Consider the following 57,671-nt stretch of genomic DNA (forward strand, 5'->3'; position numbering starts at 1 on the left):
TGCTGAACCCAAAATCGAATTCGTATACATAACTGTGTTAGTTGCATTTATTGCACGAGCAATACCAAAGTCAGTTACTTTAACGCGCCCCGTATTGGTAATAATAACATTATGTGGCTTTATATCACAATGAACAATGCCCATTGTATGCGCGTGTTCTAAGCCTTCAGCTATGGCGATAGTAAATTTAACAGCCTCATCTATGGACAGTCTTCCATGACGAGTTATATATTTTTTTAAGGTTTCACCATCTACATATTCCATGACAATGTAATGTAGATTTTGATCAAAACCTACATCATACATATTTACAATATTTGGATGATTTAATTTACCTGCCGCTTGTGCTTCTCGTTTAAATCGAGTCACAAATTCGTCATCATTTGCAAAATTAGCATGCAATACTTTTATTGCTACTTGTCTACCTAGTAAGGTATCTTCTCCAAGGTATACATCAGCCATTCCACCAACGCCAATTTTATCAACAATTCGGTAGCGGTTATCTAGAAGTATGCCTTTTATATTCATAGTACTCATTATTTCTCCATTTCTAGATTAGATTGTTCCCACCACAATGGTCACATTATCTCCTGCTCCGACTTCATATACAGCTTCCATCAATGATTCAATAACCAACATATCATCATCCGTTGATTGTAATGCAGAGGCAATTACATCATCGGATACATAGCCACTTAATCCATCAGTGCAAAGTAAAATACGATCACCGGGAAGAATAGATTCTACGCCACTATCAACCTCTAAGATTTCATCAACACCAACTGCGCGAGTTAATAAATTCCGTTGAGGGTGATTTAGCATTTCATCCTTTGTAATCTCTCCAGCTGTTAATAATTCTTGTACCATAGAATGATCCGTAGTAATTTGTCGTAAATGACCATCTCTATATACATACAAACGACTATCACCAACACTTGCCCAGTAAAGTTGATTACCATTTATAGCTGTAACTACAGCGGTAGTACCCATACCAGCAAGACGTTCTTCACAAGCAACGCGATTTACAATACGTTGATTAGCGTGAATAATAGCATCACATAAGTCTTGTTGACCTATCGTTTCAAGGGAGGACAAATATTCTTTTATTTCATCTACAGCATAGGTACTTGCAATTTCACCACCGCTATAACCACCCATGCCATCAGTAACAGCACAAATATGGCCATCAATGAAGAAACGGTCCTCGTTACGCTGGCGCACAAGCCCAATTTTACTTAAACCAACAAAATTATTCATGATTCTCCTTTTTCCGACCATGAGCAGCCTTTAACTGCCCACATGCGGCTTGGATTGCATCGCCCATTTCCTTTCGTACCGTTACTGATACACCATAGGAACTGACGATGTCTTTAAATGTATTCATATTCGTAATAGATGGTTTATATAATTCAATATGTTCATTGCCATTAACTGGGATCAAGTTAACATGACAATTTGGGAAATCTTTACAGATTTTCCCCAAAGCATGAGCCTCATCCATAGATGCATTTACAGAATCTATAAGAATATACTCAAAGGTAACACGACGCTGTGTCGTATTATAATAGTATTTTACCGCATCTAAGACTTCCGTCAATTCATAACGTGCCCCAACGGGCATAATACTACGACGAACTTCATTATTTGTAGCATGTAATGAAAGTGCTAAGGTTATTGGCAAACCTTCATCAGCTAATTTATAAATATTAGGAACCCAACCACAAGTGGAAATCGTCATCTTACGATAACTAATATTACAAATCATAGGATCATGTAGTAGTTGTAATGCTTGTAATACATTATCATAATTTTGTAACGGCTCCCCTGCGCCCATAACGACAACAGAATGTATTTCCTCTTTAGTAAGAGCCCCAAATATGACAACTTGTCCAATAATCTCAGCGACTGTTAAATCTCTGTATAAGCCACCTTGTGTAGAAGCACAGAATACACATCCCATAGCACACCCCACTTGAGAGGAAACACATACAGAATACCCATAGTGTTGCTCCATCAAAACTGCTTCCACACGACTTTGATCTGACATCTCTACAAGTATTTTGCGAGTCTTTCCATCAGGGGCAATAGACTCTGTAATTAATGTAGGTAAAGAAATAACACAATTATCACCTAGCCATTGACGCAAGTCTTTCGGAAATTGTGTCATGTCTTCAAAATCAAAAATATATCTATGATAGATATAGTCAATTAACTGTTTCGCTCGAAACTTTTGTATATTATGGGTCTTAAAGATAGATTGTAATTCTTCTAAAGACTTACCCAATAATTCTATCATGGTGCTCCATTTCTTATATTATGATAAGCGTTTCATGCGAGCCATAAAGAAACCATCCATATGATCTCGCGGTGGATAGGTTGTAATCATACCATCTATAGCTTGTGGTGCCCCTTTATATGATACAGGATCGATGATAAAGTTCTTATGAATTGCCAAGAATTTATTTAGAACAGCTTCATTTTCACCACTATTCATAGTACATGTGGAATATACTAAATATCCATTAACCTTAACCATTTCAGAAGCTTTTTCTAATATTTCAAGTTGTAACGGCGGCAACTCAATAAGTAAAGACTCTGTTTTACGCCAACGCATGTCTAATTTCTTTTGTAATATACCTAGACCAGAACAAGGAGCATCAACTAAGACGCGATCAAATTGTTCTTTCCAATTATCAGGAAGATAACGACCATCTTGAAGCTTAGTAGAAATAATAGATACACCTAATCGCTCAGCATTTTGATTAATCAGTTCTAATTTATGGTCGTAAATATCACAACTCATAATAGCTCCTGTATTATTCATAAGACTTGCCATATGCATAGACTTGCCACCTGGTGCAGCACAACAGTCTAAGATAAGCTCTCCTGGTTGAGGATCTACCACATGGGCTACTAACATAGATGCTTTATCCATAAAAGTAATATGACCTTCTAAAACAGGTTTAGCTTTTTCTAAATGACCTTGATGTCCATCAATATAAACTACTTCAGGAATATATGTATCCTGTTCTACAATCCAATCTAAATCTTCTAATTCTTTTAAACAATCCTCAGTAGATACTTTCACTGTATTTATGCGAGCCGTCAAACGAGGTTGTTCATTAAACCAAGAACAAAGATCTACGGTCTTATCTTTTCCCATTTCTTTTATCCATAAGTTGACAAGCCATAATGGTTGATTGTAGATAAAGGAAATTTCTTCAGCTTCGGACTTAGCTAGTTCACCGATAGAAATGCTATCACTTTCACGTAAAACCGAACGCAAAACAGCATTTACAAAACCAGATAAACCTCTAGTTAGCTTTTTGGCGAGTTTAACAGATTCGTTAACAGCCGCACTTTCAGGAACCTTATCCATATAGATAATTTGATAAATACCAAGTCTAAGGATTTCCACAACCATAGAAGATAGTTTCTTTAAGGGTCGCTTTGCAAAGTGAACAATAATAGCATCCAAGTAATTTTTTCTACGAATGACCCCATACACAAGTTCAGTAAAGAATCTTCGATCTAAATCGGATAGATGATATTTCTGTAAATACTCTTGCAACTTTATATTTGCATAAGCACCATTGCGATTAATTTCACTCAATGCTTTTACAGCGAGCAATCGAATATTTTGTTGTTGATTAGTCTTTACCTCTATCATTACTATTCCTACCAATCAATTGTTCTACTACTGCTCGAACACGTTCAGAATCGACTGTTGTATTACAACATGGCCCATTAGGACGTTCATTTAATACCCCAATAACTGGGATGGGAAATACATCAGCCATTCCACTTGCTAAATCTCGTTCGCAAGCTATTGCTACAATAGCTTTTGGGCGTGCTTCCTTTACCTTCATCCGCGCTAAGGTGCCTCCAGTGACAACTATAAATTGACAACCATAGTCCTTAGCCACTTGCAACAAATTACCAACCTGGCATCGCCCACACTGCTTACAATTATATACATCATGTGTAACCTTATGAACACACGAACTTTCTTGTAAACAGTGAGGAGTTAATAATAATATACGTTCTGGATCTACCGTATACATATCTAGCATTACTAAATGATTGATTAAATCAATCATAGACTGGCGGAGTTGATCCTTAGTAACCCCTCTCACCTTACCAATCGCCAAAGTTAATGGAAATAATCCATAAATAAACTGATTGGCTAGTCTTAAAACAATAGGATGTAACCTTATAATACCTGTGCTAGCAACAATTAAAGATAAGCACAAAATCCATATAATAGCAATAAGTATAGATATAACTACACTACTTATAATTGATGCAAATGGATGCAATTGTAAAAGTCCTGGTTCTAATATATACATTAGAAAGGCTAGTACTGCTGTGAGCAAAGCACATGTAATAGTTGATAAAATCAAGTATAACGGATACGTTTCGTACTGCTTATATTGAGTCCCCAAAAACGATACCTTCCTTTATTTGATGACCATTTATAAAATCAATTGCAGAAATGCGTTTTTTATTTTCTGGTTGGACTTCTGTTAATAGAATTATATTTCCATCACCACAAAATACACCTAAACCGGCTATTTTAGATACGATTGTACCAGGCACAGTTGTGGCTGATATAGCAATTGGTACATGTTTACCATGGACATCTATCAAACAGTGAGTCGTATCACTGGGAACCACTTCTCCAGACCATACTTTTAAACGTTTTCCATCGAGATATGTATAACATCCAGGTGCTGGATTAAGTCCTCTAATGAGATTTGCAATTTCATTAGCCGGCTTAGACCAGTCGATCTGCCCCATTTCCTTTGTAATCTTAGTAGTATGTGTAGCCATTGAATCATCTTGTGGTGTAGCCACAATTTCTCCATTAACCCAACGAGTTAATACAGGCACTATAGTTTCACCCCCCAGTACAGCTATACGTTCAAATAACTGTCCTGTCGTTTCACCGGGTAAAATATCTATCTCCACAATGTCAATGATATCACCTGTATCAAGGCCATCATCCATATGCATTATGGTAACACCCGTTTTAGAGTCTCCATTAAGAATTGCATAATGAATTGGCGCAGCGCCTCTATAACTAGGTAAAATAGAGGCATGAACATTAATGCAACCATATTGCGGCAATCGAATAAGCCAAGGAGGTAATATTTTACCATACGCAATAACAATCACTACATCTGGTTGTAATGCTTCTAATTCGGCTCTCACTTGTTCATCACGCAAAGTGACTGGTTGATATACAGGCAAGTCATGCTCTAAAGCAGCTACTTTTACAGGGGGCATTTGAACTTGTTTACCACGCCCTTTTTGTTTATCAGGCTGGCAATACACACCGACAATAGAATGACCAGCTTGAATCAAAGCCTCTAAGGTAGGCACAGAAAAGTCTGGTGTCCCCATAAAAACGATGCGTAATTGTTTATTATCAGACAATTTCTTTCTCCTCTGGATGATCAGTAATTAATCGTAAGTTAGTTGCTTTTTCAATAAACAAATGACCTTCCAAGTGATCAATTTCATGTTGGAAAATACGCGCCAAAAAACCTTCAGCTTTTATAGTTACCTTCTTATTATGTGGATCAATACCTTTAACAGTGACTTTATTAAATCGTTCCACATCTCCGAAATATCCTGGCACACTTAAGCATCCTTCAGGTCCAACTTGAGAACCTTCAGCATGAGTGATTTCAGGGTTAATTAGCGCAATAAGACCACTACCAGATTGGTCATCTACAACGATAATACGTTTAGCTACAGCCACTTGAGGTGCTGCAAGACCAACCCCTTCAGTCTTATACATAGTTTCAGCCATATCATCGATAAGGACTCTAAGTTTTTTATTAACATGTTCTACAGGTTCCGCCACTTGTTTTAAAACGGGATGACCTGCTTTCACAACATCTAATACAGCCATTGATACTCCTACACTACACGGGATCCACGTCAATCAGCAGTCCTTCTTGCGTGAAAATCCATGAGTTATATATATATTCTTTCAAATTTGTTAAATCTGTACCGCGAATCATAATAGCTAAACGATACATATCGCGCACTTTTTTTATAGGCGCTTCATAAGGACCATTAATCAAAATATCCTGATTTCCTTTATAAGACTCCAAGTCATCGACAATACGATTTGCTATAGACTCTAATATTTTCATATCTTGATGACGCACTACCATATGAATCATTTCGCGAAATGGAGGATATCCTAAAGCTTTACGATTTTTAATTTCTTCATTGTAAAAGCCTATATAATCATGAGCCTTACTCTTTATTATAGCATAATTTAAAGGATTATATGTTTGTATTACAACGCTACCCGGTTTTTCACCCCTACCAGCACGTCCAGAGGTTTGAGTAAGTAAATCAAAAGTTCGTTCTGAAGCTGTATAAACAGGAATATTCAAAACTGAATCGGCTGTTAAAATACCAACAGCTGTTACATCTTTAAAGTCATGACCTTTAGATACCATTTGTGTTCCCAACAAAATATCATATTTATGAGCCCCAAAGTCATGTAAAATATCTTCTGCTAATTGCTTATTTTTTGTCACATCTTGATCAAGACGAGCAATGCGGGCCGATTTAAAGTGACGACGTAACTCTTCCTCTACCTTTTGTGTGCCTGAACCAAAAAACTTAATCCTCTTACTATTACATTTGGGACAAACAGTTGGAATTGGTTCATGATGTTCACAATAATGACAACGCAATTCTTCACCAGCTTGGTGATAAACCATAGCTACATCACAATGAGGACACATAATAGTTTCCCCACAATCCCGGCACATAACAAAAGTACTATAACCGCGTCTATTTAACAGAATAATCATTTGATTATGCTCATCTAATGTATGTTGAATTAAGCGACTCATGGCATCAGAAAAAACGGAGTAATTTCCATGAAGAATTTCTTCCTTCATATCTACTATAGTAACCTTCGGCATAGGTTGCTCAAAAATGCGATTTGGCAACTCTAGTAAATGATACTCCCCTTGCTTAGCTTTATAGTACGAAGTAACAGATGGTGTAGCAGAACCTAAAATAACGGGACAACCATGTGCCTCAGCACGCCACAATGCCACGTTACGTGCATGATATCGAACCATATCCTCTTGTTTATAAGATGGATCATGTTCTTCATCGACCACAATAAGGCCGATATCCTCAGCTGGCGCAAATACGGCAGAACGAGCGCCAATAATAATGTGACTATCCTTACGGCGCAAACGATCCCAATTATTGTTCCGTTGTTGTACCGTCAATTTACTATGAAATACTACGACTTCGTCACCAAAAGTTTCTACAAATCGTCTCACAATTTGATCAGTCAATATAATTTCAGGTACTAAAATAATAGCCGTCTTATCCTGACTAATACATTTTGCTGTAGCACGTAAATATAATTGAGTCTTACCACTACCAGTGACACCATGAAGTAAAAAGGTTTTATGTTCATGGCTATTCATTGCAGCTTGTATTGGTCCATATACAGCTTGTTGAGCTTCAGTAAGAGGAATATTAACTTCTTCTGTTAAAAGCTCATCAAATGTTGTTTTTGTGGCTTTAAAACGAGCTTCAACGACAATACCTTTAGCTTCACTCATTTGTTTAATGACCATACGAGAATAGCCTTTAGCTAGCAGTAATGCCTTAGATGCTCCGCCCACTTCAAGTAAGTATTTTGCTAATTCTCGTTGTTTCTTTTTCCGTTCACTAAATTGTGCCACCGAAAATTCTGGCATAACTACTAACCATTCTTCCTTTGGTGCCTCGTAAGATTTTAATGTCTTATTCACTGTAAACAATCGCAATGCATCGCCATAAGAGAATAAATAATACTCATTTAGACGACGGGCCGTATCCATCATTTCCGGTGTAAACCAAGGTTCACTATCTAATACTTGCACAATATTTCGTAAAGTGAACTCTGGTGGCTCAACTAACTCGTCGTAACCAATAAGAATGCCTTCTTCACGACTATGTCCTAAAGGAATGAGTACGCGCGTACCAGGTAAAACATTACCAAACTTTTCAGGCATTAAATAGCTCAAAGGTTTATGAAGTTGTTTGGCTGGTCTGTTAATTATAACTTGTGCTACGCGCATACATTATTTCCTTTCGTTTATTATAAAAGGTCTCAGTAGAAATTCTACCAAGACCTTTTGTATTATAAGCCAGCTTCTTCTTTTAGAATTTGTGCTTTATCTGTACGTTCCCAAGGTAAATCCACATCAGTTCTACCAAAGTGACCATACGCTGCAGTTTTGCGATAATGAGGCTTTAACAAATCAAGCATTTCAATGATTCCTGCTGGACGAAGGTCGAAATGTTTTTTAACAAGCTCTTGAATTTTTGTTTCCTCTATGCGACCTGTACCAAAAGTATCAACTAAAATAGATACAGGATGAGCAACCCCAATTGCATAAGCAACTTGCACTTCACATTTATCAGCAAGACCTGCTGCTACAACATTTTTAGCTACATAACGTGCTGCGTATGCTGCAGAACGGTCCACTTTAGATGGATCCTTACCAGAAAATGCACCGCCACCATGACGGGCCATACCACCGTATGTATCTACAATAATTTTACGGCCAGTTAAACCAGCATCACCATGAGGGCCTCCAATTACGAAACGACCAGTTGGATTGATGAAGTATTTAGTATTTTCATCAACGAATTCAGCAGGCAACGCTGCGTCAATTACATAACGCTTCAAATCGGCTTTAATTTGTTCTTGGGTCACTTCAGGGCTATGTTGCGTAGAAATAACAATTGTATCAATGCGCTTAGGTTTACCATCAACATATTCTACAGTAACTTGAGTTTTACCGTCTGGACGTAAGTAAGTTAAGGTCCCATCCTTACGAACTTCTGTAAGTCGACGAGATAAACGATGTGCCAAGGAAATTGGCAAAGGCATGAGTTCAGGTGTTTCATTAGATGCATAGCCAAACATCATACCTTGGTCACCAGCACCGATTTTATCAAGCACTTCACCATTGCCATCTTTTGATTCAAGTGCTTCATCAACGCCCATGGCGATATCCGCAGATTGTTCATCGATGGATACAAGTACACCACAAGTATCACAATCAAAACCAAATTTTGCACGAGTATAACCAATTTCACGAATTGTATCACGTACGATGCGAGGAATATCAACATATGTATGAGTAGAAATTTCACCTACTACATGAACTAAACCAGTAGTAACTAAAGTTTCACAAGCCACACGAGCAGTTGGATCCTTTTCAATAATCGCATCCAAAACAGCATCAGAAATTTGGTCAGCTATTTTATCTGGATGGCCTTCAGTAACAGATTCAGAAGTAAAAAACATATGTTTTTCAGCCATTTTATCCTCCTAATACGAAAAAAAGTCTCTCATGCACTCATGAGAGACCCTCCCATCTAACGACATTTGTCATAGGAATTAGCACCTTTTCCGCTTGGAATGGTTGCTGTAGCTTCACAGGGCCTATCCCTCCACTACTCTTGATGAGTTACAAAAATATTATAGTGTATTTACAGTGAGAAAGCAAGTCATTATTATACCTCTCTTGCCTCTTTTAAAGCTAAATCATGTTCGGCCTTATGAAGGGCACTTTCAAACTGACGATACATATGATGACGACCCAGAATATCCAAGAAATCAGATTTATACATCTCTCTACGTATATCGTAACTCACATCACTAAGCAAAACTTCTATGCCTCTTTTTTGCAGTTCTTCAATAATACCTCGTAAAATACGTAAACCCGTTAAATCTACAAATGGTGCTTTTACAAAACGAATGATTAAATATTTAGGATCTTTATGTATAGAGTTTAACGCTCTATCAAATGCACTTATAGCACCAAAGAATAATGGGCCATCTACAGTGTATACCATTATTTCTGGATGGATTGTAATCTCATGCCTAATCTGAGCTGATAATTCGGCACTACTTGCTTCATGCACATCAATTGTATTAACCATTTTGCGCATAAACTGCAACACTGCAAGTACTACACCTACATTTACAGCTACTACTAAATCCGTAAAAATAGTCAGGAAAAAGGTAAGCAATAATATTATTTGATCTGGACGAGGTGCGAGAATAAGCATTCGTATAAAACGTGGTACATCACTCATATTGTAGGCTACTACAAATAATATGGCTGCCATAGATGCCAACGGAATATACACTGCATATGGGGCTAAAAATAAAAGAATGGCACCTAATGTAATGGCATGAACAATACCTGCCACCGGAGAATTACCACCTTGACGAATATTTGTGGCAGTTCGCGCAATAGCACCGGTTGATGCAATTCCACCAAACAATGGCGCAAATATATTAGCTAATCCTTGTCCAAATAATTCAGTATTAGATTCATGCTTGGTGCCACTCATACCATCAGCAACAACTGCAGACAATAAGGATTCAATAGCGCCTAGCATGGCAATTGTAAAAGCCGGCCCGATTAAGGATAAGATTTTATCAAAACTCAATTTTGGTACAGAAAATTCTGGCAAACCTTGAGGTATGCCACCAAATGCACTACCAATGGTTAAAACCGTAGGAAATTGGTAGATGGCTTGAATAACCGTAGCAACAATCATAGCTACAATGGGAGCTGGAACTTTATTAATATATGGGATTTTAGGTAAAATTAACAGTAGACTTAAGCTTAAGATCGCAATCCCCAATGTAGGTAAGTCAGAGTATGGTAAGGACTGAATCATAGTCCATAATTTTTCATGGAAATGAGCCATATAAGGCAACGGTGGAAATCCAAAGAAATATGGCCATTGCCCCACCCAAATTGTAACACCAATACCCGCTGTAAAACCCATAATAACAGGTGTGGGTATAAACCGAATGACTGTCCCTAACTTTGCAACACTCATTAAAACCAGAATAACTCCTGCCATCATGGTCGCAATTTGTAAACCTTCAAAGCCATAATTGACAACGATACTGCTCAATAGAACGATAAATGCCCCTGTAGGGCCCGCAATCTGAACAGGGGAGCCACCAAACAAGGATACAAAAATACCTGCAATGATTGCCGTATAAATGCCCGCCTGCGGTGTAACTCCACTAGCAATAGCAAAGGCCATTGCTAAAGGCAGAGCCACAACCCCTACGACCAATCCGGCGATAATATTATTACTCCATTTTCCTTTTCCTAATGAGCCGTCTAAATATGCTTTTTGTATAGCAAACATGTAAGAAAAACACACCCTTTTTAAAACAACACACACAAGAATTAATTTATATCAGCTCTGTTTGCTACTAAATCAATAACTTCTCTAAGGATATGTCGAGCAAGGTCAGATTTTTTCATATTAGGCATTTCTTTAGGCTCTTTATCAGGATATAAAAAATAGCCTTCATTCGTATCTACATTAAAACCTGCATTCGATTTGCTTACATCATTGGCTACAAGCATATCTAGATTTTTTTTAGCCACTTTATCCTGACCATACTTGATTACATGTTCTGTTTCTGCCGCAAAACCAACAAGAATTTGATGACTTTTTTTAGAGCCCAACCCTTGTAGAATATCTGGATTTTTTACAAGTTCTATGGTCATAGACTCCATTTTTTTTATTTTTTTCTCTGCTTTATGAAGGACTCTAAAGTCAGAAACAGCGGCAGCCATAATAACTACATTAACATCATTATAACGAGCTTCAACAGCCTCCTGCATAGATACCGCGGAATCTACAGAAATAAAGTCTACGCTATTTGGTATAGGCAAGGATGTGGGAGCACTTACTAATATCACCTTAGCCCCCATGCGTGCAGCCTGTTCTGCAATGGCATACCCCATCTTACCGCTAGAACGATTTCCAATATACCGAACAGGATCAATACTCTCCTGTGTTCCGCCAGCTGTAACAAGTATAGTAGTACCTTCAAGCTCATTGGTGCTGCACATTTTAGCTTCTAGCCAATCCACAATTGCTTCGGGCTCCGGTAAACGTCCTACACCAGTGATACCACAAGCTAACCAACCTTCTGCAGGGTCCATAATATGGTAGCCCAAAGAACGTAATCCTTCTAAATTGCGTTGAGTAATAAGATTATTATACATTTCTGTATTCATAGCAGGACAAAGGTACTTAGGTGCTGTGGTGGCCATAATTGTTGTAGTTAACATATCATCAGCAATGCCTGCATAAATTTTTCCGATCACATTTGCTGTTGCAGGCACAACTACATATGCATCTGCCCAAGTGGCCAGTGCAATATGTTCTACATCCCACTGATGAACTTGTTCAAACATGTCTAAAGCTACAGGATGTCCACTAATTTCACCAAATGTTAAAGGTGACGCAATATGCGTTGCATTTTGTGTCATTACAACCTTTACTTCAGCCCCTTTTTTACGAAGTCTGCTTACCACTTCAATTGCCTTATACGCTGCAATACCTGCAGATACTGCGACAATGATATGTTTTCCGCGCATGTTCTTCTCCTTTTAAAAATTCCTTGTATCATTGATACAAGGAATTGATTTTTTATTTAATGCCTTCTTTAGTGCGTTTATATGTCACTTCACCTTCAGCAATTTCATAAAATGCCAAAGATACAGGCTTGTCAGTCGCATGTGTAGATTCTGCTAAGCAAGGTTCTCCATCTGTTAATTCGCGAGCGCGTTTAGCCGCTAAAGTCACCAATGTATATTTGCTATCTACTTGGCTTTCCAATTTTTTTAATGGAGGTTTTACCATCATACTATCACTTCTCCTTAGACTCTTGATATTGTTTATAAATATATTGAATTTGCTCTTTATTACGACTAATCTTACAAGACTCAGCTCGCAAGATAGAGGCAACCTTTTCAGAAGCCTCTGCTAAATCATCATTTACGACGATATAGTCATAACGATGAGCTAAGGCTAATTCTGAACAAGCCAATGACAATCGTTTATCAATGACTTCTTTAGCATCTGTGCCACGATTATGTAAACGTTCAGATAACTCCGATAGTGACGGCGGTACAATGTAAATAAATACAGCATCGCTAAAACGTTCCTTAACCTGCATAGCGCCTTGAATATCGATTTCTAATAGTACACTTTTCCCATCATCTAATAAATCCATTACATGCTGTTTTGGAGTACCATAGTAATTATCATATACCTTAGCATATTCTAAGAATGCGTCTTCACTAAGCAAAGACTCAAATTCCTCTTTAGAGCGGAAGAAATAGTTAATTCCTTCCCTTTCACCCACACGTGGAGCACGGGTTGTCATAGAAACGGAATAAACTAAATTAGGCATTTCTTTACGAATATTCGCACAAATCGTACCTTTACCTGCGCCAGATGGCCCGGATATAACGATTAATAATCCTCTGTCTGACATATGCACTCCTATGATTCCACTGTATCTACATCCACATCATGTTGCACAAGTCGATGTGCTACGGTTTCAGGTTGAATTGCAGATAATACAATTTGACCACTATCCATAACTAATACAGCACGTGTCTTACGACCATATGTGGCATCAATGAGCAATCCCTTATCTCTAGCATCTTGAACCATCCGCTTTATAGGGGCGGATTCAGGACTAATAATAGCCATAACACGGTTAGCAGATACCATATTACCAAAGCCTATATTCAGTAATTGAATACTCATTCATAGACCTCCTATTACTCTACATTCTGTACTTGTTCTCTAATTTTCTCTAACTCACATTTAAGTTGAACCACAAACTCAGTAATAATCGAATCCATTGCTTTGGAGCCGATTGTATTTACCTCACGATTCATTTCTTGCAAAATAAAATCAATCTTACGACCGATTGAGTTTGTATCTGCAAGTGTATTTCTTAATTGTACCACATGAGAGGTAAATCGGACAATCTCTTCCGTAATATCCGTCTTATCAGCTAATAGAGCAATCTCTTGTATAAAACGATCCTCACTAATACTCGCTTCTAAAGAAACTAAATATTCCTGAATTTTAGTTTTTATGTGTTCGCGATATGCTTCTACAGCACCAGATTTATTAGTGTCAATTTTAGTAATGATCTTTTCAAGTGTATCGATACGATCTAATAAATCCTGCTTGATATGTTGACCTTCCGCAGTTCGCATTGCTATTAAAGCATCTAATGCTTGAGTCGTAGCTTCTTTCACAATATCTAATAGAACATCTTCTGCAATTGGTGTATCTTGTTGTTGAACCCATTCGGTAGAAATCGAATTTACAGCTTGTAAAGGTACCTTTTTTGAATCATCATAGAATTCTTCTTGTACCAACAACTCTTGTATTTGTTTTCTCAATACACTATTAATAGTAAAAGTTTTAGGTCGCTCCCCTGCATCTAAAATAGAAACTGATACCTCAACCTTACCACGAGTAATACGATCTTGTATCATTCCACGAATAGTACTTTCAAAAGGATTCATTTGTTTTGGACTACGAATAAACAGATCCAAGAAGCGAGCGTTTACGGACTTAATTTCTACCGTACAGGTAATGCCATCTTTGGTTGCTGTGCCAGAACCAAAACCGGTCATACTTTTCATAAATCATCCTCCTTAGTAGTTTTTATTATTGTACCACGAATTACACAATCCGTGTTTAAATACTAAGAATTATATGTACACTATGGTATACTAAACTATACTTCTAAATATATTTGAAAGGAGTACTATGAATTTAGACGGACTTACCATGTCTGTACTCGCTAAAGAATTAAACGAGCGACTACAAACAGGTCAAATACAAAAACTATATCAAATAGATAAAACTACATTATTATTTAAAGTTCGAGCACTTAACGAAGACCAAAACTTAATTATTACCGTAGGTGCCACACCAGCAATGTATCTTAGCCAACCACTTCAAGATCTACCAAAAGAACCAAGCTCACTTTGCATGTTCTTACGAAAGCATATTGAAGGTAGCCGCATCGTAAAGGTGGAACAAATCAACGGTGACCGTATCATGTGTATCCAAACGGATAAACTAGAAATGGACGGTTCTATTACGAGTACATATATTTATATTGAATTAATGGGCAAATATTCCAACTGTATCTTCGTACAAGACGGTATTATTTTAGAATCCTTAATTCACGTCTCCCCTCTCATGAACCGTGAACGTATTATTAGTCCAAAAATACAGTATGATTTACCACCTAATGCTAATCGCGTAAGTTTAATGGACTTTGATAATAATGAAATAAAAAATCTACTTACTTCCTTTGGTAATGGCTCTGTGCAGCAATCTATTCGAGCTATCTTTAACGGTTTTGGTAAACCTTTATTGGATGAGCTTTTATATATTTCCAAATTAAGTGGTGAAGAAATCATAACTGATTTAGATACTTCTCAACTAGATACACTTGCTAAAGCCTTGTACGACCTCAAGGTAAAACTCGAAAATAGCAAAGGTTTATTTACTTTAGTCAACGATAACAATAAAAAAGCTTACACAAGTATTTTATTACATAACTATAAGGTATTAAAAGAATATAACACTATTTCTGAAGCCTTAGAGGAATCTATTCATAATACAAAGGCAATTTATACAGCTGATAAAGAGTTAGAAAAAATCTTAACAGCAGCCATCAAAAAGGAAGAAGGTCGCCATCAAAAGATCAAAGATGAATTAGAAGATACTAAGAAAATGGAAACCTATAAATTATATGGTGATCTTCTAATGATAAATGCACACCTTCAAGTGCAATATGAGCCTTCTATTGAATTACAAAATCTTCTTTCCGAAGAAAATGAAATGTTAACGATTCCTTTAAAGCCAAACTTAACGATTGTGGAAAATGCACAATGGTATTATAAGCTTTATACAAAACTAAAAAATCGTATGGTTAGTGGCGAGTTCCAACTCAATGCTAGTACTACAAAACTAGCATACTTACAATCTATTCTGTACAGCATCTCTTTAGCCACAACTCGTGAAAGCTTAGAAGAAATACGCAAAGAATGCATGGATGCAGGTATCATAAAAAAATCAAAAAAACCACTATCTTACAAGCTTGGCAAATCTAACTACATTCACTTAACAATTGATGAAGGTGAAATATTCATCGGTCGTAACAATCAACAAAACGAATATTTAACACACCGATTTGCAAAGCCAACTGACATTTGGTTCCATACACAGGATATCCAAGGTTCGCACCTTATTTTAAGACTCAATGTTGAGCCAGACGATATGATTCTATCTAAAGTAGCTCAATATGCAGCCTACTTCAGTAAAGCTCGTGATACTAGTAAGGTCCCGGTAGATTATACATACATTAAAAATATCAAAAAGCCACCTGGATCTCCTTTGGGATTTGTTATTTTTAATACCCATCAAACTATGATTGTGGAGCCGAAAAAGCCAGAAAACTATAGAGAATGATAAAAGCGAAGGTATCCCTTCGCTTTTATTTTTGGTTTATTATTTCGCTCACATTATTTTTTACATATTGATCTGAAAATTGATATTACTTATCTTAAGTTTTCTATGGAATTTAAAATATAAAAAAAGAGGCTAGATATAATATGATATCTAGCCTTTGTTTAAACTATTGGTTTTCTTCTGTACGTTGTTCAGTTTGTTTCAAACTTTCACGATTTTGACGCAAGCTTTCCAATGTTTTTTCCAAGTTGTTTTCAACATATTTAAGAACATCACCAGCATATTGAATAGAACTAGCTTTCAACTCATCAGAGGATTGATTTGCTGCATTAATAATTTGATTCGCTTGTTCTTGAGCTTGTTTTACAAGTTCACTTTCAGCTGTCAATTTAGCAATGTAGTCTTTAGCTTGATCAATCAAAGTTTCAGCCTGACGTTGAGCATCAGCTAACACTTTATCTTTATCTGCTACAATACGACGAGATTCTTCAAGTTCCAAAGGTAAGGATTCCTGAATAGAATCAATAATACGCATAATTTCGTCTTCCTCAACCATACGTTTTGTAGTCATAGGAATACGGCTGCTAGATTCAATAAGAACCTCTAAATCTTCTAATAATTTTTCTGTTTTCATACAATTCACCCCTATTTATTATGGACCGTATTAAAGCGTTCTTCAAGTTTTTCCTTAACATCATCCGGAACAAGACCATCTAGCTTACCACCAAATTTAGCTAGTTCACGAATACCCGTGGAGCTGACAAAAGAGTATTTGTTATTTGTCATAATAAATACTGTTTCAATGTCATCATCCAAATATTTTGCAAATAATGCGCGCTGAAATTCATATTCAAAGTCGCTCAATGCACGTAATCCTCGAATAATAATAGTAGCATTCTTGGATTTAACATACTCATTGAGTAAGCCACCTGTACAATCAATTTCAACATTAGGAATATGTTTGACAGAATTTCGAATCATCTCAACCCGTTCTTCCATAGAAAATAAGGAATTTTTATTCGGATTTGAGCTGACAGCAATGATTAATTTATCAACCAATCGGCTGCCCCGTTCAAAAATATCAACATGTCCATTAGTAACTGGGTCAAAACTACCCGGACATACACCTATACGCACAGGTTTAGCTCCTTTCGGCTGTCTTTACAAAATAGGAAACCAACGTATAACCAAATTTCTGTTCTTTTATACATTCCCATGATTCTGGTAAGGTAAAAACCTCATCCTTATGATGTTCTAATAATAAAACACCTTCAGGTTTTAACAAATCATAGTTCACAACCAAATCTATGGTATCTTGTATAAATCCATTTTCATATGGCGGGTCAGAAAATATATAATCGAACTGTCGCCCTACTATATAATTTTTTAATTGTGAAAGTTTCCTCGGAATAATTTCTAACCGATCATCCACACGACAATGTTTAGCATTCTCTAAAATTAGTTTTCCCGTTTTAAAGTCCACTGCTACTGCATGTGCTGCACCACGACTTAAGGCTTCAATTGCTACTGCACCAGTGCCAGAAAATATATCTAGTATATCAGAACCAAATATACCTTTATTGGCTAATACATTAAATACACTTTCACGAACACGATCAAGTGTAGGCCTAGTATCTAATCCTTTAGGTGCTTTTATAGCATGTCCCTTAGCAGTTCCGCCAATAATTCGCATACAACCCTCACAAGATTATACTCATTAATTATAGTATATAAATAACCAAATTAAAAGTATCTTTTATTTATGATACTTCAATTTTAATATCACGCCCCATCAACTCAGCTAATGCTATGGATGGAGATTTTTTTTCGTATAAAACCTCATATAAAGCCTTCGTTATAGGCATTTCAATTTGATGTTTACAAGCCATTGTATAAATAATTTCTGTTGCGAAAAATCCTTCTACAACCATATTAGTATGATTAACAATAAAATCCATAGTCTTACCCTCGGCTAGTTTTTGACCAGCCGCACGGTTACGACCATGTGGGCTCATACAAGTAGCAATCAAATCCCCCATACCAGCAAGACCAGCATAGGTTTCTTTTTGGGCCCCTAAGGCCACCCCAAAGCGAGTCATCTCATGAAGACCACGTGTTAATAGTAAAGCCTTACAATTATCCCCTAAAGCTAAACCATCTGCAATACCAGCTGCAAGGGCAATGATGTTTTTCGTGGCTCCTGCTAGTTCAACACCAATCATATCAGTATTTGCATAAATTCTAAAATTTTGACTACATAATGCCTTTTGCAATGTTGTAGCTACCTCTAGGCTTTCAGTACTCAGCACAGATGCAGCAGGTAAGTTGCGACCAACCTCTTCTGCATGATTAGGTCCAGACAAAACCGCTAAATTACACCCTATGGTAGCAAGAACCTCTTTCATCACAGTCGTCAAAAGTTTGCCACTGGTTCGTTCTACACCTTTTGAACATAGAATATAGGCTTGATTTTTATGAGCATACGGTTTAATAGCCTCTAAACTGGTACGTACATGTACAGAAGGAGTAACCATTAATACCACTTCGGCATTACTAATACAGGCCTCTAAATCAGAACTATATTGTAATTCTTCTGGAAGTTTTACACCTGGTAAATAGTCTTTATTCTCTAAGTCTTTTGCAAGTTTATCTGCAAATTCTGGACGACGACAATATATAGTTGTAGTATTTCCAGCTAAAACGGATTTAATAGCAAGGGCCGTCCCCCAACTACCAGAGCCGATAACAACAACATTCATTCTTTAATCCTTTTTAATGCGCTCTACTTTTAACTCATTTCCAGCAAGTAGACGCTTAATATTATCCCAGTGACGTACAATGACAAACAAAGCTGCTAATCCGCCAAAGCCAACAAACCAGAAGGATTCTCCAGTGAAATACATCAGTACTGGTACTAATGCAGCGGCAATGATAGAGCCTAAAGATACAAGTTTAGTGAAGTATACGATAACACCCCATACCAAAAAGCAAATCAATGCTACTATTGGTGAAAGAGCAATAAGTACACCTAAACCCGTAGCAACGCCACGACCACCTTTAAAGCCCAAAAAAACAGACCAGTTATGCCCCATCATTCCAAGAATACCACCTAAGATCATAAACATAGGCCCATAGGGTGAGAGTAGCACTACTCCTGCTGCCCCTTTTAAAGCATCACATAGAAATACAGGTAAGGCTGCTTTAAGACCTATAACACGATATGTATTAGTAGCGCCAATATTTTTAGAGCCATATTGCCGTACATCTGTATTAAAGAAAAACTTACCTATAATTAATCCACTAGGAATCGAACCGATAAGATATGATAATACAGCATATACAATAATCAAAATATCCATTAGTCTTCATCATCCCGTTTCTTGCCACGTAATACTAAACGAATCGGTGTTCCTTCAAAACCAAAGGACTCACGCAATCGATTCTCTAAGAAACGCATATAAGAGAAGTGAATTAGCTCTGGTTCATTTACAAATAAAATGAATGTAGGCGGCTTAACACTAGCTTGCGTCATATAATAAATTTTTGGAATTCTACCATTGCGAGACGGCACAGGGTTTACAGTTTGTGCATCTTGTAATAATTGGTTTAACGTCCCCGTAGATACACGGCGATATTGTTGTTCAGATACGAACTTCAACATATCAGCTAATCGATGAATACGTTGCTTAGTTAAAGCCGAAGCAAACAGGATAGGTGCAAACTGCAAGAAACCTAATTCATCATAAATATCTTCAGTAAAACGCAATGTAGTTTTATCATCTTTTTCAACAAGATCCCATTTATTAACAACAATGACTACGCCTTTACCCGCTTCGTAAGCGTAACCTGCAATTTTTTTATCTTGTTCTGTAACACCATCTTGAGCATCTAGTACAAGAACTACAATATCAGCACGATCTACTGATCGCAAAGAACGAACAATACTATATCGTTCAACAGCTTCTTCGATTTTAGACTTACGACGCATACCTGCTGTATCAATAAGTACAAACTTTTGATTCTCATGAGTCCAATACGTATCAATAGAGTCTCGAGTAGTACCTGCTACATCAGATACAATTACACGATCTTGTCCTAACAATGCGTTAGTCAAAGAAGATTTACCCACATTTGGACGACCTATAATAGCAACATGAATAGTATCTTCATCATCTACATTAGTACCTACTGGAGGAAAATGTTTTACAGTATCATCCAATAGATCACCTAAATTCATAAGATTTTTAGCGGAAATACCAATGGGGTCCCCCAAACCAAGATTGTAAAATTCATAAATATTCGGTTCTTGATTTACACTATCAATCTTATTAACTACGAGTACAACAGGTTTTCCACTAGCTCTAAGAATATTTGCGACCTCTTCATCAGCAGGTACAATACCTTGTTTACCATCAACGACAAATAGAATTACATCTGCTTCTTCAATTGCTAATTCCGCTTGTAGTCGCATCATCTTAGGAATAACATGACTATTTTCAGTAATGAACTCGATACCACCAGTATCGATCATTGTAAACTCACGATTTAACCACTCTGCATCGAAGTAAATACGGTCCCTTGTTACCCCCGGAATATCTTCAACGATAGAGATACGTTTATTAACAATGGCATTAAAAAGTGTAGATTTACCTACATTTGGACGGCCTACAACAGCCACTAATGGTTTTGCCATAGTTTCACCTCATTATCTAATCTAATACATTACTATATTTTATCATATTCTAAGTAAAGTACGCAAAAAGGCTAACCAAGGAAACCTTGGCTAGCCTTTTATTAGACAATGAATTATTCAGCGTCTTCTGCAGTTTCTTTTGATTCCATCAACTCAGTCAAAGCCAAACCCAATTTCTTTTCATCTTTGTTAAGAGAAATGATTTTAACTTCAACTTCTTGACCACGGTTCAAGTAATCTTCAACTTTCGCATTACGTTGTTTTGTAATTTGGGAAATGTGAAGTAAACCTTGGATGTCGTCATTAACAGCTACGAATGCACCGTAAGCTACTAAACGAACAACTTTGCCGTTAATAACATCGCCAACATGCAATGTTTCTTCAGCAACGTCCCATGGGCTCTTAGATAAAGCTTTTAAGGACAAGGATAATTTATTGCTTTCAGCGTCGAAGGATTGTAATTTAACTTCGATTTCTTGGCCAACGGAAAGAACATCTTCCACTTTTTTGATTTTTTGCCAAGAAATATCGGAAATGTGAAGTAAACCTTCAATACCGCCGATATCTACGAATGCACCATAAGGCATGATTTTACGAACGATACCTTTATAGTTTTCGCCAACGTTGATATTTTTCAATGCTTCAGCTAATTTAGCTTGACGTTCCACTTCCAATACTGCACGACGAGAAAGAACCAAACGGTTTTTCTTTTCATCGATTTCAAGTACTTTAGCTTCAAATTCTGTACCAACCAAGTTGTCCAAGGATTTCACGAAATGAACATCACCTTGGGACAATGGAATGAAACCACGAAGGGATTTAACTGTTACTACTAAACCTGCTGGGATAGCATCAATACCTTTACATACGATAGCTTCATCTTTTTCTTGTGCTTCGATAACATATTGCCAATCTTCATCTTTAGCCAAGCGAGTCATGGAAAGATAAATAGGATTATCTTCTTTGATGTGATTCATGATAACTGCTTTAATTTCATCACCATTTTTTAACACATCTTTGGCAGATTCTGGTGCTGGATAAGAAATTTCAGTTCTGTTCAAAATGGCTTCAGTTTTGTAGCCAAAAGATACATAAGCTCGTTCATCTTCGACTTGAACTACTGTACCTTCTACAACGTTCCCTTTCTTAAATTCTTCTTGACCTTCGGCTGCTAATAATTCTGCAAAATCTTTCATTGTCTCAATGACCTCCTTAATAATCCAGTCGGGAGTCGATGCTCCTGCTGTTACTCCTACCGTCTGTACTCGGTTAAACCATTCCAGTTGTAATTCAGTAGAAGTTTCAATGTGATACGTTGTACATCCAACGTCACGACAAACCTCTGCCAATCGGTTTGTGTTGCCGCTGTTCTTACCGCCTATCACTATCATAAGATCTACATTACGTGCTAAATCAACGGCAGAATTCTGTCGTTCTTGCGTTGCATTGCATATCGTTTTGAAAACCTTAAGATTCTTAGATTTTTTCTCTAATATGTCTATTATACTGTTAAATTTGAATTGTGAAAAGGTTGTTTGTACAACAACACCCATTTTTTCCACAACTTGTAGTTTTTGGGCGGATTCTTCATCTTCGATGATTATTCCCTCGTTATTTGCCCATAAATTAATGCTTTTGACCTCAGGATGGTTTTTTTCGCCCAAAATCACCAAAGTCATACCTTCATCTATAACAGACTTTGCATCTTGCTGTGCTTTTTTTACATGTGGACATGTGGCATCCACAACATGTAATCCTTTTTCTTCTGCCTCTTCGTAAATAGCAGGTCCTACACCATGAGAGCGAATAATCATTGTGCCTTCAGCGATATCAGACACTTCTTGAACAGGGCTTACCCCTTTGTCTTCAAGACGACCTACAACTTGAGGATTATGAATAATAGGACCTAATGTATAGCTTTTACCATCGTTATTTGCAGCTTCATTTGCCATTTCAACAGCCCGTTTTACACCATAGCAAAAACCATGGTTTTCAGCCAAAATTATTTCCATAAAGTCTCCTCTATACAATTGTTATGATAAGAATCTATCATTCGTTGGATTTCACTTTTAACACTATCATTTACTTTTTGAATCGCTTCTGGAGTCGCTTTAGCTTTTTCAACTGGAATCGGTTTACCAATAATACAAGCCACTTTATTACGTTCCATATTGTGAGAGCCAATGATAGCAACAGGCACTATGCTAACACCTGTTCTAAGAGCAATTGATGCTGCACCATCATGGAATTTACCAAGTTTACCACTTTTTTGACGATTTCCTTCTGCAAATATGCCTAAAACCTTATTGTCTTTAAGTAGTCCCATGGCATGACGAATAGCAACTTTATCAATAGCACCGCGATTTAACGGAAATGCACCAAGCCATGTACAAAAAAAACGTGAAATGGGATTCACAAATAATTCTTGTTTAGCCATAAAGTGTACATGTCTAGGCAAAGCATAGCCACAGATAGGGGGATCGTTATTACTTAAATGATTAGGCACCACGATAACGGGTCCTTCCATTGGAAAATTATCGCGACCATATACTTTCAACCCATACCCTACCTTATAGCGAAGCCAAAAAGCGGTACGCCATAACCAGGTAGAAAATTTATTCATGATTGATTGTCTCCTGTACTAAATTCAATATATATGCCACAGTTTCATCGAAATTCATATTACTAGAGTCTACAACCACTGCATCTTCAACGCATACAAGTGGAGACTCTTCACGATTTTTATCCATTTCATCACGACTAACAACATTCTTTTTAATTTCGTCTAGTGTTTGCTCGTTTGATGTACCTTGTACTTCAAGCCATCTACGTTTTGCCCGTGCATCTACAGAAGCGGTTAAATAAATTTTTAGCTCTGCATTAGGTAATACGACAGAACCGATATCACGTCCATCTAATATAACTCCACCAACGGCGGCCATCTCTTGTTGGCGTTCTACCAAATATTGTCGAACCCCTTTATAAGAAGCTATAGTCGATACATTATCATTAATTTGCTGCTGGCGAATTAATGATGTAACATCTTTCCCTTTAATATAGACCTTGCATGCTGTTGCAGTAGGCTCTAAAGTCAAATTTAAAGAAGGTAATAAAGCTTCTACAGCAGCTTGATCCTTAACATCGATTTGACTATCAAGAACTGCCCATGTAACACCGCGATACATGGAACCTGTATCGATATATAAATACCCTAATTCATTGGCCACTACTTTAGAAATGCTACTTTTACCAGCCCCAGCAGGACCATCAATAGCAATGGCAATTTTTTTAGTGTTCATAATAACCTCTATTCTTCATCACCGTGTACGGCATGCATAGCCGCCACATAGCCTGTGGAAAAGGCAGCTTGTAAATTATAGCCTCCTGTAAAAGCATCTATGTCTAGTACTTCACCAGCACCATATAAACCGCCAATCAATTTAGACTCCATAGTTTTAGGATTAAATTCTTTTAAGGAAATACCACCAGCTGTTACAATAGCCTCCGCTACTGGTCGTAATTCCTTAACTGTTAATGTCATATGTTGCAACACATGACATAAGCGCAAACGCTCTTCCTTTGTAATTTGATTAATTGGTTTAGTAGAATCTAGCTCAGCAAGCTTTATAACAATTGGAATAAGATTCACCGGTAATAAATCCTTCATACCATTAGCCAATTGTTTTTTTGAGTATAAATCAAAGTCCTTTTGCAAGCGCTTGTTCAATACTTCTGCAGTCAAGGCAGGCTTAAGATTAATTTCAATAGTAATTTGAGGATTCTTCTTCCGAAGCAACTTACCTACCGTGTGACTTAACGATAGAATTGTAGGCCCCGTAAGACCAAAATGGGTAAACATCATCTCCCCAAATTGTTTAGCTTGCACCTTATTTTTAGAAACTACAGAAACCTCAACATTACGAAGACTAAGCCCCATAATTTCCTTTACCCACGTTTCGTTTGTAACGATAGGAACCAAGGATGGACGAATATCAGTAATAGTATGTCCCACTTTTTCGGCTAAAACGTAACCATCACCAGTAGAGCCTGTCAATGGATAAGATGCACCACCAGTACAAATAATAGCAGCATCACAAGCATATTGTTCCTTATCCGTTGTAACACCAACTACACGATTTTCCTGTACAGTAATCGATGTAACAGGTTCATTTAAATGAACTTGAACATTATACTTTTTTAGGATTTTCATAAAGATATTGCGAACTTCTAATGCAGAATCGGATTCAGGAAACACTCGTCCCCCACGTTCTACTTTAGTTTTTAACCCACAACTATGCAAAAGGTCCAGAAGATCTTCATTACTAAAGCGTTCATAGGCACCGTACAAGAACTTACCATTACCAGGCGTATTTTTTATAAATTCGGTCATATCTGCACTATTCGTAATATTACAGCGACCTTTACCGGTAATGCCCATTTTCTTGCCAACCATATTCATTTTTTCCAATAAGATGACGCGTGCTCCTTCACGGCCTGCTATAACAGCTGCCATTAGACCTGCCGCACCACCGCCAATGACTATGATTTGCTTCATGCCTTATCTGTCCCCAATGCTTTTAGCGCTTTTACTTCACGAATTGTTAGTTGACGAGAAGCGCCTCGTTTCACACCACCTAAAGTAAGACCAGCATACGCAATACGTTTTAAATTATGAATACGATAGCCAAAGTGTTCAAACATACGACGAACTTGACGATTACGACCTTCATGAATTGTAATTTCTACTTCATGTACACCATTATGATCATCAAAACCTAAATCTACAATTGTTGCAGGTGCAGTTATACCATCTTCAAGCTCTACACCATTTGCAATAATTTGTAAATCATCATCGCGAACACGACCTTTGATACGAACTTCATAAGTCTTTTCAATGCCTTTAGATGGATGTGTTAGATTTTGTGCCAACTCTCCATCATTCGTAAGCAGTAACAAACCTTCTGTATATAAATCGAGACGACCAATAGGGTAAATTCTTTTCGTTTCATTTTTTATATAATCTAAAACTGTTTCTCGACCTTGAGGGTCAGACACAGATGTAATGACACCCTTTGGTTTATTTAACAAATAATATACTGGTTTCTCTTGAGCCAATAATTGGCCATTAACCTTAACCTTATCTTTTTGTGGATTAATTTTGACCCCTAATTCGGTTACCTTGCGACCATTGACCTGTACTTTACCTTCTGTAATTAGTTCTTCTGCCTTACGCCGTGATGCAATACCACAACTGGCAATATATTTTTGTAATCGTTCCATGCTATCCTTCTGTTTCCGAAACTTCTTGATGTAAGGCTTCTATCGATTCTACACCAGCACTTCTCAAAAATTCATCAGTCGTGCCATATAGAATCGGTCTACCTACAGTATCCTTATGACCTAATTCAGCTATAAGAGATCGAGTTAATAATTGTTTTATAATTTTATCGCTATTTACACCGCGCACCTCTTCGATTTCAGCCTTTGTAATAGGCTGCTTATAGGCGATAACAGCTAATGTTTCCATAGCCGCATTAGATAATTTATCTTCTCTTTTACGAATATGCCCAACATAATCAGCACATTCAACAGCGCTTACTAATTCAACACCAGCTCCAGATATACGTATTCGAATACCTCGATTCTGTTCTTCTAGTTCTCGTTGTAATTCTTCTATATATTTTTGTGTCGCCTCTGTGGAAAGCCCAAACACTTCTGCTAACATATCTATCGATATAGGCTTTGCCGATGAAAACAAAACGGCTTCTAAATGCATCGTTGGTAAGCTCATATGGCCCCCTTTCTACACGGCCCTCTCTAAGGTAGCAGTGAATATAATATCATCATCTTCATAGCGCATTTCCATAACTTGTTGTTTTAATAATTCTAAAACAGCCATAAAGATAGTTACCATACCACTTTTCGTTTCAATTGCTACTAATAACTCCCTAAAATATAGACATTCGCCACGATGTATACGACTAGACAAGGATATAATCATGTCCTCTAAACTATACGTATCCTTTTCAACCTTTACCTCACGAATTGTCTCTTCTTCTGGTAACTCTTTAGCCCGTTTTATAGTTTGATAAAAAATTTGATATAACTGTGAAAGTTCCAAATTATATACACTATCTAATCCAAGCACACTCGTTTCTTCAGGACGACTAAATATATTCGCAGATACAGCGGTACGCTCCATTAATAGAGATGTAATATCCTTAATTTTCTTAAATTCTACTAATTTTGCTACCAACTCGTCACGTGGATCCTCTGCTTCATCAGGCTCAGGTTCAGCCTTAGGTAATAACATGCGTGATTTAATCTGTAATAAGGTAGATGCCATAACAAGAAATTCACTACTATAATGAATATCAAAATGGTTCCAATTGTCTAGATATGCCAAGTATTGACTCGTTATTTCAACGATAGGAATATCGGTAATTTCTATTTTATGTTTTTCAATGAGATGCAAGAGCAGATCAAGGGGACCTTCAAAAACGTCCAACTTGTAGTTATAATCTCCCATAAAACCCAATCCTCAGAAAAAATGTTTTTAACTATATAATTATAAAGCATTTATAGTAGTACTTTCAAATAATTGTTTTTTTTACACTCATCTGCTATCTTTATTATTGTAATTATTTTATATTAAAAAAAGATACGTTATTGTGTATTCCTTTTAGAGAGGATTTATTATGTCATCGAGTGTGAGACAAATTGGGCGAAATCCAATTTTTCGCTTTGGTATTATAGGTATTGTTTTATATATCATCTTATTTTTAATTTATGAGCCCATAACCTTAGGGCTTGATGTAGAGGATATTACGATTTTAGCTGTACCAACAATTGTAGGTACCTTTTTATTTCAATATTTTATGGGGTGTACCGTTTTCCACAGGCCTTTTTTAGGGTATGGCCTAGTCGGAATCTTACGGGCACTTACCTTTCCTCTTTTATTCCATTGGTCCTATGTGAAGCCATTATACTTCTATGAATTTGCTAATGATTTTTTATTTGGCTTATTAATTTTCATGGGATTATCAGGCATTCAGTTTTTACTGAACCAAACAAATCGCTTCCATAAAACAACATCCTTAATCATGGCTATCATTTCCATGATCTTGAGCTTAATACCATTCTTACAAATTGGCTATTACATGACTACTTGGCATTGCTTAACGCCAGCCAGTCTGCTAGCCGTATATATGACCAATCCAGAAGAAGCATTTGGTTTTTTAAAGAATGCAGCTGGAATACCTGGTCTTATAGCAATAAGTATTGGTCTTATCTTATGGACTTATTTATTGTACTGGTCTAACTTAGGGATGAAAGCAGTAGTAAACTTAAATACTACACGCCCTATGCGCTCAGCTATGCTTATCGCATCCCTTGTAGCTTTTTTAGTATATGTACCATTCTTCTTGTTCCCACAAACCTGTATTGTGGCGAACTGGATTGCTGCAGGCGATTATGTAAAACAAATGCAACAATATAATGATAATCACCACTTAGTATTTGATTCCTTTAATTTAGACACAAAGGAAACAGCGGTGAACAAAACACCTGGTACTATTATTCTAGTCATTGGAGAATCTAGTTCTCGAGATTATATGAAAGTATATAATCCAAACTTCCCATATGACGATACTCCATGGCAAGGCAATATGCGTTCGGACAATAAAGACTTTGTCTTCTTTGATAATGCCTATTCATCGTACGTACAAACAGTACCAACCTTGGAGCGTGCACTATCTGAACGAAATCAATATGATGATAAACCATTTCTTGATTCAGCCAATATCTTAGATATTGCTAAAAAAGCGGGATACACGACTTCTTGGTTTAGCAATCAAGGTGTATTCGGTGAATATGATACAGCTATTTCATTAATGGCTAAAACTGCAGACACAACAAAATGGGCCCATGAATCTTATGCATTCTCAGATCGATATGATGAAGCTCTATTGCCATTATTAGAAACTGTAGATCCTACCAAAAACAACTTTATCGTTATACATATTATGGGTAGTCATATTTATTACAATGACCGTTACCCTCATGAATTTAGCAAGTGGAAACAAGGTCCGTATCCTGATGGTCAAGAAGCATATGCTAACAGCCAATTATACACAGACTGGTTATTACAACAAATTTACAATTATGGCAAAGACAAATTAAACTTACAAGCCATGGTGTATTTCTCCGATCACGGTGAAAGTTTAGACAAATCGCATAACCCTGATACATTTGATTTTGTTATGACACATATTCCATTCTGGGTATACCTATCTCCACAATATCGCTCAACCTATCCACAGACTGCTGAGGTACTTGCAAAACACGAGCATCAATTCTTTACTAATGATTTGCTATACGATACATTAGTTGGTCTCATGCATGCTCCAAGTCAACGATATGATGCAACACGAGATTTTAGTAATGCTCAATATCGATTTAATCTACATAACTTAACTACATTACTTGGTGAACAACCATTAGCAAATGATCCTGTTAATGCAAACAAGTAGTCTTTAATTAATATTGTAGCCATTATTTTTCTATTATATTGAGTTATTTTACCAGTAAAATAACTTGATATAATCAAAAAGAGATGAGTTAAACTCATCTCTTTTTTTTTGCAAGTAAAAGCTCTATATCATTTTCAGTATAAATTGTTATATTCTTTTCAAGTAGAGCCTCTACAGTACATCCATGGCCATTTTTCATTGTTCTAGTAAAAGTTCCATCATAAATGCACTTATATCCACAGCTAGGACTTTTCGCCTTCATCAAAGCTTGCTTGCAACCATATTTTAGTGCAATATCAACTGTTAATTGAGCACCTCTTACAAACTCATCTGTAACATCAGCTCCATTAACAGTACATATACGTTTACCTTGACGCTCCGCAGGATCACGAGGCGTACTAAGTCCCCCTAACACTTCCGGACATACTGGTACTAATTCATAATATTCCTTTAGAGCCTCTATCGTTTCTATATAATTGTCTTTGCCATCATATCGACAGGGTACACCAAATAGGCATTCACTAATCAATAACTTAGGTTTCTTATTCATAGATTTATCTATCTCTTATATATTTATACGTAACTTATAGTAATAATTTTCACAAATCGTTTTAATTGTATATAAGAAAAAAGACTAACCCAAAGTTAGTCTTAATTGGTGCCGAGGACCGGAATCGAACCGGTACGGTTGTTTCCAACCGACGGATTTTAAGTCCGTTGCGTCTGCCTGTTCCGCCACCCCGGCATGGGTAACGATTGTGGAGGCGGCACCCAGAATCGAACTGGGGAATAAAGGTTTTGCAGACCTCTGCCTTACCGCTTGGCTATGCCGCCATATAAAATTGGAGCGGGAAACGAGATTCGAACTCGCGACCCCCGCCTTGGCAAGGCGGTGCTCTACCGCTGAGCTATTCCCGCATATAAATGGTGCCTCAGGACAGAATCGAACTGTCGACACACGGATTTTCAGTCCGTTGCTCTACCAACTGAGCTACCGAGGCATAAATGGCGACCCCGATCAGATTTGAACTGACGATCTTCGCCGTGACAGGGCGACATGTTAACCGCTACACCACGGGGCCGTAACCAAAGTACTTGCTTAGTATATCGGTTATCAGGACTTTTGTCAACACTATACTACAATATTTTTAATAAATTCTTCCTCATGTTTTAATATAGTAGATTCCCTATGTCCAGGCTCAACAATTAACTCCTTAGACAAAGTTAAAAGATGATTCAAACTCTTAATCAAATCAGCTGGATTACTGTTATAATTATCTGTATTTCCCACATTTTGTTTAAATAAAGTATCACCAGTAAATAGATGGCCTTCAATTTCTAAACAAACCGATCCAGCACTATGCCCAGGTGTATGATGAACTATTATATTAAAAGGATCTAACTGTAATTGCCCCTCTACTAAATCATTACAATGTGTATACATTTTTTTCTTATATACACTTGGTCTCCGTCGAATTAACTGTAACAATTCTTGATCTAAAGGATGTAAATAAGCGGGAATATTATAATGTGTACACACTTCATCCAAGGCTGACACATGATCACAATGACCATGTGTCAATAAAACTGCTATGGGTTGAGAATCTGCAACCATATCAATAATGTGGTTACAATGAAAACCCGGATCAATGATTATAGATTTTCCCTCTTTGATAAGCACATAACAATTTGCTTTATAAAGCCCTAGAGGACGTTTTATAACTTCCATATAGTTCCCGCCCTCCTATAGAATACGATATCGTTTAGGAACCTCTTTTTTAATAAAATACCCTTCCCAAAACTGAGGGTGAAGCATAACTAAAATCGTAAATAACTCCAAACGACCTAGTAACATGTCTACAATAGCAATACATTTAGCAGTATCCGGCATAACATTAAAGGAATCAGTAGGACCAAAGCCACCAAACCCTAGTCCTACATTGCTAAGAAAGGCCGTGACCACTTGCATAGAATCATATGTATTAAGACCAGTACAAGTCATTAGAAAAACAGATACCACATAAATCATTAAATATAAAAATAAAAATTGATGTGTCATCTGGATCCATTTAGTAGGCATCGGTTTGCCATTAATACGTACTACTTGAACCATATCAGGATGAATTGATTTTCGCAAATAAATTATAGAACTCTTAATCAAAATAATAAGTCGTATAATTTTTACACCGCCCGTTGTAGAACCACTACAACCACCAAAAAATGTACAAATAAATAACATCATCTGTGCTGCAGCAGGCCACAAATCATAATCACTAATAGCAAAACCACTACCAGTTTGAAGCGAAACTAAATTAAAGGCAGCATTTCTAACAATCTCTAAAGGACTAGAATAGCTAGATTGTAATGCTAGAGATATTGATACAATGGCAATACCAATAAACACTACAAGCCAGTACATACGTGTTTCAAAATCATTAATTAAAACGTGAATTCCTTTTTGAAGTGCATTGTAATACACAGAGAAATTGCCACCAGCAAGAAACATAAAGAATATAAATACTAAACAAATATAATTACTTTGTTCATAGATAAAAGCCCCTGCTGATGTCGGTGCAAATCCACCCGTGGCAATAATAGAAAAGGCATAGTTTAACGCATCAAAAGGTTCAATGCCTCCAGCCCACAGCATAAGAAAGCAAAGAGCAGTAAAGGCAATATACAACTGCCAAAGCTTTGTAGCCATTGATTGAATACGCGGCATTACAACACCAGGCTTTGGTACAGATGCCTCTGCATTAAAGAAATGTGCTGCATCTGCTCCTAAATTCTTTAAAAATGATAAGATAAGGACGATGATCCCCATCCCTCCAACCCAGTGCATAAGGCCACGCCACAATACAAATGTGTTTGGTAACGTATCAACACTATAAATAATAGTTGCACCAGTTGCAGTAATACCCGAAGTGGCTTCAAATAAAGCATCAAAAACATTAGTCAATATGCCACTCCCCAAAAAAGGTAAAGCCCCCAAAATAACCGTGAATATCCAAGTAGAGGATACAACTAAGAACCCATCACGAATACTAAAGCTTTGACTTTCACAACCGTAATAAGATAAAAGCGTCCCCAAAACTAAAGAAAGGCTTGTGGTTATAAGGAATGACCAATATGCAGTTTCAAATACAACACTGTATATAAAAGGGATTAAAGTAAAAATCCCAAATATATAGAGTAGTCGACCCACTAAGGACATAACGATTTGAATTCGCATAGCCCCTCCTTACTAAGTAAGATATTTAAGCAATTTGCTTACCGATTCAGGTAATGTAAAGAGAACGATATGATCACCATCTAAAATTTGAGTATTACCACGAGGTACGATAGCTTCATTTTCCCGTAAAATTACACCTACTAAGGCCTTCCCAGGTAAACGAATATCTTTCAATTGTTTACCTGCTACAGGTGATTCATTGGTAATTTCAATTTCGATAGATTCGGCTTTACCACCTTCAAAGGTGGAAATAGATACAACCCCTTCTCCACTTCGTACAAAGCGCAAAATTTGACTTGCAGTTAATAAACGTGGAGAAAATACTACATCAATACCTACTTGCTCCATCAGCATAATATATTCTGGCCGTCCCACACGAACAACGGTTTTAGGGATGCCCATATGCTTCCCTACAAGTGCTACAAGTAAATTAAGTTTATCATCATCTGTTAGAGCAATAATTACATCGCTATCAGCAATTTCCTCAGCTTCGAGCAAATCAAAATCAGTACCATCCCCATTGATAACCATGGCTTTATCCACTTGATTTGCCAGTTTCTCACAACGGTCAAAGTCTTTTTCAATAACCTTCACAGAAAAACCAGCTTTTTCTAATAATACAGTTAAGTTACGACCTAAGAGACCTGCCCCAATGATTACAGCCCTTTTATAGAATGTATTATAATTATGGAACCAAAGTTTCTCCACTTCAGAAACGGACTCTTTCAAACCTAGGAAAAATACACTATCATCAGCCTGTAAGCGACTTTCACCATGCGGAATAATCATTTCACCATAGCGCAAAATACCAACTAATAGAACACCTTCAGGAAAGCGAATTTCTTTTAGTGGCTGTTCTAATAGAGGAAATTCATTATTCAATTTGAATTCCATAAGGCGCACAGCACCTTGACCGAACTCCTCAACATCTATAGCTGATGGTGTTTCTAAAATTTGTAGTAACTCTTGAGCTGTAACCATTTCAGGATTGATGAAAAGATCAACACCTAATTGAGCTCGTATCTCCTCATCCATATGTTCCGCCACACTATTATCACGAACACGTGCAATAGTTGTAGGCACACCTTTTATTTTAGCTACCGAACAGGATAGCATATTAACCTCATCTGAATCAGTAACAGCAATAAACATACCAACATCAGACATATCGATTTCATTCAATAATTGAACATCACTGCCATTTCCTAAAACTAGGCTAACATCTAATGTATTTTCAAGATTATGAATGCGTTCTGGTGAGCGATCGATAACATATACATCATGATCGTCTTGAATAAGACGTTGTGCTAATGAATAACCAACCTTACCAGCGCCTACAATGACAATTTTCATCGTCTTTATTCCTCATCTTGGGACTCATCACTAACAAGAGGTGTCCATTGGCGACCTATGTCGGTAAGCAATGTCCAACCATCCTCCTGAACAATTTTTTTCTCTTTCATTAAATGCCCTAAGGCACGTTTGAACGCAGCCTTACTAATATTGAACTTATCTTTAATCAACATCGCTGAAGACTCATCACTATATGGCATCTTTCCACCGCGATTTAAAAGATATTCCATAATAATATCACCATCTGAAACAAGAGCTTTTTCCTTTGTAGGGCGCATAGATACATTGACACGACCATCATCGCGTTTGAAAGTAATACGACCTTCAATCATTTCCCCTACTTTTAACTTTCTCGTCATTTCAGAACGATGTAAAAAGGCAATCCAACGCTCAGGAGTGATAAAAAATGCCCCCTCACTCGTTAAGTTATAGATAGCACCTTTTACAAGTTGACCAACCGTAGCTTCAGTAGCAGCTTTAGAGGCACGACGCATTTCATCATCTACATCCATGGAGACCGCAAAACGGCCAGATTTATCTGTATAAAGACGAACCCACACCTTTTCCCCTACCTGAGGGCGACCACGCATCTCCGCATGAGGCATAAAGATACCACGTTCTGTGCCAACCTCAACGAAGCAACCAAAATTTGTCGTATTGATGACCTCAACATAACCAATTTGGCCAACCTTCATAGCTGGTAAACGCATAGAAGCAGTTAAACGCCCCTTTGGATCGCGATATAAAAATACTTCTACCGCATCTCCTATAGTAACTGGTGAAGTTTGTTGATCTTTATGAAGCAAAATATCATCATTTGTATTGCCTGTTTGACCATCTAGAAAAGCACCTTGGTCACTAGTACGCAATACTTTCAATGTGGCAATTGTATTTTCCAACAATTCTGTAGCCATATTATACTCCTTCAAATGGAACTCGACCAGCGTCATTCCACAATTCTTCTAAACCGTAGAATTCACGCAATTCATCACCACCAAAGACATGACAAATTATATCGCCAAAATCCAATAAGATCCATTCACCTTCACGATAACCTTCTCTATGCTGTACGGTTATACCTAATTCGGCTGCTTTATCTTCCATTTCATCAGCAATGCTTTGAGATTGCTTACTATTATTTGCACTGGCAATCAAAAAATAATCACCTAACATTGAAATACCTTCTAAATCAAGAATTTCAATATCTCTGCCCTTTTTATCAAATGCAGCTTGTGCAAGTTCTAATACGATTTGTTTAATATCTTCTTTCTTTTTCATTATATTGCCTCTTATCTTATCGCTTACTACCGCTCTCCTCACCTGGTTCTGTGGGCTTTGTAATAGTGCCCCCATTATGTTCCGATTCAGGTGCAACTTTCGACATACTATTTGTTGGTGCAGATATAAATTGCGTCATTTCATTAGCTGGTAAATTACCCATTGTAATACCCACTAAACGCTGAGCTTCCGTAGGGTTTACCTTCCAATAAGTCGTTTCACCTATAAGCTCTTTTTCACCAGGAAGAATATAGAAGTGGATCTCTTCCTTATTAATTTTGCTCGCATTATATACCAGTTTAATAGCATCTAAAGTGGAGATATTACTATCAAAATGCTCCCAAATACGCCAAATATGCCATGCATTTGTTATAAAAAATGCATTATGCTCTTGTTCCACCCACAACTTTAAGAATCGCTCTTGTCGTTGCACACGAGTAAAGGTATCGTGTTTAGGATCAGAATATCGTAAATATGCTAAGGCATTATTACTATCTAATGTTTGATAACCACGTCGTAAATCAATATCCTTATTGCCTTCTGCATCAACATGTTCCATCGGTTGCTCTACATAAATTTGTTGATTCCCTAACACATCATTAGTTTTCTTGAAAGCATCTTGATTAACTACCACGTAGTATGGTATTGAAATATGGAACATATCCTCAATAACAGCTTTAGTAAGTTCAATGCCTCCTTTTTCATAAATACTATTTAACATAGTCGCATCGGTTTGATCACGATTATCGATTTTACTATTACTTGGAATGCCGATAACGTCCATCGTTTTTTGATCAAGGTTTACAGATAATAGGAATAGACTATCACCTTGACTAGGATTATTGTCATCAGTGCCGATAACCAAAATATATAAAGGTTTATCTAAGCCTTTTTGCTCTACTGATACAGTATTTGCGTCCTGTTTATTTTCACTATCTATCACGGCTTCAGTAGCTTCAGTAGTTCCGACAATTGCTCTATATGCATAAGATACACCACTATATATGCCATACCCTATCCCACCGAGCAAAGTAAAAACTACAACAATAGCCAGAATAACTCTGGGCCACTTCACAGATGACTTTTGTTGACGTCTTTTTCTACGTCGGCGAGCTCTTGCTCGTTCACGTTCGTCCATATAAAACTCCATTATTTACAAGATTTTAATACATCATTACGACCAAGAATGGTCAAAGGATAAATAGAAAGATGTTGCTCAATAAGGTGATTAATAGTATTGTCAAAACCAAGCAATACAGCCTTATTTAGATCTTTTTTAGCTACCGTTCGAAGTTCATCAACACCTGGGAAATCACGATTGGGTTCAATATAATCTGCTAAGAATATAACTTTATCTAATGTAGACATTCCCACCTTACCAGTTGTATGAACACGAATAGCTTCTAAAATTTCTGAATCGGTTATAGAAAACTCAAGTTTAGCTCGAATCATACCTGCTAATCCATGTAAAAGATTACCATTGGCTAATAATTCTTCATCAGCTTTGTAATTATTCTCCTTCACCAAATCTTGCATCTCTTTCAAAGGCATTTCTTTAGCACAATCATGCAGTAATGCCGCTAATCGTGCTTTTTCTACATCAACATTATAAAGTTTAGCCAACTGAGTTGCAGATTCAACAACACCCAGGGTATGCTTAAAACGTTTTTTTCCCATCCATTGACTTACCCTTTGTTGTATTTCATCAAACGATAACATCATTTATTCCTTCCCATATATATGGTTTTCTTCTATATAATCCACTACACATTTAGGCAACATATAACGAACTGTCTTTCCAGACCGTAAGCGCTCTCGTAAATACGTAGCAGACAATTTCATTTCAGGCACTTCCATAACATGTATTTTTTCCCGTGCTTTAGCTCCTAATTCATCCAAAGTAGAATCAATAGCACTCGATCCATCTGGTCTAGTAGCTCCAATAAAATGAACCTCATCTATCAGTTCATCTATAAATTTCCAAGTCGGTAATGCACGAATAGTATCAGTCCCTGCAATAAAGTAAAATTCAACAGTAGGACCATATAGTTTTTTAAAATATTGAATCGTATCAACGGTATACGAAGGGCCCTCTCGACGCATCTCTACATCAGAAATTTCAAAATTGGGATTATCCAAAACTGCGGCCGCTGTCATAGCATAGCGATGATGACTATCAATCACATCATGTTGCTTATGTGGTGGAATACGAGCAGGTACAAAGATAACCTTTTCTAAATTAAAGCTCTCACAAGCCACTTCTGCAATCATGAGATGACCTAAATGAATGGGATTAAATGTTCCACCAATTATACCTATGCGACGTTTATCTACCATAATACGGTCACTCCCTTAATGACAATGACACAAATAATGATGAATAAGAGCAATGCCTTTCCATAGGATATCCATTCATATCGGCCCTTAGGTGTTTGAAGATATCTGAAGTATGCCCTTATAAAATAATATAGTTTCTTCACGTCCGTACTTGGCCTTCCCCAAATACAAAATATTTATAAGATGTTAAAGCTTGTAAACCCATAGGACCTCGAGCATGAAGCTTTTGTGTACTAATACCGATTTCAGCACCAAAACCAAATTCAAAGCCATCTGTAAAGCGGGTAGATGCATTATGATACACCGTAGAACAATCTACTAAATTCATAAATATCTTGGCTCGCATAGGCTCATCTGTGATAATAGCCTCAGAGTGATGTGTAGTATACCGATTCACATGTTCAATAGCTTCTTCAAGATTTTCAACGATACGCACATTTAAGTCCATATCATTGTATTCTGTGTTGAAAGAATCCTCTTCTAGAGGAATTGTGTTTTCCATATATTGAGCTACAGCTTCATCTCCGTGAATGCGAACACCGTATTCTTGTAGTGCTGTATCAAGACGTGGTAAAAAATCAGAAGCCACAGCATGATGAACTAGTAAGGTTTCCATAGAGTTACATACAGATGGACGTTGAACTTTAGCATTGACTGCAATTTCTAAAGCCATCTCTAAATCAGCAAATTCATCAACAAAGGTATGACATACACCGCTGCCAGTTTCAATAACAGGAATGCTACTATCTTCTACAACACGACGAATAAGTCCAGCACCCCCACGTGGAATGATTACATCAATATATTCCCGTTGTTGTAAAAGTACTCCAACCAGATCTCGATCAAGCACCTCAACGAGTTGAATAGAGTCACCATTAATACCTAACGACTCTAAGGTATCCCGCATGATAGACACGATGATTTGATTCGTGTGAAATGCCTCCTTACCACCTCGTAAAATTGTAGCATTTGCTGTCTTTAAACAAAGAACACCTGCATCTATGGTTACATTTGGACGGGCTTCAAAGATGATACCAATAACACCAAAAGGTACTGATCGCTTTTCAATAATCAAACCATTAGGCCGAGTGATTGTTTCTATAATGGAACCTACAGGACTTTCAAGAGCAGCCACTTGACGCACCCCTTCTGCCATTTGAGCAATGCGACTAGGTGTCAAAGTCAATCGATCTATCATAGTTCGAGGTAAATTATAATCAACAGATTTTTCTAGGTCTAACTCATTAGCCGCCATAATTTCATCTGTTTGTGCTTCTACAGCATCAGCAATTGCTAACAATGCAGAATCTAAAGTTTCTTGGTCGAGTTGGGCTAATTCAAAAGATGCCGTTTTAGCTCTCTGGCCCATATCTTTACAAATTTTTTCATACTGGTTCATAGGATTTCCTCAGTGTAATAAAACTAGATTATTACGATGTACAGCCTCATCATAGGTCGTATTAATACCCAGAATCTCGGCTATATCATTTGTATTGTGACCTTTAATCGCCTTCATATCATCAATACTATAATTAATAAGTCCACGACCAATTTCCTTATGATCATGATAAATGGAAATTGTATCACCAGGTCCAAAAGTCCCCTCTACTTCAATAATACCAGCGGGCAGAATGCTAGCACCCTTATCTAAAACAGCCCGAGCACACCCGTCATCAATCGTAATGGATCCTTTTAATCGTTTACCAAAAGCCAACCAATGATGTTTACCAGATAAACTTGCATCATGGGCTTCAAAGAGTGTCCCAATTTGTTCACCCTTACATACACGACGAACAGAATCCTCTACTTCACCTGAGGTGATAACCATTGGTACACCAGAATTTGTTGCCATATGAGCAGCTTTAATTTTTGTATACATACCCCCCGTTCCCATATTAGAACCAGCACCACCTGCAATAGCATAGGTTTCATCGTTAATTTCAGAAACAGTTTCTATCAAAGTAGCATCTGGATTGGTGGCTGGGTTAGCTGTATATAAGCCTTCAATATCTGACAAAATGATAAGTAAATCTGCATCTACAATACCTGCAACAGTAGCAGATAATGTATCGTTATCACCGATTTTAAATTCTTCGATAGCAACCACGTCATTTTCATTAATAATAGGAATAACGTTAAGTTGCAATAAAGTATGTAATGTATTACGCAAGTTAAGATAACTATGTCGTCCAGTACTATCCTCTTTCGTTAAAAGAATTTGCCCTACGGTGCGACCATATTCTCGGAACATGCGCTCGTACATATGAATGAGAATACCTTGACCTACTGCAGCAGCTGCTTGTTTTAATACGAGATCTCTAGGCTTTTCTTTAAAGCCTAAAGGGGCAAGACCTGCACCAGTAGCACCAGAGGAAACAAGAATAATCTCTTTACCTTGGTTAGCCAAATCTGATAATTGGCGCACTAATCTTTCAATACGCTCCAAATTTAAATGTCCGTTAGTGTAACAAAGCGTACTGCTACCAACTTTGACTACAATTCGTTTTGCATTAACGATAGCGCTGCGCATAGACTAACCTCCTAAGGTTGAAATTCTTAACTACGATGTATACAAATTTTTATGATTTACTAGATTATAAAATTATTTTGGCAAAATGATTTTAGGTTCTTTTTTAGCTTTATATAAAACACCATTAAAGCCAATCACTTGAACTAATTCAGCGCCAAGCATATCTGCTAAGTCTTGAAAAATTGTCTTATCTTCAGGACTATTATTATGTAATTTAACCTTAATAAGTTCACGTGCTGTAATCGCTGCACGAGCACTATCTATAACACTATCCTCTAAACCATTTTTACCAATTTGGACAACTGGTGGTATTGTAGCCGCCAATGAACGTAAATACCGTTTTTGTTTTCCTGTCATTATTACTCCTACTCTTGGAAAGTAAAGCGCTGATCGCCGATTACAACTTCATCACCGTCTTTACAGCCTTTTTCCTTCAATTTTGCATCAAGCTCCATAAAGCGCCAAATGCGTTGGAATCTACGAAGAGATTGATCATCGTCAAGATTTGTCATAGCTACTAATCGTTCAATACGTTTACCAGTAATGTAGAAAGCAGCATCATCACCGCGAGTAATGACAAATTCTACATCTTGTTTTGCTTCGTATACAACTGTATCATCATTTGCTTCAGGCTCTGGTTCGTAGTTTTCTACATAGTAATAAGCTCGTTCCATAAGCTCTGACAAACCTTCACCACTTAAGGCGTTAATGAGAAATACCTCATAGCCTTTGTCTTCAAAATATTTTTTTGTTTCGGGAATCGTCGTGTCATCAAAGACCATATCGATCTTATTGAGAGCTACAATTTGTTTCTTATTAGCCAATTTTTCAGAGTATTTACGTAACTCTTCATTAATCGCATCAAAGTCGACCTTAGGGTCTCGGCCTTCCATACCAGATACATCTAAAACATGAATTAAAATATTTGTACGTTCAACATGACGTAGAAAATTGTGACCTAAACCTACACCTTCACTAGCCCCTTCAATAAGGCCTGGAATATCGGCCAAAACAAAGCTACGATCTCCAGAAATTGTAACTACCCCGAGTACTGGTGTTAGTGTAGTAAAGTGATATGCTGCCACCTCTGGTTGAGCTTTAGATACTTTTCGCAAAATACTAGATTTACCAACAGATGGATAACCTAATAAACCTACATCAGCTAATACTTTAAGCTCTAATTGTAACCAGAATTCTTCACCAGGTTCACCCTTTTCTGCAAAGGTTGGTGCACGGTTAGCACTAGTTTGGAATCGAGCATTGCCACGTCCGCCACGACCACCTTTGGCAATAACAAAGGTATCGCCATCGTTGACAAGGTCGCAAAAGATTTTTCCTGTTTCCTCATCTTTAATTACTGTCCCCAATGGAACTGGAATGATAAGAGGATTGGAACCTCGACCGTGCTTATTAGAGCTTTCACCATTACCGCCAGCTGGTGCCTTAAACTGACGTTTATATCTAAAATCTACAAGCGTATTAATATTCTTGTCAGCTTTAAAAACAACATCCGCACCTTTACCACCATCACCACCACTAGGGCCGCCATTTGGAACGTATTTTTCTCGACGGAAGCTGGACATACCATCCCCACCGTCACCAGCTTTAACAAAGACGCGCGCTCTATCTATAAACATAATTTAACTCCTATGCATTATTGCTGTAATAGCTCTAATGCTTTTTTAATTTGAATATCATCTAATGTACTAGATGGATGTACACCTTTTGGTAAATCGATTTCTACATCAGGTTTAATACCTGTTCCATCAATAACACGATCACTTGGCGTGTGGTACTTAGCAATAGTTACTTTAATTCCTTCATCATCTAAACTAGGGAAAATAGTTTGAACGGTACCTTTACCATATGTATTAGTACCTACGATAGTGCCTAATTTACGATCTTGAACAGCCCCTGCTATGATTTCTGATGCACTAGCAGAGCCCTTATTAACTAAAACAACCAATGGCATAGCTACATCAGGTCCATCTGACTTATAAGTATCCTTTTTACCTGATCGATTTTGTACTGTTACGAGTGTACCTGGAGGCATAATATAGTTAGATATCTTTTCAGTAGTAGATAATAAACCGCCTGGATTATCTCGTAGGTCCAAGACAAGAGCCTTCATACCTTGAGATTGAAGCTCTTTATATTGAGTGGCAAAATCTTCTGCGGTATTTTCTGCAAACTGACTAATACGAATATATCCAACTGTGCTAGTAAGCATTTTACTTTTAACAGTAGGCAAAACTATGGATTCACGAGTGATATCAAAATGCAACTTTTCACCATTACGTTCAATATCTAGAGATACAGTAGTACCAGCTTCGCCACGAATACGAGAAGATGCTTCCTCTACCGGAATTTCAGTAGTGGATTGTCCATCGATAGCAATAATGTGGTCTCCAGGTTTAATTCCAGCTTTAAAAGCTGGTTGGTCTTCCATTACGCTAACTGCATATAGACCTTTATCATCAGTACCAAGGACCATACCAACACCAGCATATGTTGCAGATGTTTGCATTTTCATAGATTTATATTCTTCTGCATTTAAATAAACACTATGCGGTTCTCCCAAAGAGTCAATTAACCCCTTTAGCATACCATCATAAAGGGTAGTTTTAGCCATAGGTGTCATAAAAACTTGACTCGCAGTATAATAGGCTATAAATAATCTTGGTAGCCCCCAGAATGAACCGGAAAGATACCAAAATGTAAGCCACATAATAACAATGCCAGAGCCTATATATTTCAATAGACTCCATAACACTGTACGTGTATCAAATTTCATATTATAAATATCCCATAGGATCCACAGGATCCCCACTTATACGAACTTCAAAATGTACATGTGGCCCTGTACTATTACCTGTGCTACCAGCATAGGCAATAACTTGACCCTTACCTACATCTTGCCCTTCAGAGACAGCAAGTTCAGAATTATGTCCATAAAGAGTAGACATGCCATTACCATGATCGATAACTACGGCATAACCATAGCCACCCATCCAACCCGACCAAGCAACAGTACCACCATCTGCAGCATGAACAGGTGTACCTTCATCAACACCAATATCAATGCCAGAATGATAAATTGTAGTGCCCCAAATCGGATGTGTACGATAGCCATATGGAGAGGTAATTTCACCACTTACAGGCCACCCAAGTTGACCAGACCCTTGTACCCAAGAGTAAGTTGGTGAAGATTGTTGAGCCGCTGCTGCAGCACGAGCAGCGGCACGCTCTGCTTGACGTGCTTTCAATAACGCTGTAATCTGTGCAGAAGATGCATTTAATTCTTCTACTGCTTGCATTGCTGTAGCACGATCATTTTGAGCCTTTTGAAGAACTACCTCACGTTCTTTCTTCTTTTGCTCTATTTCAGCTCGTTTTGCCGCAGCTGCTTTTTCAAGCTCAACTAGTTTTGCGCGAGACTGTTCTAGTGCTTGCTTTCGAGCCGCTATTTCAGCGCGCTCTTTTTTGATTTCCTCAATTAATTTAATATCAGAATCAATAATTCGTTTTAAAATTTCTAAACGATTAGCAAAGTCTGTAAAATCTTTAGATCCAATAACTACATCTAAGTAACTTAAACGACCATTAATATAAATATCACGTACACGCTTATAAAATACGGCTTCTCGCCCTTCTAGTCGCTTTTGTGCTTCAGCAAGTAATTTTTCATTCACTGTAATATCATTTTCAACAGCTATACGTTGTTGTTGAATAGAATCCAATTGTTGCTGAGCCTGACGTAATTGTTCTTCGATTTGACGTAACTGTTCGGATACACTGACTATTACAGTTTCAGCATCTGCCTTTTTAGCATTTTGTTGATTAACTTGTTGTTGAATTGAATCAAGTTGATTTGTTAAATCTTCGTCCTCTGCAACGATGTATAATGGTGTTCCCAATACCACTATACCAGTCAAAATTGCCGCTACGAAGCGAGATTTAAATATACTATTATTCATAAACATTACACCTTCATGTATTGTTTCAAAGAAATAGTACTACCAATAGCACCTACTACTATGCCGCCACCTAAGATATAAAGGGCTACATCATAGAAGAATGGGAACATTGGTACTAAAGGGAAGAATGCTAATGATTCAGAAACTTCCATTGTGATGAAGTGATAAAATTCACCAACGCAAAGAACGGCAATGATAGCACCAATTAAGCCTAACAACATGCCTTCAATCAAAAATGGCCAACGAATAAATCCATTAGTAGCCCCTACATATTTCATGATTGCAATTTCTTTACGACGTGCGAATACAGTCAACCGAATTGTATTTGAAATGATGAATAGTGTTGCAGCTGCTAGGAAAGCAATCAATACAATCCCACCAATACGAATTACTTGCGTAATGCGGAAAAGCTCTTCTACAATATCTTGACCATAGTGTGTACTTTCTACGCCTTGGAATGTCGTAGCTAATTTTGCAGTTGCTTTTACATCGCTAGGATTATCAAAGGTTAACACATATGAGTTAGGCAACGGATTTACATCACCTAAAGCATTCACCAATTGTTGCTGATCACCAAGGCGTTCTTTGAACTCCTTCATAGCTTGCTCTTTATTAACAAATTCTAAATGCTTTAAGTTAGGTATAGCCTTAATTTGCTTTCCTACTGCCATAATTTGATCAGTTGTTAAGCCATCCTTTAAGTAAATACTTAACTGTACTTGATTTTCTAGACTGGATGCCATGTTATTCAAATTAATGACACCACAAAGGAATACACCGAGCATAAATAAGGATAAAGCCACTGTAGAAATGGACGCTAATGTCATAAGTCCATTACGTTTCATAGACTTCAGTGCTTCTTTAAAATAGTATTTTATCGTTCTAGGCTTCATTAATTTCTGCACCTCTCATATTATCACTTTGAACACGGCCGTCTTTTAAACGAATAACGCGTTTATTCAAGTATGAAACAAGATCCATATTATGGGTAACCATAATAACGGTAGTGCCGAAATTGTTAATATGCTTAAACAATTCAACAATATCCTTACTAGTATCAGGATCAAGGTTACCAGTAGGTTCATCAGCAATTAATACTGTTGGGCGATTAACAATTGCACGCGCAATAGCAACACGTTGTTGTTCCCCGCCAGAAAGATCCTCTGGTAAATCATTAGCCTTCTCAGATAAACCAACAAGGTCTAATACATGACTCACCTTTTCTTTAATAATTTTTGGTTTTTCTTCAATAACTTCAAGAGCAAAAGCAATATTCTCTGCTACCGTTTTATTAGGCAATAATCGGAAGTCTTGGAATACAACGCCAAGCTTTCTCCGCAATTTAGGAATTTTACTGCGCTTCATACGCGTAACATCAAAGTCATCAACAATGACAGTACCAGCATCTGGCACTACCTCATGTGTTAATAACTTAAATAATGTTGATTTCCCTGCACCACTGTGACCACAAACGAGAACAAATTCACCATCGTTAATGGTTAAACACACATCGTCTAATGCAACAGAACCATTATCATAGACTTTACTAACATTCTTAAATTCAATCATGGGATCCCCTTTGATTATTTACGAGCGATTACACGTTTTACGGCTTCTACAATATCATTGGCAGTTAAGCCATACTTTGCCATTAGTTCTTTTGGTGTTCCACTCTCCCCAAATGTATCTTGGACACCAACGAATTCCATAGGTACAGGCTTATTAGATACTACTACTTCAGATACAGCAGAACCGAGGCCACCAATAATATTATGTTCTTCAGCTGTAACGATAGCACCAGTTTCCGCAGCGGCTTTTATAATTGCTTCAGCATCAATAGGTTTAATAGATGCCATATTAATAACACGTGCAGATATATTAGATTCAGATAAAGTTTTAGATGCCTCTACAGCAGGTCCAACTAATGCACCACAAGCAATAATTGTAACATCAGAACCATCTACCAAAATAGTAGATTTACCTGGCACAAATGAGTAGCCTTCTGTTGTTACATCATCTACACCAGCACGCCCCAAACGAACGTATACTGGGCCGTTATAAGATGCAGCCCATTCGATAACAGCCTCTGTTTCACGCTCATCAGCAGGCACCACTACAGTCATATTTGGCAATGTACGCATACAGGAAATATCCTCTAAACTTTGGTGCGTTGCACCATCCTCACCAACAGTAATGCCCGCATGTGTAGCACATACTTTCACGTTTAATTTAGGATAGCATACAGCATTGCGAATTTGTTCAAATGCACGTCCTGTAGCAAACATGGAGAAAGATGATACAAATGGAATCTTACCTGCCGCTGCAAGTCCAGCACCAACAGAAATCAAGTTTTGCTCTGCAATACCTACGTTAAAGAAACGTTCCGGGCACACAGCTTTAAATGTATCTGTTTTAGTAGATTTGGATAAATCCGCATCTAGTACGATAATATTAGTATTCTCTTTACCAATGCGAGCTAGCGCATTACCATATGCTTCACGTGTTGCTTTACCCATTATTGCACCCCCATAATTTCATTAACAAAGGCTACACCTTGCTCTTCACTTGGTGCTTTACCATGCCAGCCTGCTTGACCTTCCATCTCTTCAACGCCTTTACCCTTTACAGTATGCATGATAATACATGTTGGGCCTTCTGTGAAAGCTTTCGCAGTTTCAATAGCATTATGAAGCTCATCAAGGTCATGACCATTAACTTCAATAACATTCCAATTGAAAGCTTTGAACTTTTCTGGAATTGGTAATGGAGAAAGAACTTTAGTAATATCACCATCAATTTGAAGACCGTTAAAATCGACAAAAGCTGTCAAATTATTCAGTTTATAAAAGCCAGCAAACATTGCAGCTTCCCACACTTGACCTTCTTCAAGCTCACCATCACCAAGAATAGAGTATACACGGTAATCTGCATTATCAATTTTGCCTGCCAATGCCATACCACAAGCCGCAGAAATGCCTTGTCCTAAAGAACCTGTAGACATATCTACACCTGGTGTGTGTTTCATATCAGGATGGCCTTGTAACATATGATTAATTTTACGTAAGTTCAAGAGTTCTTCTTTAGGGAAATAACCTTTTTCAGCCAATGTAGCGTATAGTGCAGGCGCTGCATGACCTTTAGAAAGGACAAAACGATCTCTATTAGGAGCTTTTGGATTTGCTGGATCTACATTCATCTCAACATAGTACAACAAGGCCATCACATCGGCGATAGATAATGAACCACCTGGGTGACCGGATTTCGCTGCCGTTACAGACTGTACAATACCAACGCGAATAGCTTTTGCCTTCTCTTGAACTAATTGTTTAACATCTTGTGTTAATGTAGCCATAGAGACCTCACTTTCTGGATAAAATCCAATATATTAATAATCTTTAAGTAATGAAATAGCAATTTCTGCATTGCGTTGGGAATCTACACGCAATGATTCAATGCGGTCATAAGATGCTTGATACTCCTCACGAGAATTCAACAATTTATGACACCATTGATATAAGGCTTCTTCACGCAAATGAGTCATTGTGCCAATAGGCTCTTGACCAATCATATGTAAAAAGCTTGTAATTTTAGGATCATAGGAAATACCAATAACTGGTTTTCCCATTAAAGAACTAAAAACTAAAGCGTGAAGACGTATACCAATCATGAGGTCCACATTTCCAGATAATGACACTTGTTGCTCTGTAGAGAACGGACCTTCTAGCACAATAGCGCCATTCGGCATATAGCTGGCAATGATCTTAGCCTCTTTTGTATCCTCAGGATGTGACATAGGAATAAAGATAATTTCCACATTATCTTGTTCTTGTAATCTGCTCAATACATTAGCTAAGGATTCTCTATACTCAGTATCCTCTTTCCAACTACGAACCGCTACACCAATTCGTTTACGTTGTTCATCTGCTTCAGATATTTTAGAAATATATCCTTTCAGAATATGAGAGCCAATTGAAAGATCTGCTGGTTGCATGGCCAATACCGCATCTGCAGTAACTTCTACATCTTCAATTCCCAAAGAAACTAGTTCATCCTTTGAAATAGAATCTCTAACTGTAATAGTATCTACAAAACGCAATACAAATCCAACGGCACGACGTGTTGATGAACGATTTAAAGGACCAATACCTTGGGAGTATAGCATTACTTTTTTCCCAAGCAACTTAGCTAAGGCCATAATACTTAAATAGTAATAAGTATTACGAATACTAGTAGCATCTTGTAATAAACTACCACCACCACTGATAACAAGATCTGAATTAGCAATGGCTTTTAAAATACCTAGTGCAGAGAATGTCCCTACAGCATTGATATTATGCTTTTTGCTAGTTTCTTTAGGATTACCAGAAATGACAGTAATATGTGCATCTGCCTCTTCTTTGCGAATAGCATCGATAATGGCACAGAGCATAGCCTCATCACCAGCATTACCAAAGCCATAGTAACCAGAGATAACAATATTACTCATGGTCAACCTCCCTAGCTTGGAACCATTGTGTTACGTACATCATAAAACGTACTGCGATAATAAGAAGCAATCCCAAGAGAGCACCAATCAACAAACCATCATAACCACGCATGATAGACATGAGAACTGGCGTTCTAAGATGACAGAATGTTTCTACCATAGAAGCAATCCCAATAACCCCAGCTAGAGTTAATACAAAATGAATTATTGTAGGCCATTTACGCAAGAAGGCAAAGGTAGCAAGCATTAAAGCAGGATGACCAATAATAAACTCTTTTTCACGAGGTCTTGCATACATCGTATTTTCAAGGAAACGTCGAAGTATAAGTTCAAAGGTTGGTACTGGAACACCTGCGGTGTGACCACTGCGTCCAACAAATACCCATGCAACACCACCAAGTGCCGCCATCACAAAGAATACATAGAACTTAACATCCATAGTTAAGAATTCTACAACAAATGTTTTCGCTTCTTCTTTGGAATTAATCATGCGGCCGTTCCACAATGGGAATCGTTGAAGGTACGCAATAATAACTAAAATAATTGGCAGAACAAAGGTCAACTTAACACCTCTAAAGAGAGCAAACTCCATAAAGAATTTCGTATTGCCCAATAAAGATGCGATATACATTCCGCCAATAGCAGCAAATAATGCAGCAATTACAAGATATAATAAGGCAAGAATCGTAGACTTAATGGCACCTAATGGACGTGCACCATCATAACGGCGCCACTCTTCCATCAAGCGTATCATAGCACCTACAGGAGCCATAATAGCACTAGATAGAGCCCATATTTGAGTAATTAAGGTACCACTTGTAAGAATAAATACAACAATGGATGCCAAAGAAATTCCAAAAAAGGCCACAAGTTGCGTATGCTTAGACATTGGTAACATCATTTGTAGAACATATACAAAAAGTGCTATAGCCCCGATCATTGTAATAACTACTAATAATGGATTTGGTGTATAAGCAGGATAAATATCCGCTGGACCAAATTCATAACCTTTTACAGCCAATTTCTCTGTAGCTATGTTAATATAGTTGATTGTAGTCTGTAATACAGTTTCATTATTTATACCTGTTTCATACATCGGAAACAAGTTAAAACGAATATTTCGCTCTATATCACTAATGTAAAAGCGTTGTGCCGCTTCTTCAGGGGTAATTTTCTTTAACTCCTCTTTAGCGATAGTATACACACGACCTACACTATAATTATTTTTGGCCGCCATTTCCAAGAAACCTTGTTGTGGCTCATACTGCAACTGATTTACAGCTTCGATACCAACTAGTGGAATATGGTTTTTATTTAGTAATGCTAATGTTTCATCCGTTAAATTAGGTGCACCTAGAGCTTCTTTACCAGCAAAAATCATCCCTGTTACATGAGGAATGCCTTCAAGTCGTTTAAATACATATTGAATATCTTCAGATGTTACGTTTCTATAGTTTGTTGGACGAACGATAACATTGAAACCACGATCTACAACCTCTTGTGCTTGCAACTTTGAAATACCAAGATTCATCTTTGCATAGCTATCTGCTGTTGCACCATACAATTCAAGAACAGGACCAATACTTGTATTAAGCTCTTTCACCTTGTCCTTGCCAATACGGTGGTATAAATCCTCTCGAATTTCTTTATAATAACCTTCTTTACCTGAAATTAATGCCACATAAGTCGCCCCAGGTTTAATCGCAGCGCCATTAACACGAACAGAGTCCATCTCTTCAGAGCTTAATACTTTAACTTGGCCCGCATCTTTTGCTTTTTCTAACGTGCGATCATAAATAGCAAAAGCAGTCACACCAGCATTATGTAATGCATCAAAAGCTTCTTGTTGACTACGCTTTTCAAAGGCGCTGGCTCGTAAAACTGCATCATAGTCTACAATATTTTCAATATGATTTTGAGATTTCTCAATCTGATGGCGTTCAAATACTAAGTATAAGGAAGATAAAAGACCTATAATAATACAAAGTATAAGAATCCATGAGTACTTACTTTTTTGTGCGTTCCGATGATTCACGACAAATCCTTTCTAGTTGAGTACAGGTTTAACTTTAATGAGAATTTCACCATTATCAACAGTTAAACTTTCCGCTTTTACAGGAATTGGAAAATTGTTAAAGTCATAAATTTGAGTACTTTCTAACACATTAGATGTCATACCAGGAATTGTAGCACCATTTATGGTGAACTTTTTAGGTGAAAACAATAATGTATTGCCCTTTAACTCTAAATTCCCATCTAATTTAACATCCCCTTTAAACACCATGCCTACATTCATTTTACCGGTTAGGCTGATATTATCTTTACTAATGTCAACTTGTACGTCTTGAATATCACTACCTGCTTCATTACTTAAGAAAGTCCCTAAATCAGCTTTATTAATAGTCCCATCAATACTAGCATTCCCAACACTAACGATATCAATTTGTTGACTAGCTAATAAAGAAATTGGATTAACAAAAATTTGTTTAGCATCAAATCGGAAGCTAGCAAAATTCAATTTACCCAGTTTAATATTCTCCAAAGTGCCATAAACACGATCCACCTCACCATATAAAATTTTGAAAGCAGGTTGAGCCTCAACATTTACTGTTTGAGCCGTTGGTTTCAATGTTTCATTTAATTGACTTTCAATACGAGAGCCAATAAAAGATGGTAATAAAAATTGGGATGCCACTACAAGAGCAATAATTAGCACTAATAGGAATAGTAAAAACTTTTTCATAGTATCTCCTAAATTGTTAAGTTAGCCTCTTTTTTTAAGAAACCTTCGATAAATGGGTCTAAGTTGCCATCCATAACAGCTTGAACATTACCAGTTTCTACACTAGTACGATGATCCTTAACAAGATTATATGGATGGAATACATAGGAACGAATTTGACTCCCCCACTCAATTGCTTGGTAGGTACCTCCAATCTGTTCTTTAAGTTCAGCTTGCTTTTCGAGCTCTAACTCAAATAGTTTCGCCCGTAACAAACGTAAAGCTTGTTCTCTATTCTGCATTTGAGAACGTTGTGTTTGGCATTGTACTACAATACCTGTTGGCTTATGGGTCATACGAACAGCAGAATCGGTTTTATTAATATGCTGACCACCAGCGCCACTAGCACGATATGTATCAACTTGAACGTCTTTCATATCGATATTAATTTCTACAGTATCATCGATTTCAGGCATTACATCGACAGCAGCAAATGATGTATGACGTCGAGCCGCGGCATCAAATGGTGAAATACGAACGAGACGATGCACACCTTTCTCAGACTTCAAGTAACCAAAGGCATTTTCACCTTTAACAAGGAATGTAGCAGATTTTATCCCTGCTTCATCACCAGGTTGTTCATCCATTAACTCGATGGAGAAGCCAGATTTTTCAGCCCAGCGCAAGTACATGCGAATTAACATAGAACACCAATCTTGTGCCTCCGTCCCACCAGCACCAGCATGAAATGTTAAAATAGCATTATTTGCATCATATTCACCACTTAACAATAAAAGTACTTCTTGCTTTTCCAAGGTTTCTTCTATTTGCTTAACATATTCCTTGATTTCACTCTCCATGGAGAGGTCATCTTCATCTATAGCCATTTCAAGCATCATATTAGCATCTTCAATATCACTAACAAGTTGCTTATAGCTTTCTACAGCATTTTTTAGTTGTGTGGCCTCTTGAGAAATCTCACGAGCTTTATCTGGATTATCCCAAAATGTAGGATCACTCATCTGTACATCAAGTGTAAATATTCGGTCTTCCTTCTGAGCGATGTTAAAGTGAATCCCTCATCCCATAAATACGTTCTTCTAGATTAGAAATAATCGGTTTTAAATCTTCTAACAATTTATGTTCACCACCTTTAGTTAATTAGCCTATTACATCAATAAACTATTACCTTAACAAAATAGAAAAATGGCCGTTGCCCAGTGGAAATCCCTTTGAGCAACGTGCCATTCACAAATCTTAATCTATGTTTTGTGGCTCCAACACATCTTCATGATGGGATTGTGCACCTTCTAAGTGATCAACTGGTTCTTCGATTTCTTGAATCAATTGTGCACGAATTTTATATAATGCCATGATTGTCTCATCTTGAATAGCTGCAATCATGTTTTGGAACATATCGAAAGCTTCAAACTTATATTCTACCAACGGATTCTTTTGACCATATGCACGGAGGCCAATACCTTCTCGTAGCATATCCATATTATCCAAATGTTCCATCCATTTATTATCAACAACGCGCAACATAATCGCCTTTTCAAGTTGACTAAACATAGCCTCTCCAAGCATATCAACGCGATCTTGATACTCTTCATGAGCAATTTCTAATAAGCGTTCTAATAAGTCTTGACGACTATATTCTTCCATATCTTGAGAAGACATAATCTCCTCTGTTAAGAAATATTGACTTAAATGTTTATAGAGACCTTCATAATCCCATTCTTCTGGATAGAGCTTTTCATCAGCATAAGCATCTACAGATTCGGTAACAAGCTTGTCAATCATTTCATTAATTGTTTCACGCAAGGATTCGTTACGTAAAATACGACGTCGTTGTTCGTATAATACTTCACGTTGTTGATTCATAACATCATCATACTCGAGTACATATTTACGAATGTTATAGTTATGATCCTCTACTTTCTTTTGAGCACGTTCAATAGATTTAGTAATCAAAGAATGCTCGATAGGTTCATCCTCTTCCATACCAAGTTTATCCATGATACCTGTAATATTGTCAGCACCAAAGATACGCATTAAGTCATCTTCTAATGATAAGAAGAATTGAGAAGAACCAGGATCCCCTTGACGACCAGCACGGCCACGTAATTGATTATCGATACGTCGGCTTTCATGGCGTTCTGTCCCCAAAATTGCTAAACCACCTAGTTCTGGCACACCTTCTCCAAGAGTAATATCTGTACCGCGACCAGCCATATTAGTAGCGATTGTTACCATTCCCATTTGTCCAGCAGCTGCAACGATTTCTGCTTCTTGTTCATGATGTTTAGCATTCAATACTTTATGAGGTACACCTGCACGCAACAACATGTCTGAAAGTTCTTCAGACTGTGTAATAGATGTAGTACCAATCAGAATAGGTTGCCCTATTTGGTGGCGTTCTACTGCATTTCGTACTACAGCACGATATTTAGCAGCTTTAGTTTTAAAAATTTGATCAGGCAAATCCATCCGGATTAAAGGCTTATTTGGTGGAATTGGTATAACCTCTAATCCATAAATATCGATAAATTCTTTTTCCTCTGTTTTAGCAGTACCTGTCATGCCTGATAATTTATCATACATACGGAAATAGTTCTGGAATGTAACAGATGCTAAGGTTTGGCTTTCGCGTTCAACTTTCAAACCTTCTTTAGCCTCAATAGCCTGATGCAAACCATCAGAGTAACGGCGTCCAAACATCAAACGGCCCGTAAATTCATCGACGATAACAACTTCACCATCTTTAACCACATAGTCTGTATCACGATGCATCATAGCATAGGCACGCAAAGAAGCACCAAGCAAATGATTCAACTCGATATTTTCTGCATCATATAGGTTTTCAACACCAAGCATTTTTTCAACCTTTGCGATACCAGAATCTGTAGGGGCAATAGTTTTTTGTTTTTCATCGATAACATAGTCTTCATCTTTTATAAGGTGAGGAACAATTTTAGCCAATTTATAATAATTATCAGTGGAACGTTGACCAGGGCCTGAGATAATTAATGGTGTTCTTGCTTCATCAATAAGAATGGAGTCTACTTCATCCACAATGGCATAATTCAATGGTCGTTGTACCATTTGAACAACATCGGTTACCATGTTATCGCGTAAATAGTCAAAACCAAACTCATTATTTGTACCATATGTAATATCACACGCATAGGCTTCTTTACGTTGATTAAAGTCAAGATTAGCCACAATAAGACCCGTGGAAAGTCCTAAGAAATTATATAAACGTCCCATTTGCTCGCTATCACGAGTCGCCAAATAATCATTTACTGTTACAACGTGTACACCCTTACCGGTCAATGCATTCAAATATACGGGCAATGTAGCTACTAATGTTTTACCTTCACCAGTACGCATCTCCGCGATATTACCATTATGAAGGCAAATGCCCCCCATTAACTGTACATCGAAATGACGCATGCCTAAAACGCGTTTAGATGCTTCACGAACTACAGCGAATGCTTCTGGCAATAGGTCGTCTAACGTTTCCCCTTTTTGCAAACGACGTTTAAACTCATCAGTTTTTGCCACTAAGTTAGCATCACTTAATTTAATATAATTAGGTTCAATTTCATTAATATGATCTGCAATAGCACGCATTTTTTTAATTTCTTTTGCGTTATTATTGCCTAATAGCCTTTGTAAAAAGCTTAACAAACAAATCACTCCTCTACGGGACATCTTACATTATTTTATCTAACTTATTATAACGAAAAAGCCTTGAATAGTCAAAGAATTCAAGGCATTTCAAGATTATTTATAATATTATTTTGGCAAAAAAGGTGGATGACTATTTTAAGTCATCCACCTTAATATAATAATCGGCTGATTTAAAGTAGAAAGGAGTTAGGATTAAGTTCAGCCGACATTATATATTATTGAAGTTCTGGCTCGATCAAACCATAGAAACCATCATGTCTACGATATACAACGTTCATCGATTCAGTTTCAGCATTGAAGAACATAAAGAAATCATGACCAATAAGATTCATTTGTAAAATCGCTTCCTCAACATCCATAGGACGCACAACAAAATGTTTGCGTTTTACAACTTCAATAGTTTCTTCTTCCACAGGAGTTGCCAAAGCTTCAGGATGGAAAGCTTCTTGTTTTTTGAAACGTTTAGCCAAACGAGTTTTATACTTATGGATTTGGCGAACAATTTTATCCACTACTAAATCAATAGCTGCGTACATATCATCGTTGGTTTCCACACCACGAAGAACGATTTTATCAACAAAGCATGTAAGTTCAATTGTAGATTTATCTTTTACAACGGATAAAACCGCTTGTGCATTTAACTCATCATCGAAGTAACGAGTCAATTTACTCAATCTTTTTTCGATATATGCTCTTAAGGCATCTGTCACTTCAATGTTTTTTCCTCTAATTGCTACTTTCATAAGTCAACACCCTTTCTAAAAATCATCCACGAGATGCGAGTGTGTGGTATTATATAACCTTATCTCTCGTGTTATATTTAGTATTTCTACATCCAACTGTAAAACTCCTTCTTTTTTATGTAAAAATTTTATATTTTTTGTAGAATTATGTATAAAATGTATATAGAAAATCCAAAAACCCCGATAGTATATACTATCGGGGTCCAATTATATATTGTTTTTATAATTTTTTTGGTATGTAGTTACGCTTTAACAACGTTAGCGGCTTGAGGTCCACGGTTTCCATCAACAATCTCAAATTCTACATTTTGACCTTCAGTCAAAGATTTGAAACCTTCGTCTTGGATTGCAGAGTAGTGTACAAATACATCGCTACCGTCTTCACGTTCAATAAAACCATAACCTTTTTCTGCGCTGAACCATTTTACTTTACCTAACATGGTAACATCCTCCTAAAAATATATATATTGTCTTGCTGTCTTGCTCTATATGTGTATCATAACACAGCATGTATAAAATATCAAACAACAATATTTACATTTTTAATGAATATACAAACACTAGAAATAAGAATATCATTTGCTATAAATCTCAACAATCCCTATATCTATACATGTTATAAATAATTATATACGCCCTATAAATTAATTATATATTTTTATAATCATAAAAATATGTGAATTAAAAATTATTATTTTTAAAAATGACTGTATAAATTATTATTATATCACAAATATTTATAGCAATAATCGTGTTTTTCAGATTAATCTACCCTGTAAAGCTTTATACAAACTCTTTATAATTAATAAATTCAGTCTAAAAGTTATCAAATATATTAATAGATATTAAGCTATACATATATAATAAAAATTAATATAAATAGATAGGTTAAATTTAATGTAAAAAAACAGGAAGCAATTTCTAATTCTAGAATTTGCTTCCTATAATTATATTATTTAATCTAACAAAATTTTATCTAAGAATGATTTTGTTCTTTCATTGGTAGGTGCATCAAATACGCGTTCAGGTGTATTATCTTCTAAAATCAAGCCACCATCAACAAATAACACTCTATCCGCTACCTTTTTCGCAAAGCCCATTTCATGAGTAACGATGACCATCGTCATACCTTCCTCAGCTAAAGACTTCATAACATCTAGCACTTCACTAACCATTTCAGGATCAAGAGCTGAAGTAGGTTCATCAAAAAGCATTACTTTTGGTTTCATAGCTAAAGCGCGAGCAATAGCAACACGCTGCTTTTGACCGCCTGACAAAGAATCAGGGTATGCATTGGCTTTATCCGCCAAGCCTACTCGATCAAGTAAAGCTTGACCTATCTTCTTAGCCTCTTCCATAGATGTTTTACGAACCTTAGTTTGAGCTAAGGTAAGGTTTTCCATAACCGTCATATGCGGGAACAAATTAAAGTTTTGGAATACCATTCCTACTTCAGCACGAACGTCATTTAACTTTTTCTTATCAGAAAGATCCATACCATCTACGATAACCTTACCAGATGTAGGTTCCTCCAAGTAGTTCATAGTGCGCAGTACCGTACTTTTACCAGAACCAGAAGGACCGATGATTACAACTACTTGACCTTGTTCAATATGTAAATTAATACCTTTTAGTACTTCATTTTTACCAAAAGATTTATGTACATTTTCTAATTTAATCATTTAATGCTATATTTCC

The 57,671-nt window shown here is 37.1% G+C and carries 58 protein-coding genes, 5 tRNA genes and 1 riboswitch (2 of these 64 only partly in view); of the genes, 2 read left to right on the forward strand and 61 right to left on the reverse strand.

What is annotated here, in order from left to right:
• The 15 genes from pknB to ACMKPP_RS07875 all read right to left on the reverse strand — a co-directional run.
• Positions 1–528, reverse strand: partial view of a Stk1 family PASTA domain-containing Ser/Thr kinase gene (gene pknB / locus ACMKPP_RS07805; protein WP_042466902.1) — the beginning only. The gene continues 1,398 nt to the left of window position 1, outside the view; 528 of the gene's 1,926 nt are visible here — the first part of the coding sequence; its start codon is at positions 526–528; its stop codon lies off the left edge, out of view.
• A gap of 27 nt (positions 529–555) precedes the next feature.
• Complete coding sequence (locus ACMKPP_RS07810) at positions 556–1,257, reverse strand: Stp1/IreP family PP2C-type Ser/Thr phosphatase (RefSeq protein WP_004697417.1); 702 nt, start codon at positions 1,255–1,257, stop codon at positions 556–558.
• Positions 1,250–2,296: a dual-specificity RNA methyltransferase RlmN gene (gene rlmN / locus ACMKPP_RS07815; protein ID WP_021148108.1), complete on the reverse strand. Its 1,047-nt coding sequence runs from the start codon at positions 2,294–2,296 to the stop codon at positions 1,250–1,252. Before rlmN ends, ACMKPP_RS07810 begins: the two co-directional genes overlap by 8 nt.
• Positions 2,297–2,314: 18 nt before the next feature.
• Positions 2,315–3,670, reverse strand: a complete 1,356-nt coding sequence (rsmB, locus tag ACMKPP_RS07820; protein WP_418369580.1) for a 16S rRNA (cytosine(967)-C(5))-methyltransferase RsmB — start codon at positions 3,668–3,670, stop codon at positions 2,315–2,317.
• Positions 3,651–4,445, reverse strand: coding sequence for a DUF116 domain-containing protein (locus ACMKPP_RS07825; protein WP_004695673.1), 795 nt, complete (start codon positions 4,443–4,445; stop codon positions 3,651–3,653). Before ACMKPP_RS07825 ends, rsmB begins: the two co-directional genes overlap by 20 nt.
• Positions 4,429–5,439, reverse strand: a complete 1,011-nt coding sequence (gene fmt, locus ACMKPP_RS07830) for a methionyl-tRNA formyltransferase (RefSeq protein ID WP_004695671.1) — start codon at positions 5,437–5,439, stop codon at positions 4,429–4,431. Before fmt ends, ACMKPP_RS07825 begins: the two co-directional genes overlap by 17 nt.
• Entirely contained in the window at positions 5,432–5,920 is a 489-nt protein-coding gene (gene def / locus ACMKPP_RS07835) for a peptide deformylase (protein WP_012864309.1), read from the reverse strand. The genes fmt and def overlap by 8 nt, the downstream gene beginning before the upstream one ends.
• 13 nt (positions 5,921–5,933) lie before the next feature.
• The gene (priA, locus tag ACMKPP_RS07840; protein ID WP_418369581.1) at positions 5,934–8,117 is read right to left on the reverse strand and encodes a replication restart helicase PriA; all 2,184 of its coding nucleotides are present in this window, start codon (positions 8,115–8,117) and stop codon (positions 5,934–5,936) included.
• A gap of 62 nt (positions 8,118–8,179) precedes the next feature.
• Positions 8,180–9,370, reverse strand: a complete 1,191-nt coding sequence (gene metK, locus ACMKPP_RS07845; protein ID WP_004695665.1) for a methionine adenosyltransferase — start codon at positions 9,368–9,370, stop codon at positions 8,180–8,182.
• A 49-nt stretch (positions 9,371–9,419) separates the two neighbouring features.
• Positions 9,420–9,520: riboswitch (SAM riboswitch) on the reverse strand.
• Positions 9,521–9,564: 44 nt separating this feature from the next.
• Positions 9,565–11,229: a SulP family inorganic anion transporter gene (locus ACMKPP_RS07850; protein WP_418369582.1), complete on the reverse strand. Its 1,665-nt coding sequence runs from the start codon at positions 11,227–11,229 to the stop codon at positions 9,565–9,567.
• A 41-nt stretch (positions 11,230–11,270) separates the two neighbouring features.
• Positions 11,271–12,476 (reverse strand): bifunctional phosphopantothenoylcysteine decarboxylase/phosphopantothenate--cysteine ligase CoaBC, encoded by a 1,206-nt coding sequence (coaBC, locus tag ACMKPP_RS07855; RefSeq protein WP_418369583.1) that lies wholly within the window; start codon positions 12,474–12,476, stop codon positions 11,271–11,273.
• 52 nt (positions 12,477–12,528) lie between these two features.
• A complete protein-coding gene (gene rpoZ, locus ACMKPP_RS07860; protein WP_004695660.1) occupies positions 12,529–12,744 on the reverse strand; it encodes a DNA-directed RNA polymerase subunit omega in 216 nt (71 codons plus the stop codon).
• Positions 12,745–12,748: 4 nt separating this feature from the next.
• Positions 12,749–13,378: a guanylate kinase gene (gene gmk, locus ACMKPP_RS07865; protein WP_012864305.1), complete on the reverse strand. Its 630-nt coding sequence runs from the start codon at positions 13,376–13,378 to the stop codon at positions 12,749–12,751.
• 8 nt (positions 13,379–13,386) lie between these two features.
• On the reverse strand, positions 13,387–13,656 hold the full coding sequence (remA, locus tag ACMKPP_RS07870; RefSeq protein WP_004695657.1) for an extracellular matrix/biofilm regulator RemA: 270 nt from the start codon (positions 13,654–13,656) through the stop codon (positions 13,387–13,389).
• Between the two features lie 14 nt (positions 13,657–13,670).
• Positions 13,671–14,552, reverse strand: a complete 882-nt coding sequence (locus ACMKPP_RS07875) for a YicC/YloC family endoribonuclease (RefSeq protein WP_418369584.1) — start codon at positions 14,550–14,552, stop codon at positions 13,671–13,673.
• A 127-nt stretch (positions 14,553–14,679) separates the two neighbouring features.
• On the opposite strand from ACMKPP_RS07875, the gene ACMKPP_RS07880 reads away from it, so the two are divergent.
• A complete protein-coding gene (locus tag ACMKPP_RS07880; RefSeq protein WP_205112393.1) occupies positions 14,680–16,395 on the forward strand; it encodes an Rqc2 family fibronectin-binding protein in 1,716 nt (571 codons plus the stop codon).
• A gap of 166 nt (positions 16,396–16,561) precedes the next feature.
• Here ACMKPP_RS07880 and ACMKPP_RS07885 read toward each other — a convergent pair whose 3' ends face one another.
• The 13 genes from ACMKPP_RS07885 to ACMKPP_RS07945 all read right to left on the reverse strand — a co-directional run bounded on the left by ACMKPP_RS07885 (position 16,562) and on the right by ACMKPP_RS07945 (position 27,617).
• Positions 16,562–17,029 carry a hypothetical protein gene (locus tag ACMKPP_RS07885; protein ID WP_004693228.1) on the reverse strand — a complete coding sequence of 156 codons (468 nt, stop codon included), beginning with the start codon at positions 17,027–17,029 and terminating at the stop codon, positions 16,562–16,564.
• 11 nt (positions 17,030–17,040) lie between these two features.
• Entirely contained in the window at positions 17,041–17,532 is a 492-nt protein-coding gene (gene coaD / locus ACMKPP_RS07890; protein WP_004693226.1) for a pantetheine-phosphate adenylyltransferase, read from the reverse strand.
• A gap of 4 nt (positions 17,533–17,536) precedes the next feature.
• On the reverse strand, positions 17,537–18,088 hold the full coding sequence (rsmD, locus tag ACMKPP_RS07895; protein WP_004693225.1) for a 16S rRNA (guanine(966)-N(2))-methyltransferase RsmD: 552 nt from the start codon (positions 18,086–18,088) through the stop codon (positions 17,537–17,539).
• A 67-nt stretch (positions 18,089–18,155) separates the two neighbouring features.
• Complete coding sequence (locus ACMKPP_RS07900; RefSeq protein WP_004693223.1) at positions 18,156–19,154, reverse strand: NAD(P)H-dependent glycerol-3-phosphate dehydrogenase; 999 nt, start codon at positions 19,152–19,154, stop codon at positions 18,156–18,158.
• Between the two features lie 3 nt (positions 19,155–19,157).
• Positions 19,158–19,754, reverse strand: a complete 597-nt coding sequence (plsY, locus tag ACMKPP_RS07905; protein WP_004693220.1) for a glycerol-3-phosphate 1-O-acyltransferase PlsY — start codon at positions 19,752–19,754, stop codon at positions 19,158–19,160.
• Entirely contained in the window at positions 19,754–21,088 is a 1,335-nt protein-coding gene (gene der, locus ACMKPP_RS07910) for a ribosome biogenesis GTPase Der (RefSeq protein WP_004693218.1), read from the reverse strand. Before der ends, plsY begins: the two co-directional genes overlap by 1 nt.
• A 113-nt stretch (positions 21,089–21,201) precedes the next feature.
• On the reverse strand, positions 21,202–23,100 hold the full coding sequence (locus ACMKPP_RS07915; RefSeq protein ID WP_004693217.1) for a bifunctional 4-hydroxy-3-methylbut-2-enyl diphosphate reductase/30S ribosomal protein S1: 1,899 nt from the start codon (positions 23,098–23,100) through the stop codon (positions 21,202–21,204).
• The gene (locus tag ACMKPP_RS07920; RefSeq protein WP_004693215.1) at positions 23,091–23,711 is read right to left on the reverse strand and encodes a lysophospholipid acyltransferase family protein; all 621 of its coding nucleotides are present in this window, start codon (positions 23,709–23,711) and stop codon (positions 23,091–23,093) included. The genes ACMKPP_RS07915 and ACMKPP_RS07920 overlap by 10 nt, the downstream gene beginning before the upstream one ends.
• A complete protein-coding gene (gene cmk / locus ACMKPP_RS07925) occupies positions 23,704–24,387 on the reverse strand; it encodes a (d)CMP kinase (protein WP_004693214.1) in 684 nt (227 codons plus the stop codon). Before cmk ends, ACMKPP_RS07920 begins: the two co-directional genes overlap by 8 nt.
• An 8-nt stretch (positions 24,388–24,395) precedes the next feature.
• Positions 24,396–25,643 (reverse strand): BaiN/RdsA family NAD(P)/FAD-dependent oxidoreductase, encoded by a 1,248-nt coding sequence (locus tag ACMKPP_RS07930; RefSeq protein WP_418369585.1) that lies wholly within the window; start codon positions 25,641–25,643, stop codon positions 24,396–24,398.
• Positions 25,640–26,368: a pseudouridine synthase gene (locus ACMKPP_RS07935; protein WP_004693208.1), complete on the reverse strand. Its 729-nt coding sequence runs from the start codon at positions 26,366–26,368 to the stop codon at positions 25,640–25,642. Before ACMKPP_RS07935 ends, ACMKPP_RS07930 begins: the two co-directional genes overlap by 4 nt.
• Before the next feature lies 1 nt (position 26,369).
• Positions 26,370–26,879 carry an SMC-Scp complex subunit ScpB gene (gene scpB / locus ACMKPP_RS07940; RefSeq protein ID WP_004693207.1) on the reverse strand — a complete coding sequence of 170 codons (510 nt, stop codon included), beginning with the start codon at positions 26,877–26,879 and terminating at the stop codon, positions 26,370–26,372.
• A 12-nt stretch (positions 26,880–26,891) separates the two neighbouring features.
• Positions 26,892–27,617 carry a segregation and condensation protein A gene (locus tag ACMKPP_RS07945; RefSeq protein ID WP_004693204.1) on the reverse strand — a complete coding sequence of 242 codons (726 nt, stop codon included), beginning with the start codon at positions 27,615–27,617 and terminating at the stop codon, positions 26,892–26,894.
• A gap of 169 nt (positions 27,618–27,786) precedes the next feature.
• Here ACMKPP_RS07945 and ACMKPP_RS07950 point away from each other — a divergent pair, with 169 nt between their 5' ends.
• Entirely contained in the window at positions 27,787–29,619 is a 1,833-nt protein-coding gene (locus tag ACMKPP_RS07950) for a phosphoethanolamine transferase (protein WP_418369586.1), read from the forward strand.
• Between the two features lie 94 nt (positions 29,620–29,713).
• On the opposite strand, the gene ACMKPP_RS07955 is transcribed toward ACMKPP_RS07950, so the two are convergent.
• The 33 genes from ACMKPP_RS07955 to ACMKPP_RS08115 all read right to left on the reverse strand — a co-directional run.
• On the reverse strand, positions 29,714–30,169 hold the full coding sequence (locus ACMKPP_RS07955; protein WP_418369587.1) for a 2-thiouracil desulfurase family protein: 456 nt from the start codon (positions 30,167–30,169) through the stop codon (positions 29,714–29,716).
• A gap of 106 nt (positions 30,170–30,275) precedes the next feature.
• A tRNA-Leu gene (locus tag ACMKPP_RS07960) sits at positions 30,276–30,364 on the reverse strand.
• Positions 30,365–30,378: 14 nt separating this feature from the next.
• Positions 30,379–30,453: transfer RNA gene (locus ACMKPP_RS07965), tRNA-Cys, on the reverse strand.
• Positions 30,454–30,462: 9 nt separating this feature from the next.
• Positions 30,463–30,537: transfer RNA gene (locus ACMKPP_RS07970), tRNA-Gly, on the reverse strand.
• Positions 30,538–30,544: 7 nt separating this feature from the next.
• A tRNA-Phe gene (locus ACMKPP_RS07975) sits at positions 30,545–30,620 on the reverse strand.
• Between the two features lie 5 nt (positions 30,621–30,625).
• A tRNA-Asp gene (locus ACMKPP_RS07980) sits at positions 30,626–30,701 on the reverse strand.
• 50 nt (positions 30,702–30,751) lie between these two features.
• The gene (locus tag ACMKPP_RS07985) at positions 30,752–31,348 is read right to left on the reverse strand and encodes an MBL fold metallo-hydrolase (protein ID WP_101928228.1); all 597 of its coding nucleotides are present in this window, start codon (positions 31,346–31,348) and stop codon (positions 30,752–30,754) included.
• 15 nt (positions 31,349–31,363) lie between these two features.
• Positions 31,364–32,851 (reverse strand): TrkH family potassium uptake protein, encoded by a 1,488-nt coding sequence (locus tag ACMKPP_RS07990; protein ID WP_123137975.1) that lies wholly within the window; start codon positions 32,849–32,851, stop codon positions 31,364–31,366.
• A gap of 12 nt (positions 32,852–32,863) precedes the next feature.
• Positions 32,864–34,204 carry a Trk system potassium transporter TrkA gene (gene trkA, locus ACMKPP_RS07995; protein WP_008600796.1) on the reverse strand — a complete coding sequence of 447 codons (1,341 nt, stop codon included), beginning with the start codon at positions 34,202–34,204 and terminating at the stop codon, positions 32,864–32,866.
• Between the two features lie 5 nt (positions 34,205–34,209).
• On the reverse strand, positions 34,210–35,118 hold the full coding sequence (locus ACMKPP_RS08000) for a CvfB family protein (protein ID WP_039964931.1): 909 nt from the start codon (positions 35,116–35,118) through the stop codon (positions 34,210–34,212).
• 1 nt (position 35,119) lies between these two features.
• Complete coding sequence (gene rsfS / locus ACMKPP_RS08005) at positions 35,120–35,482, reverse strand: ribosome silencing factor (protein WP_039964929.1); 363 nt, start codon at positions 35,480–35,482, stop codon at positions 35,120–35,122.
• Between the two features lie 16 nt (positions 35,483–35,498).
• Positions 35,499–36,620 carry an LCP family protein gene (locus tag ACMKPP_RS08010; RefSeq protein WP_123137976.1) on the reverse strand — a complete coding sequence of 374 codons (1,122 nt, stop codon included), beginning with the start codon at positions 36,618–36,620 and terminating at the stop codon, positions 35,499–35,501.
• Positions 36,621–36,631: 11 nt separating this feature from the next.
• Complete coding sequence (gene yqeK / locus ACMKPP_RS08015) at positions 36,632–37,201, reverse strand: bis(5'-nucleosyl)-tetraphosphatase (symmetrical) YqeK (protein ID WP_123138064.1); 570 nt, start codon at positions 37,199–37,201, stop codon at positions 36,632–36,634.
• A gap of 3 nt (positions 37,202–37,204) precedes the next feature.
• Positions 37,205–37,819 (reverse strand): nicotinate-nucleotide adenylyltransferase, encoded by a 615-nt coding sequence (gene nadD, locus ACMKPP_RS08020; protein WP_118091460.1) that lies wholly within the window; start codon positions 37,817–37,819, stop codon positions 37,205–37,207.
• A 139-nt stretch (positions 37,820–37,958) separates the two neighbouring features.
• On the reverse strand, positions 37,959–39,218 hold the full coding sequence (locus tag ACMKPP_RS08025; protein WP_123137977.1) for a glutamate-5-semialdehyde dehydrogenase: 1,260 nt from the start codon (positions 39,216–39,218) through the stop codon (positions 37,959–37,961).
• A gap of 9 nt (positions 39,219–39,227) precedes the next feature.
• Complete coding sequence (gene proB / locus ACMKPP_RS08030) at positions 39,228–40,349, reverse strand: glutamate 5-kinase (RefSeq protein WP_004693178.1); 1,122 nt, start codon at positions 40,347–40,349, stop codon at positions 39,228–39,230.
• Positions 40,350–40,421: 72 nt separating this feature from the next.
• The gene (gene yhbY, locus ACMKPP_RS08035; protein ID WP_004693176.1) at positions 40,422–40,706 is read right to left on the reverse strand and encodes a ribosome assembly RNA-binding protein YhbY; all 285 of its coding nucleotides are present in this window, start codon (positions 40,704–40,706) and stop codon (positions 40,422–40,424) included.
• An 8-nt stretch (positions 40,707–40,714) separates the two neighbouring features.
• The gene (gene obgE / locus ACMKPP_RS08040) at positions 40,715–41,986 is read right to left on the reverse strand and encodes a GTPase ObgE (protein ID WP_123137978.1); all 1,272 of its coding nucleotides are present in this window, start codon (positions 41,984–41,986) and stop codon (positions 40,715–40,717) included.
• 17 nt (positions 41,987–42,003) lie between these two features.
• The gene (locus ACMKPP_RS08045; RefSeq protein ID WP_008600791.1) at positions 42,004–43,143 is read right to left on the reverse strand and encodes a S41 family peptidase; all 1,140 of its coding nucleotides are present in this window, start codon (positions 43,141–43,143) and stop codon (positions 42,004–42,006) included.
• 1 nt (position 43,144) lies between these two features.
• Complete coding sequence (locus tag ACMKPP_RS08050) at positions 43,145–44,326, reverse strand: murein hydrolase activator EnvC family protein (RefSeq protein WP_004693169.1); 1,182 nt, start codon at positions 44,324–44,326, stop codon at positions 43,145–43,147.
• A gap of 5 nt (positions 44,327–44,331) precedes the next feature.
• Complete coding sequence (ftsX, locus tag ACMKPP_RS08055) at positions 44,332–45,219, reverse strand: permease-like cell division protein FtsX (RefSeq protein ID WP_004693167.1); 888 nt, start codon at positions 45,217–45,219, stop codon at positions 44,332–44,334.
• Complete coding sequence (ftsE, locus tag ACMKPP_RS08060) at positions 45,209–45,895, reverse strand: cell division ATP-binding protein FtsE (protein ID WP_004693165.1); 687 nt, start codon at positions 45,893–45,895, stop codon at positions 45,209–45,211. The genes ftsX and ftsE overlap by 11 nt, the downstream gene beginning before the upstream one ends.
• Positions 45,896–45,909: 14 nt before the next feature.
• Positions 45,910–46,842 carry a transketolase family protein gene (locus tag ACMKPP_RS08065; protein ID WP_004697368.1) on the reverse strand — a complete coding sequence of 311 codons (933 nt, stop codon included), beginning with the start codon at positions 46,840–46,842 and terminating at the stop codon, positions 45,910–45,912.
• Positions 46,842–47,678, reverse strand: a complete 837-nt coding sequence (locus ACMKPP_RS08070; RefSeq protein WP_012864276.1) for a transketolase — start codon at positions 47,676–47,678, stop codon at positions 46,842–46,844. The genes ACMKPP_RS08065 and ACMKPP_RS08070 overlap by 1 nt, the downstream gene beginning before the upstream one ends.
• A gap of 33 nt (positions 47,679–47,711) precedes the next feature.
• Positions 47,712–48,812 carry a polysaccharide pyruvyl transferase CsaB gene (gene csaB, locus ACMKPP_RS08075; protein WP_418369588.1) on the reverse strand — a complete coding sequence of 367 codons (1,101 nt, stop codon included), beginning with the start codon at positions 48,810–48,812 and terminating at the stop codon, positions 47,712–47,714.
• Entirely contained in the window at positions 48,805–50,847 is a 2,043-nt protein-coding gene (locus tag ACMKPP_RS08080) for a DUF5693 family protein (protein WP_418369589.1), read from the reverse strand. Before ACMKPP_RS08080 ends, csaB begins: the two co-directional genes overlap by 8 nt.
• Before the next feature lie 12 nt (positions 50,848–50,859).
• Positions 50,860–51,555, reverse strand: a complete 696-nt coding sequence (locus ACMKPP_RS08085; protein ID WP_004697145.1) for an LmeA family phospholipid-binding protein — start codon at positions 51,553–51,555, stop codon at positions 50,860–50,862.
• Positions 51,556–51,563: 8 nt separating this feature from the next.
• Positions 51,564–52,671, reverse strand: a protein-coding gene (prfB, locus tag ACMKPP_RS08090) for a peptide chain release factor 2 (protein ID WP_206669385.1) whose coding sequence is annotated in 2 segments (ribosomal slippage) — positions 51,564–52,613 and positions 52,615–52,671 — 1,107 coding nt in all. Because the reading frame shifts where the segments join, the coding sequence is not laid out codon by codon here.
• A 120-nt stretch (positions 52,672–52,791) separates the two neighbouring features.
• Positions 52,792–55,227 carry a preprotein translocase subunit SecA gene (gene secA, locus ACMKPP_RS08095; protein WP_004693148.1) on the reverse strand — a complete coding sequence of 812 codons (2,436 nt, stop codon included), beginning with the start codon at positions 55,225–55,227 and terminating at the stop codon, positions 52,792–52,794.
• Positions 55,228–55,445: 218 nt separating this feature from the next.
• Positions 55,446–55,973, reverse strand: a complete 528-nt coding sequence (hpf, locus tag ACMKPP_RS08100; protein WP_008600782.1) for a ribosome hibernation-promoting factor, HPF/YfiA family — start codon at positions 55,971–55,973, stop codon at positions 55,446–55,448.
• 242 nt (positions 55,974–56,215) lie between these two features.
• Complete coding sequence (locus ACMKPP_RS08105) at positions 56,216–56,413, reverse strand: cold shock domain-containing protein (RefSeq protein ID WP_004693056.1); 198 nt, start codon at positions 56,411–56,413, stop codon at positions 56,216–56,218.
• A 516-nt stretch (positions 56,414–56,929) separates the two neighbouring features.
• The gene (locus ACMKPP_RS08110; RefSeq protein WP_012864269.1) at positions 56,930–57,655 is read right to left on the reverse strand and encodes an amino acid ABC transporter ATP-binding protein; all 726 of its coding nucleotides are present in this window, start codon (positions 57,653–57,655) and stop codon (positions 56,930–56,932) included.
• Positions 57,652–57,671, reverse strand: the end of a protein-coding gene (locus tag ACMKPP_RS08115; protein WP_004693053.1) for an amino acid ABC transporter permease. Its footprint extends 637 nt past the window's final position; 20 of the gene's 657 nt are visible here — the last part of the coding sequence; its start codon lies off the right edge, out of view; the stop codon is at positions 57,652–57,654. The genes ACMKPP_RS08110 and ACMKPP_RS08115 overlap by 4 nt, the downstream gene beginning before the upstream one ends.

Source organism: Veillonella parvula (assembly GCF_048309325.1).
Lineage (GTDB): Bacteria > Bacillota > Negativicutes > Veillonellales > Veillonellaceae > Veillonella > Veillonella parvula_T.

Excerpts from the sequence above, each read along its gene's own strand:
- ACMKPP_RS07945 (WP_004693204.1), bottom strand. The coding sequence starts at position 27,617 with ATGGGAGATTATAACTACAAGTTGGACGTTTTTGAAGGTCCCCTTGAT.
- ACMKPP_RS08045 (WP_008600791.1), bottom strand. The coding sequence starts at position 43,143 with ATGAAATTTGATACACGTACAGTGTTATGGAGTCTATTGAAATATATA.
- hpf (WP_008600782.1), bottom strand. The coding sequence starts at position 55,973 with ATGAAAGTAGCAATTAGAGGAAAAAACATTGAAGTGACAGATGCCTTA.
- der (WP_004693218.1), bottom strand. The coding sequence starts at position 21,088 with ATGGCAAAACCATTAGTGGCTGTTGTAGGCCGTCCAAATGTAGGTAAA.
- ACMKPP_RS08010 (WP_123137976.1), bottom strand. The coding sequence starts at position 36,620 with ATGGACGAACGTGAACGAGCAAGAGCTCGCCGACGTAGAAAAAGACGT.
- ACMKPP_RS07935 (WP_004693208.1), bottom strand. The coding sequence starts at position 26,368 with ATGGAACGATTACAAAAATATATTGCCAGTTGTGGTATTGCATCACGG.
- rsfS (WP_039964929.1), bottom strand. The coding sequence starts at position 35,482 with ATGAAAAAGAAAGAAGATATTAAACAAATCGTATTAGAACTTGCACAA.
- proB (WP_004693178.1), bottom strand. The coding sequence starts at position 40,349 with ATGCGCAGCGCTATCGTTAATGCAAAACGAATTGTAGTCAAAGTTGGT.
- nadD (WP_118091460.1), bottom strand. The coding sequence starts at position 37,819 with ATGGTAGATAAACGTCGCATAGGTATAATTGGTGGAACATTTAATCCC.
- ACMKPP_RS07885 (WP_004693228.1), bottom strand. The coding sequence starts at position 17,029 with ATGAAAACAGAAAAATTATTAGAAGATTTAGAGGTTCTTATTGAATCT.
- ACMKPP_RS07920 (WP_004693215.1), bottom strand. The coding sequence starts at position 23,711 with ATGAATAAATTTTCTACCTGGTTATGGCGTACCGCTTTTTGGCTTCGC.
- trkA (WP_008600796.1), bottom strand. The coding sequence starts at position 34,204 with ATGAAAATTGTCATTGTAGGCGCTGGTAAGGTTGGTTATTCATTAGCA.
- ACMKPP_RS07900 (WP_004693223.1), bottom strand. The coding sequence starts at position 19,154 with ATGAATGTTGTTGTTATCGGCTCTGGTAGTTGGGGGACGGCCCTTGCT.
- rpoZ (WP_004695660.1), bottom strand. The coding sequence starts at position 12,744 with ATGATGGTAAAACCTCCATTAAAAAAATTGGAAAGCCAAGTAGATAGC.
- ACMKPP_RS08070 (WP_012864276.1), bottom strand. The coding sequence starts at position 47,678 with ATGGCTACATTAACACAAGATGTTAAACAATTAGTTCAAGAGAAGGCA.
- ACMKPP_RS08025 (WP_123137977.1), bottom strand. The coding sequence starts at position 39,218 with ATGAACCAGTATGAAAAAATTTGTAAAGATATGGGCCAGAGAGCTAAA.
- ACMKPP_RS07985 (WP_101928228.1), bottom strand. The coding sequence starts at position 31,348 with ATGGAAGTTATAAAACGTCCTCTAGGGCTTTATAAAGCAAATTGTTAT.
- ACMKPP_RS07810 (WP_004697417.1), bottom strand. The coding sequence starts at position 1,257 with ATGAATAATTTTGTTGGTTTAAGTAAAATTGGGCTTGTGCGCCAGCGT.
- remA (WP_004695657.1), bottom strand. The coding sequence starts at position 13,656 with ATGAGTATTCAATTACTGAATATAGGCTTTGGTAATATGGTATCTGCT.
- ACMKPP_RS07915 (WP_004693217.1), bottom strand. The coding sequence starts at position 23,100 with ATGGAAATAATTTTGGCTGAAAACCATGGTTTTTGCTATGGTGTAAAA.
- priA (WP_418369581.1), bottom strand. The coding sequence starts at position 8,117 with ATGCGCGTAGCACAAGTTATAATTAACAGACCAGCCAAACAACTTCAT.
- obgE (WP_123137978.1), bottom strand. The coding sequence starts at position 41,986 with ATGTTTATAGATAGAGCGCGCGTCTTTGTTAAAGCTGGTGACGGTGGG.
- ACMKPP_RS07930 (WP_418369585.1), bottom strand. The coding sequence starts at position 25,643 with ATGAAGCAAATCATAGTCATTGGCGGTGGTGCGGCAGGTCTAATGGCA.
- cmk (WP_004693214.1), bottom strand. The coding sequence starts at position 24,387 with ATGAACACTAAAAAAATTGCCATTGCTATTGATGGTCCTGCTGGGGCT.
- ACMKPP_RS08065 (WP_004697368.1), bottom strand. The coding sequence starts at position 46,842 with ATGGGTAAAGCAACACGTGAAGCATATGGTAATGCGCTAGCTCGCATT.
- yqeK (WP_123138064.1), bottom strand. The coding sequence starts at position 37,201 with ATGTTATCGTTTGATGAAATACAACAAAGGGTAAGTCAATGGATGGGA.
- ACMKPP_RS07850 (WP_418369582.1), bottom strand. The coding sequence starts at position 11,229 with ATGTTTGCTATACAAAAAGCATATTTAGACGGCTCATTAGGAAAAGGA.
- ACMKPP_RS07875 (WP_418369584.1), bottom strand. The coding sequence starts at position 14,552 with ATGAAAAGTATGACCGGTTTTGGTTCTGGCACAGCAACCAAAGATGGC.
- ACMKPP_RS08110 (WP_012864269.1), bottom strand. The coding sequence starts at position 57,655 with ATGATTAAATTAGAAAATGTACATAAATCTTTTGGTAAAAATGAAGTA.
- rsmB (WP_418369580.1), bottom strand. The coding sequence starts at position 3,670 with ATGATAGAGGTAAAGACTAATCAACAACAAAATATTCGATTGCTCGCT.
- metK (WP_004695665.1), bottom strand. The coding sequence starts at position 9,370 with ATGGCTGAAAAACATATGTTTTTTACTTCTGAATCTGTTACTGAAGGC.
- ACMKPP_RS07950 (WP_418369586.1), top strand. The coding sequence starts at position 27,787 with ATGTCATCGAGTGTGAGACAAATTGGGCGAAATCCAATTTTTCGCTTT.
- ACMKPP_RS07880 (WP_205112393.1), top strand. The coding sequence starts at position 14,680 with ATGAATTTAGACGGACTTACCATGTCTGTACTCGCTAAAGAATTAAAC.
- csaB (WP_418369588.1), bottom strand. The coding sequence starts at position 48,812 with ATGAGTAATATTGTTATCTCTGGTTACTATGGCTTTGGTAATGCTGGT.
- def (WP_012864309.1), bottom strand. The coding sequence starts at position 5,920 with ATGGCTGTATTAGATGTTGTGAAAGCAGGTCATCCCGTTTTAAAACAA.
- ACMKPP_RS08105 (WP_004693056.1), bottom strand. The coding sequence starts at position 56,413 with ATGTTAGGTAAAGTAAAATGGTTCAGCGCAGAAAAAGGTTATGGTTTT.
- scpB (WP_004693207.1), bottom strand. The coding sequence starts at position 26,879 with ATGAGCTTACCAACGATGCATTTAGAAGCCGTTTTGTTTTCATCGGCA.
- ACMKPP_RS08050 (WP_004693169.1), bottom strand. The coding sequence starts at position 44,326 with ATGAATAATAGTATATTTAAATCTCGCTTCGTAGCGGCAATTTTGACT.
- ACMKPP_RS07990 (WP_123137975.1), bottom strand. The coding sequence starts at position 32,851 with ATGCGAATTCAAATCGTTATGTCCTTAGTGGGTCGACTACTCTATATA.
- ACMKPP_RS07955 (WP_418369587.1), bottom strand. The coding sequence starts at position 30,169 with ATGAATAAGAAACCTAAGTTATTGATTAGTGAATGCCTATTTGGTGTA.
- plsY (WP_004693220.1), bottom strand. The coding sequence starts at position 19,754 with ATGGATATTTTGATTATTGTATATGCTGTATTATCATATCTTATCGGT.
- ACMKPP_RS08085 (WP_004697145.1), bottom strand. The coding sequence starts at position 51,555 with ATGAAAAAGTTTTTACTATTCCTATTAGTGCTAATTATTGCTCTTGTA.
- coaBC (WP_418369583.1), bottom strand. The coding sequence starts at position 12,476 with ATGCGCGGAAAACATATCATTGTCGCAGTATCTGCAGGTATTGCAGCG.
- ftsE (WP_004693165.1), bottom strand. The coding sequence starts at position 45,895 with ATGATTGAATTTAAGAATGTTAGTAAAGTCTATGATAATGGTTCTGTT.
- ACMKPP_RS08000 (WP_039964931.1), bottom strand. The coding sequence starts at position 35,118 with ATGGCTACAGAATTGTTGGAAAATACAATTGCCACATTGAAAGTATTG.
- ftsX (WP_004693167.1), bottom strand. The coding sequence starts at position 45,219 with ATGAAGCCTAGAACGATAAAATACTATTTTAAAGAAGCACTGAAGTCT.
- rlmN (WP_021148108.1), bottom strand. The coding sequence starts at position 2,296 with ATGATAGAATTATTGGGTAAGTCTTTAGAAGAATTACAATCTATCTTT.
- gmk (WP_012864305.1), bottom strand. The coding sequence starts at position 13,378 with ATGTCAGACAGAGGATTATTAATCGTTATATCCGGGCCATCTGGCGCA.
- rsmD (WP_004693225.1), bottom strand. The coding sequence starts at position 18,088 with ATGCGAATTATTGGCGGAACTGCTAAGGGACATGCTATAAAAGCACCT.
- yhbY (WP_004693176.1), bottom strand. The coding sequence starts at position 40,706 with ATGACAGGAAAACAAAAACGGTATTTACGTTCATTGGCGGCTACAATA.